At 35.4% G+C, this 57671-nt stretch carries 50 protein-coding genes (1 of these 50 running past the window's edge); 27 read left to right on the top strand and 23 right to left on the bottom strand.

The window, feature by feature from the left end; all coding sequences use genetic code 11:
* Positions 1–61: 61 nt before the first annotated feature.
* Complete coding sequence (locus EKL98_RS08940) at positions 62–496, bottom strand: DNA methyltransferase (RefSeq protein ID WP_126562097.1); 435 nt, start codon at positions 494–496, stop codon at positions 62–64.
* 348 nt (positions 497–844) lie between these two features.
* Here EKL98_RS08940 and EKL98_RS08945 point away from each other — a divergent pair, with 348 nt between their 5' ends.
* Together EKL98_RS08945 and EKL98_RS08950 are read left to right on the top strand one after the other, a co-directional pair.
* Positions 845–1141, top strand: coding sequence for a type II toxin-antitoxin system HigB family toxin (locus EKL98_RS08945; protein WP_126562098.1), 297 nt, complete (start codon positions 845–847; stop codon positions 1139–1141).
* 3 nt (positions 1142–1144) lie between these two features.
* Positions 1145–1513, top strand: coding sequence for a helix-turn-helix domain-containing protein (locus EKL98_RS08950; protein ID WP_126562099.1), 369 nt, complete (start codon positions 1145–1147; stop codon positions 1511–1513).
* A gap of 70 nt (positions 1514–1583) precedes the next feature.
* Here EKL98_RS08950 and EKL98_RS08955 read toward each other — a convergent pair whose 3' ends face one another.
* From EKL98_RS08955 to EKL98_RS08975, 5 genes are all read right to left on the bottom strand, one after another.
* The gene (locus tag EKL98_RS08955; RefSeq protein WP_126562100.1) at positions 1584–4043 is read right to left on the bottom strand and encodes a sodium-translocating pyrophosphatase; all 2460 of its coding nucleotides are present in this window, start codon (positions 4041–4043) and stop codon (positions 1584–1586) included.
* Between the two features lie 112 nt (positions 4044–4155).
* Positions 4156–4686, bottom strand: a complete 531-nt coding sequence (locus tag EKL98_RS08960) for an inorganic diphosphatase (RefSeq protein WP_126452987.1) — start codon at positions 4684–4686, stop codon at positions 4156–4158.
* Positions 4687–4793: 107 nt separating this feature from the next.
* Positions 4794–5396 carry a DNA-3-methyladenine glycosylase family protein gene (locus EKL98_RS08965; RefSeq protein WP_126562101.1) on the bottom strand — a complete coding sequence of 201 codons (603 nt, stop codon included), beginning with the start codon at positions 5394–5396 and terminating at the stop codon, positions 4794–4796.
* Positions 5397–5495: 99 nt separating this feature from the next.
* Positions 5496–7982 carry a DUF5686 and carboxypeptidase-like regulatory domain-containing protein gene (locus tag EKL98_RS08970; protein ID WP_126562102.1) on the bottom strand — a complete coding sequence of 829 codons (2487 nt, stop codon included), beginning with the start codon at positions 7980–7982 and terminating at the stop codon, positions 5496–5498.
* 221 nt (positions 7983–8203) lie between these two features.
* Complete coding sequence (locus EKL98_RS08975) at positions 8204–9271, bottom strand: pyruvate dehydrogenase complex E1 component subunit beta (RefSeq protein ID WP_255416277.1); 1068 nt, start codon at positions 9269–9271, stop codon at positions 8204–8206.
* Between the two features lie 224 nt (positions 9272–9495).
* On the opposite strand from EKL98_RS08975, the gene EKL98_RS08980 reads away from it, so the two are divergent.
* The 5 genes from EKL98_RS08980 (at position 9496) to EKL98_RS09000 (ending at position 14390) form a co-directional block, all read left to right on the top strand.
* Positions 9496–10242 carry an electron transfer flavoprotein subunit beta/FixA family protein gene (locus EKL98_RS08980; protein WP_126452978.1) on the top strand — a complete coding sequence of 249 codons (747 nt, stop codon included), beginning with the start codon at positions 9496–9498 and terminating at the stop codon, positions 10240–10242.
* A gap of 103 nt (positions 10243–10345) precedes the next feature.
* Positions 10346–11326, top strand: a complete 981-nt coding sequence (locus tag EKL98_RS08985; protein WP_126457448.1) for an electron transfer flavoprotein subunit alpha/FixB family protein — start codon at positions 10346–10348, stop codon at positions 11324–11326.
* Between the two features lie 138 nt (positions 11327–11464).
* Positions 11465–12094, top strand: coding sequence for a bifunctional nuclease family protein (locus tag EKL98_RS08990; protein WP_126452972.1), 630 nt, complete (start codon positions 11465–11467; stop codon positions 12092–12094).
* 153 nt (positions 12095–12247) lie between these two features.
* The gene (locus tag EKL98_RS08995; protein ID WP_126562103.1) at positions 12248–13552 is read left to right on the top strand and encodes an amidohydrolase family protein; all 1305 of its coding nucleotides are present in this window, start codon (positions 12248–12250) and stop codon (positions 13550–13552) included.
* 13 nt (positions 13553–13565) lie between these two features.
* Positions 13566–14390, top strand: coding sequence for a thymidylate synthase (locus EKL98_RS09000; RefSeq protein ID WP_126452966.1), 825 nt, complete (start codon positions 13566–13568; stop codon positions 14388–14390).
* 22 nt (positions 14391–14412) lie between these two features.
* Here the strand turns inward: EKL98_RS09000 and EKL98_RS09005 are convergent, their stop codons facing one another.
* Positions 14413–14709 carry an isoamylase early set domain-containing protein gene (locus tag EKL98_RS09005; RefSeq protein ID WP_126562104.1) on the bottom strand — a complete coding sequence of 99 codons (297 nt, stop codon included), beginning with the start codon at positions 14707–14709 and terminating at the stop codon, positions 14413–14415.
* Positions 14710–14947: 238 nt separating this feature from the next.
* On the opposite strand from EKL98_RS09005, the gene EKL98_RS09010 reads away from it, so the two are divergent.
* The 4 genes from EKL98_RS09010 to porT all read left to right on the top strand — a co-directional run bounded on the left by EKL98_RS09010 (position 14948) and on the right by porT (position 17800).
* Complete coding sequence (locus EKL98_RS09010; RefSeq protein ID WP_126457452.1) at positions 14948–15280, top strand: 2TM domain-containing protein; 333 nt, start codon at positions 14948–14950, stop codon at positions 15278–15280.
* Between the two features lie 2 nt (positions 15281–15282).
* Positions 15283–15765: a dihydrofolate reductase gene (locus EKL98_RS09015; protein ID WP_126457453.1), complete on the top strand. Its 483-nt coding sequence runs from the start codon at positions 15283–15285 to the stop codon at positions 15763–15765.
* 597 nt (positions 15766–16362) lie between these two features.
* Positions 16363–17094 carry a bifunctional demethylmenaquinone methyltransferase/2-methoxy-6-polyprenyl-1,4-benzoquinol methylase UbiE gene (gene ubiE, locus EKL98_RS09025; protein ID WP_126457454.1) on the top strand — a complete coding sequence of 244 codons (732 nt, stop codon included), beginning with the start codon at positions 16363–16365 and terminating at the stop codon, positions 17092–17094.
* Position 17095: 1 nt separating this feature from the next.
* A complete protein-coding gene (gene porT / locus EKL98_RS09030) occupies positions 17096–17800 on the top strand; it encodes a type IX secretion/gliding motility protein PorT/SprT (protein WP_126457455.1) in 705 nt (234 codons plus the stop codon).
* Between the two features lie 53 nt (positions 17801–17853).
* Here the strand turns inward: porT and EKL98_RS09035 are convergent, their stop codons facing one another.
* Positions 17854–18579, bottom strand: a complete 726-nt coding sequence (locus EKL98_RS09035) for a TrmH family RNA methyltransferase (RefSeq protein ID WP_126457456.1) — start codon at positions 18577–18579, stop codon at positions 17854–17856.
* Between the two features lie 37 nt (positions 18580–18616).
* On the opposite strand from EKL98_RS09035, the gene tamL reads away from it, so the two are divergent.
* The 3 genes from tamL (at position 18617) to accD (ending at position 23274) form a co-directional block, all read left to right on the top strand.
* Positions 18617–21184, top strand: a complete 2568-nt coding sequence (gene tamL / locus EKL98_RS09040; protein WP_126554950.1) for a translocation and assembly module lipoprotein TamL — start codon at positions 18617–18619, stop codon at positions 21182–21184.
* A 59-nt stretch (positions 21185–21243) separates the two neighbouring features.
* Complete coding sequence (gene fbaA / locus EKL98_RS09045; RefSeq protein WP_126562105.1) at positions 21244–22311, top strand: class II fructose-bisphosphate aldolase; 1068 nt, start codon at positions 21244–21246, stop codon at positions 22309–22311.
* A gap of 108 nt (positions 22312–22419) precedes the next feature.
* The gene (gene accD / locus EKL98_RS09050; RefSeq protein ID WP_126457459.1) at positions 22420–23274 is read left to right on the top strand and encodes an acetyl-CoA carboxylase, carboxyltransferase subunit beta; all 855 of its coding nucleotides are present in this window, start codon (positions 22420–22422) and stop codon (positions 23272–23274) included.
* 155 nt (positions 23275–23429) lie between these two features.
* On the opposite strand, the gene EKL98_RS09055 is transcribed toward accD, so the two are convergent.
* The gene (locus EKL98_RS09055) at positions 23430–24680 is read right to left on the bottom strand and encodes an ABC transporter permease (protein ID WP_126554946.1); all 1251 of its coding nucleotides are present in this window, start codon (positions 24678–24680) and stop codon (positions 23430–23432) included.
* Positions 24681–24877: 197 nt separating this feature from the next.
* On the opposite strand from EKL98_RS09055, the gene purH reads away from it, so the two are divergent.
* From purH to rodA, 6 genes are all read left to right on the top strand, one after another.
* Positions 24878–26404, top strand: coding sequence for a bifunctional phosphoribosylaminoimidazolecarboxamide formyltransferase/IMP cyclohydrolase (gene purH, locus EKL98_RS09060; RefSeq protein WP_126457461.1), 1527 nt, complete (start codon positions 24878–24880; stop codon positions 26402–26404).
* Between the two features lie 53 nt (positions 26405–26457).
* Positions 26458–27486: a rod shape-determining protein gene (locus tag EKL98_RS09065; RefSeq protein WP_126452939.1), complete on the top strand. Its 1029-nt coding sequence runs from the start codon at positions 26458–26460 to the stop codon at positions 27484–27486.
* Positions 27487–27592: 106 nt separating this feature from the next.
* Entirely contained in the window at positions 27593–28417 is an 825-nt protein-coding gene (gene mreC / locus EKL98_RS09070) for a rod shape-determining protein MreC (protein ID WP_126457462.1), read from the top strand.
* Positions 28410–28916 carry a rod shape-determining protein MreD gene (locus tag EKL98_RS09075; RefSeq protein ID WP_126457463.1) on the top strand — a complete coding sequence of 169 codons (507 nt, stop codon included), beginning with the start codon at positions 28410–28412 and terminating at the stop codon, positions 28914–28916. Before mreC ends, EKL98_RS09075 begins: the two co-directional genes overlap by 8 nt.
* Positions 28913–30862 (top strand): penicillin-binding protein 2, encoded by a 1950-nt coding sequence (gene mrdA, locus EKL98_RS09080; RefSeq protein WP_126562106.1) that lies wholly within the window; start codon positions 28913–28915, stop codon positions 30860–30862. Before EKL98_RS09075 ends, mrdA begins: the two co-directional genes overlap by 4 nt.
* Positions 30863–30867: 5 nt before the next feature.
* Positions 30868–32103 carry a rod shape-determining protein RodA gene (gene rodA / locus EKL98_RS09085; RefSeq protein WP_126457465.1) on the top strand — a complete coding sequence of 412 codons (1236 nt, stop codon included), beginning with the start codon at positions 30868–30870 and terminating at the stop codon, positions 32101–32103.
* A gap of 356 nt (positions 32104–32459) precedes the next feature.
* Here the strand turns inward: rodA and EKL98_RS09090 are convergent, their stop codons facing one another.
* Positions 32460–34718 (bottom strand): carboxy terminal-processing peptidase, encoded by a 2259-nt coding sequence (locus EKL98_RS09090; RefSeq protein ID WP_126562107.1) that lies wholly within the window; start codon positions 34716–34718, stop codon positions 32460–32462.
* A gap of 206 nt (positions 34719–34924) precedes the next feature.
* On the opposite strand from EKL98_RS09090, the gene surE reads away from it, so the two are divergent.
* From surE to EKL98_RS09115, 5 genes are all read left to right on the top strand, one after another.
* A complete protein-coding gene (gene surE / locus EKL98_RS09095; RefSeq protein WP_126562108.1) occupies positions 34925–35704 on the top strand; it encodes a 5'/3'-nucleotidase SurE in 780 nt (259 codons plus the stop codon).
* A complete protein-coding gene (locus EKL98_RS09100; protein ID WP_126453152.1) occupies positions 35697–35969 on the top strand; it encodes a hypothetical protein in 273 nt (90 codons plus the stop codon). Before surE ends, EKL98_RS09100 begins: the two co-directional genes overlap by 8 nt.
* 101 nt (positions 35970–36070) lie before the next feature.
* Positions 36071–37183 (top strand): lipid-A-disaccharide synthase, encoded by a 1113-nt coding sequence (gene lpxB / locus EKL98_RS09105; RefSeq protein WP_126457468.1) that lies wholly within the window; start codon positions 36071–36073, stop codon positions 37181–37183.
* A 49-nt stretch (positions 37184–37232) separates the two neighbouring features.
* On the top strand, positions 37233–37751 hold the full coding sequence (locus tag EKL98_RS09110) for a C40 family peptidase (protein ID WP_126562109.1): 519 nt from the start codon (positions 37233–37235) through the stop codon (positions 37749–37751).
* Positions 37752–37846: 95 nt separating this feature from the next.
* Complete coding sequence (locus EKL98_RS09115) at positions 37847–39883, top strand: ComEC/Rec2 family competence protein (RefSeq protein WP_126562110.1); 2037 nt, start codon at positions 37847–37849, stop codon at positions 39881–39883.
* Positions 39884–39887: 4 nt separating this feature from the next.
* On the opposite strand, the gene EKL98_RS09120 is transcribed toward EKL98_RS09115, so the two are convergent.
* The 4 genes from EKL98_RS09120 to EKL98_RS09135 are packed head-to-tail and all read right to left on the bottom strand — an operon-like array spanning position 39888 to position 45927.
* On the bottom strand, positions 39888–40346 hold the full coding sequence (locus EKL98_RS09120) for a thioredoxin family protein (RefSeq protein ID WP_126457471.1): 459 nt from the start codon (positions 40344–40346) through the stop codon (positions 39888–39890).
* A 45-nt stretch (positions 40347–40391) separates the two neighbouring features.
* The gene (locus EKL98_RS09125) at positions 40392–42197 is read right to left on the bottom strand and encodes a peptide MFS transporter (RefSeq protein ID WP_126554931.1); all 1806 of its coding nucleotides are present in this window, start codon (positions 42195–42197) and stop codon (positions 40392–40394) included.
* Positions 42198–42201: 4 nt separating this feature from the next.
* The gene (locus tag EKL98_RS09130) at positions 42202–43746 is read right to left on the bottom strand and encodes a peptide MFS transporter (RefSeq protein WP_126457472.1); all 1545 of its coding nucleotides are present in this window, start codon (positions 43744–43746) and stop codon (positions 42202–42204) included.
* Between the two features lie 9 nt (positions 43747–43755).
* Positions 43756–45927, bottom strand: a complete 2172-nt coding sequence (locus EKL98_RS09135; RefSeq protein WP_126562111.1) for a S9 family peptidase — start codon at positions 45925–45927, stop codon at positions 43756–43758.
* Between the two features lie 179 nt (positions 45928–46106).
* Between EKL98_RS09135 and EKL98_RS09140 the strand changes: the two genes are divergently transcribed.
* Both EKL98_RS09140 and EKL98_RS09145 read left to right on the top strand, forming a co-directional pair.
* Positions 46107–47423 (top strand): hydroxymethylglutaryl-CoA reductase, degradative, encoded by a 1317-nt coding sequence (locus EKL98_RS09140; RefSeq protein WP_126554925.1) that lies wholly within the window; start codon positions 46107–46109, stop codon positions 47421–47423.
* Positions 47424–47474: 51 nt separating this feature from the next.
* On the top strand, positions 47475–48389 hold the full coding sequence (locus EKL98_RS09145) for a GYDIA family GHMP kinase (protein WP_126562112.1): 915 nt from the start codon (positions 47475–47477) through the stop codon (positions 48387–48389).
* A gap of 57 nt (positions 48390–48446) precedes the next feature.
* Here the strand turns inward: EKL98_RS09145 and EKL98_RS09150 are convergent, their stop codons facing one another.
* From EKL98_RS09150 to EKL98_RS09190, 9 genes are all read right to left on the bottom strand, one after another.
* Positions 48447–48995 (bottom strand): hypothetical protein, encoded by a 549-nt coding sequence (locus tag EKL98_RS09150; protein WP_126562113.1) that lies wholly within the window; start codon positions 48993–48995, stop codon positions 48447–48449.
* Positions 48996–49009: 14 nt separating this feature from the next.
* Entirely contained in the window at positions 49010–49519 is a 510-nt protein-coding gene (locus EKL98_RS09155) for a hypothetical protein (protein ID WP_126562114.1), read from the bottom strand.
* A 53-nt stretch (positions 49520–49572) separates the two neighbouring features.
* On the bottom strand, positions 49573–51174 hold the full coding sequence (locus tag EKL98_RS09160) for a hypothetical protein (protein ID WP_233589414.1): 1602 nt from the start codon (positions 51172–51174) through the stop codon (positions 49573–49575).
* 312 nt (positions 51175–51486) lie between these two features.
* Entirely contained in the window at positions 51487–53583 is a 2097-nt protein-coding gene (locus EKL98_RS09165; RefSeq protein ID WP_126562116.1) for a peptidylprolyl isomerase, read from the bottom strand.
* 108 nt (positions 53584–53691) lie between these two features.
* Positions 53692–54951, bottom strand: coding sequence for a hemolysin family protein (locus EKL98_RS09170; protein ID WP_126457477.1), 1260 nt, complete (start codon positions 54949–54951; stop codon positions 53692–53694).
* 3 nt (positions 54952–54954) lie between these two features.
* On the bottom strand, positions 54955–55149 hold the full coding sequence (locus EKL98_RS09175) for a hypothetical protein (protein WP_126457478.1): 195 nt from the start codon (positions 55147–55149) through the stop codon (positions 54955–54957).
* Between the two features lie 11 nt (positions 55150–55160).
* The gene (gene lptC, locus EKL98_RS09180) at positions 55161–55715 is read right to left on the bottom strand and encodes an LPS export ABC transporter periplasmic protein LptC (RefSeq protein ID WP_126457479.1); all 555 of its coding nucleotides are present in this window, start codon (positions 55713–55715) and stop codon (positions 55161–55163) included.
* A 45-nt stretch (positions 55716–55760) separates the two neighbouring features.
* Complete coding sequence (locus tag EKL98_RS09185) at positions 55761–57011, bottom strand: hypothetical protein (protein ID WP_126562117.1); 1251 nt, start codon at positions 57009–57011, stop codon at positions 55761–55763.
* Positions 57004–57671 carry the 3' portion of a type III pantothenate kinase gene (locus EKL98_RS09190; RefSeq protein ID WP_126562118.1) on the bottom strand. The gene runs 67 nt beyond the window's last position, so only the last 668 of its 735 coding nucleotides appear in the window; the start codon falls outside the window, past its right edge; the stop codon is at positions 57004–57006. The genes EKL98_RS09185 and EKL98_RS09190 overlap by 8 nt, the downstream gene beginning before the upstream one ends.

Here is a 57671-nt window from a genome sequence, read left to right on the forward strand (position 1 = left end):
CGCTCAAAAATGACTCTTAAAATACAGATTTACAATAATTTCAAAGAACTTGTTTTATTTTTTAGTGGACACTAGTGTTTATTGATATAAAAATGACACCATCCTTAGCCAATAATTTATGAAGCAACTTTAATCGTGGATACATCATACACAACCATTTGTCGTGACGAGTCAAGTCCTCACTTTCTTTTCCCACTACTTTTCCCAACCATTTTTTTATTTGTGGAGAATTGACATTATCATTATACTTCCACTCTTCATTTCCGGTATTGTATGGCGGATCGATGTAAATGCAGTTTACTTTTCCTTCGTATTTGGGTAATAAAGATTTGAGCGCTTCAAGATTATCGCCGTTGATAATCATATTGCCACATCCAGAAGTTCCCCCTTCGGGGGTTAGGGGGCTAAAACCATATTCGTGGTTCAGGACTTTATAGGGAACTTCTTGATGATGATTGATGATTTTGTCTTTACCAATCCAATGTAGTGTAGGCATTTATTTTTTGGTTTTACCAAAAACAACACGTGGGCTAAATTCCCACATGTTTGACTTTCTTAGGTTCAGCAAAAACCCTTGTAGCACAAACAAAGAGAACCGCCCACGCTTACCGTAGGCGTTTCTGCTTTGAGTTCCCAGTGCTACATTTTTAAATTTTGCTGATTTAAGAAAGCGGGGAAATCTTTAGCGAAACGCTATATTTTTATTTGTTAAATTATCTGTTTATCTTTTCAATATTATATTTTGTTATTTTAGCAAATATAGTTTTTTCAATGAGATTAAAACGAAAAAAATATTTTTCCCAAATAGGGAATTTTCGACTATCTTTGACATTCAAAATAACGTATGCGAATAATTGCCAAAAGAACTTTACAGCATTTTTGGGAGCAACACCCTAGTTCAAAACAACAATTATTGTCTTGGTATCAGGTTATTGACAAAAATAATTTCACCAATTCTAATGCTATAAAATCAATTTTCGGCTCGGCAGATTTTGTAGGCAACAACAAAGTGGTTTTCAATATTTGTGGCAATCATTACCGATTAATCGTGAAAATTAATTATGTAACACAAATTGTCTATATTTTATTTATTGGAACTCATCCTGAATATGACAATTTGAAGGACATTAAAAACTTATAAAAAATGGAAATAAATCCTATAAAAACAGAAAAAGATTACGATTTAGCTTTAGAAAGAGTAAACACCCTTTTTGATGCTAAACCTAATACCAATGAAGAAGATGAATTAGATATTCTAGTCACTCTTATAGAGAAATATGAACAAATACACTATCCTATTCCTGAACCAGATCCAATTGAAGCCATTAAATTTATGATGGAACAAAACGGACTTACAGATGCTGATTTAGGAGTCATTTTAAATAGTCGCTCTAGAGTAACTGAAATTTTTAAACGTAGAAGAGCTTTAACTATTAAACAAATTAGAATTTTAACAGAAACACTCCACATTCCAGCTTCAACTTTAATCAAAGAATATGCATTAGAACAATAATTTTATAATTTCAAACAAAAAATGCCTCGCAGTCTAAATTGCGAGGCATTTTTTATTTACAAGATATTGATTACTTTAAAGCATCAATCTTAGCCTGAACTTCTGCATCAGTTCCTTCAAAACTTTGAATGTTTTCTTTTCCGTTAATATTAGTTTTAATAGTCGCTTTTACTTCTCCATCAACATTGGTTTTTTCTATCGTAACTTTTTTCGAGACCATTTCAGTTACTGCTGCGGAAGCATTCATAAATCTACACGTTTTACTGTCACATCCTTTAGCAAGACACTCTTCTTTAGATATTGAAGTACACATTTCAGAAGCAGCACAACAAGCGGCTTTATTAGCCAATGTATGATTGCCACTACCTAAAATTGGTGCAATTACCAAACCAATCAAACACGTCAATTTAATTAAAATATTCATTGATGGTCCAGAAGTATCTTTGAACGGATCTCCAACAGTATCGCCAGTAATGGCCGCTTTATGCGCATCAGAACCTTTATAGGTCATTTCACCATTAATAAGAACTCCCGCTTCAAAAGATTTTTTAGCGTTGTCCCAAGCACCACCGGCATTGTTTTGAAAAACAGCCCAAAGCACACCCGAAACGGTAACTCCGGCCATATAACCCCCTAACATTTCGGCGATTAGCTGGTTGTTGTCTCCGTAAACTAATTTGCCAAGCAAAACAATTGCAATTGGAAAACCAATTGTCAATATTCCCGGCAACATCATTTCGCGCAATGCAGCTTTCGTCGAAATATCAACACACTTAGCATATTCCGGTTTTCCGGTTCCTTCCATAATTCCGGGAATCTCCCTGAACTGACGACGTACTTCATACACCATGTCCATTGCGGCTTTCCCGACAGAATTCATCGCTAATGCCGAGAAAACTACAGGTATCATGCCACCCACGAATAGCATTGCTAAAACTGGTGCTTTAAAAATATTGATTCCGTCAATTCCTGTAAAAGTTACATAAGCCGCAAATAAAGCCAGTGATGTTAATGCCGCCGAAGCGATAGCAAATCCTTTTCCCGTTGCTGCTGTTGTATTTCCTACGGCATCTAAAATGTCGGTTCTTGTGCGTACTTCTTTAGGCAATTCGCTCATTTCAGCAATTCCACCGGCGTTATCCGATATGGGTCCAAAAGCATCGATTGCCAATTGCATGGCCGTTGTTGCCATCATCGCTGAAGCAGCTAAAGCCACACCATAAAATCCTGCTAATGCGTAGGAAGTCCAAATTGCAGCTGCAAATAATAAAACCGTTGGAAACGTAGAAATCATTCCGGTTGCCAATCCTGCAATTACGTTTGTTCCTGCTCCAGTTGAAGATTTTTGAACAATTGCCATAACAGGTTTTGTACCCAATCCTGTATAATACTCAGTTACTGACGAAATGAGTCCACCTACTGCCAAACCTACAATTGTAGCATAAAAAACACGCATGGATGAAATTTCTTTAGTTCCTTCTCCAAAAAAATCCATTTTCATGGTTTCTGGCAACATGTATTGCACTAAAAAATAGCAGGCAATAAGGGTTAATCCTATTGAAAGCCAGTTTCCCCTATTTAAAGCGCTTTGCACTTGCGCTTCTTTTGCATTATCATCTGTAATTTTTACCACCATCGTTCCGATAATCGAAAATAAAATACCAAAACCGGCGATTGCCATTGGCAATAAGATAGGTCCTATTCCGCCAAAAGCATCTTGAATAGTTCCGCCCATGTCTTTAATTACATAATTTCCTAAAACCATGGCCGCTAAAACGGTTGCGACATAAGAACCAAATAAATCAGCTCCCATTCCGGCAACATCGCCTACATTATCCCCTACATTGTCCGCAATTGTAGCCGGATTACGGGGATCATCTTCCGGAATTCCAGCTTCTATTTTCCCCACCAAATCAGCTCCAACATCGGCCGCTTTGGTGTAAATTCCACCGCCAACTCTTGCAAACAAGGCTATTGATTCTGCTCCCAGAGAAAATCCCGCTAATGTTTCTAATACAATGGTCATGTCTTCAGTAGAAGTCCAAACGCCATTCATAAAAAAGTGAAAAAAGAAAATAAAGAAAGTGGTCAATCCTAAAACAGCCAATCCCGCAACCCCTAATCCCATTACGGTTCCGCCGCCAAAAGAAACTTTTAGAGCTTGAGGTAAACTGGTACGGGCGGCTTGTGTGGTTCTAACATTGGTTTTTGTTGCAATTTTCATTCCCATGTTCCCAGCTAAAGCCGAGAAAAAAGCACCAAAAACAAAAGCAACTACTATTAATATGTGTGTAGTAGGAACGAAAAAAGAAATTCCGGCTAAAACTATGCTAGCTCCAATGACAAAAAACGTCAACAACCTATATTCTGCTTTCAAGAAAGCCAAGGCTCCTTCGTAAATGTAATCCGAAATCTCTTTCATCTTACCATCACCCGGATCCTGTTTTAATACCCATTTTCTTTTAGCAAACATAAATGCCAGTCCAATAAATGCCATCGCAATAGGCAAATAAATCATAATTGTATTCATAATTTCGGTTTGGTTTTTGGTTAAAATTAATAGTGTAACAAAACGAATTTAAACAAAAAAAGCAACACTCTTAACAGAATGTTGCTTTTTTTGTAAAAATTATGACGTAAAATTATTTAATACTAAACAATCCCTCTGGTTTATTCTCAATTTGATTAAATCGCTCCGTACACTCTGCGATAATTGCATAGGCTTCATTTACATCTCCCCAGCCGCCTACATCTACTTTCTTGTTTTCAAGATCTTTGTACACTTGAAAAAAGTGTTCAATTTCTTTTAATAAATGTGGATTCATGTCTGACAGATCATTCAATGAATTCCAGATTGGATCTGAAACCGGTACACAGATAACTTTTTCATCCGGTCCTTTATCATCCGCCATGTGGAAAACACCAATGGGTTTTACTTCCATAACACAACCGGGAAAAGTAGGTTCGTTTACCAAAACCAATACATCTAATGGATCGCCGTCTAAGGCTAATGTTTCCGGAATAAATCCGTAATCCGCAGGATACATCATTGACGAGAATAACATTCTGTCAAAACGCATTCTTTTTATTTCGAAATCATATTCGTATTTATTTCTACTTCCTCTTGGTATTTCGATTAAAACATCGAAAGTTGTTAATTTGTCTGCAGTCATTTTAGTTTTTCTTTTCTATATTTTATGGTTGCAAAAATAAGTAAAGAATCCCTTTCAACAATGAAAAATCTATGTTATCTGTTGATTAAATTTTAAGAAACAGCACTTTAGTAAAAAACGGTTCTATTTCTTTTCTTTAAATAATGATGCCATAAAAGATAGGTTGCAAAAGAGCGATACGGACTCCATTTCAACGTATGAACTTGCATCTCATTTTTGTCGTGAATATCCAGTAATTCCTTGATTGTGTGTACAACTGCAATATCGCCTAATGGCAATAAATCAGGCTCTTGCAGACAAAACATTAAATAAATATCGATGGTCCAGTTTCCTATCCCTTTGATTTTGATGAGTTCTTCGCGCACTTGCAGAGCCGTTTTGGCTGGCAAACTTTCTAAATCAAGTTCTTTATTTATTAAGGCTGTCGCCAAAGCTTTGATATAAGACGTTTTTTGACGGCTTACGCCAAGATTCCTAAACTCAGCATCCGATATGAGAACAAGAATTTCCGGTGTTACCGTTTTTAGAGTAGTTTTTATTTTCAAAAAAGTAGCTTTAGCAGAGTCTATCGATACTTGTTGCTCTAAAATCAACAATACCAGAGTCTCAAAACCTTGCGGTCTTTTGGGAATAATAGGCATTCCGTATTGTTCAATGATTGCTTTGAAAATAGCATCTTTTTCTAAAAGGTAGTCGATGGCTTCTTGCATAATCTGATGTTTTTTTAGCCCGGATGGAAACGGCATCCTTTTTATAAGGCGATTTTTATTCGCCTTATAAAAAGATATAGTGTACAGCCGGAATAGCTCCTAAAAACTGAACCCAAACGACCCTTTAACAGTAAAACGATTCGTTTCCGGCACGTTGACATAATTGCCTCGCCAGGCGAAATCAATACGGAATACTTTGAAGATATTTCCAATACCAGCACTGTATTCCCAATAGCCTTTTTCAGGTGCATTGTAAATTAAACCCGAAGCATTAATAGCTCTGTTTTCATCAGAGATGCTTCCATAAACCCCTTTTACGGATATAATTTCTCTCCAATTGAGTTTGCGCATGAACGGTATTCTGGAAAAAAGACGCCCGTTGAAATTGTGATTCCACTGTAAAGTAGCATATTGATCCGATACAAATTCATAGAAATTAAGATTACTGAAGGTGTTTTCAATCGTGAAAAAAGTTTGATTTCCCGGAATCACATTTATCAATCCTAACGGAACTGTTCCAAAAGTTTTTCCTACTTCCATAATAATATTGGTTCGCCCCAATGGACCAATAACTATAGGCTGTTTGTAATATAATTGTACTTTGTCATATTTGAAATTACTGTTCAAAAGCCCTTTGAATCCATGGCTGTAATTAATAAAAAAACGACTAAAAGGACTGTCAACATTGCTTCTTTCAACCCCAAAACCAATCGTTTTTCGCTTTGGAGAATACTCGATCTGAATGTTCGCTTCGGATTGTTTTACATCACTTTTAGTAGCTAAATTGGCTATGTTGGTATAATAATCCAGGCTAAAAGTAGGCGATGCAGACTCCAGCGTACGATACGAAATCCCAGCCTGAAAAGTCAAGTTTTTTACTGGCTCCATTTCTATGGCAACATTAGTCAAATTGATGTTGGTTAACTTCCCGTTACTGCCAGATGAGAATACGGACGACGAAGCAAAACTTCGGCCTAAAACATCATTTGTAGTAGTTAAACTGGCTCCTATTTGTTCAATGTCTCGCCTATTTCCGCCGGATAAAATGATCCTATTTTTCTTGTCGACCATCCATTTTCCGGAAAGTCCGTATTTAAATTTATCATCATCAAACCCATACGCAGTATACGCCTGAATGCGCCAAGGATCGTTAGGACCAAAATAGGTTCTTCCTCCTACTCGCAACCGTACACCCTCTACTTCATTGTATCCAAATGTAGAAAAAACAGGTCCATAATCAAAGTTATTAAACTCCACATAACCACTTCCTAGTATGGATACTAAGCTGTACAATTGTTTGAATTTATTTACGGTTTGCAGGGTATCAAGCATTTTATAAACGCCCAATTCATCCTTGCTTAAGTTTTCAAAACGGTTTTCATTCCAATATTCCTCGGATTTATTGTAGACTTCGTCATCCATATAATTGACTTCGGCTTTATAAAAAGCAACAGGCAATTCTGTATTGAACTGATGGTTCCGGTAAAAACTAGTTCTTTTTCCATAAACACCTTTCGAATTTTCTTTTTTGTTCAAAGCAAAGTCAGACATCAAATAATCCTTGGTCAACAAGAAAACCGAGTCACTGACTACTTCAAATTCCTGCTCTAAGTAAATATCTTTTACCCAGTTGATATTGGCACTTTTGGTCACTGCCATATTGATTTTCTTGATGGCAAATGTGGAATCATTCACCCAAAAATCTCCTTTGAAAGTCAATTCGTTTTTTCGTCTTGGATAAAAAACAATATTATAGCACCATTTATCATCAATATACGAACTGTCTTTCAGTACATAATTGTAGACATCAATCCCTGTTTTAGATAACGGACTGGTAAAGCTTTTGTCAAAAAAAGTCAAGTAATTATTGTAGATATTATAATCTGAATACAAGTCTTTTACAAAAGATAAAATCTGTTGATTCCCATCAAATCCGGACGTTTTATTGGCTTTTATTTTTTCTTTTACCTTCTTTAATTTGTTGTCTCCATAAACATCATGGAGTGATTCATTTATAAAAATAGGCAAATAGGTTTTCCCGGTTACTCGGGACGTATCCATTTGATCGAATATAAATTCCATCCCTTTAAAAAGTTTGCTTTTCATAAAAGCACTGTCAATAGAATTCATATCAAATTCTATTTTCTCGTACTTTTCCATCTGGTATTGGTCAAACTGATACAACCCGTTTTTACGTTTTCTTTCCCAGATTTTCCTCAGAATATCGAGCGCAGGATTGTCCTTTTTTGATGTTTTTCCGGCAAAAACCACTACTTCGTTTAAGCTTTCGGCTTCATTCAACTGAATTTTGAAATTATAATTTACCGGTTTATCTAAGTAAATTTCTTTTTCAGAAAACCCAACGGAGGATATGAGTAAAGTAGTATATGTTTTTTTGGATTCCAGGTAAAACTTACCGTCCTCATTAGTCACAATTCCTTCACTGGAACCTTTGAAAACTACATTGGCAAATGGAATGGGCAGGTTGGATTTATCAACCACAACACCACTCACTTTTGTTTGCGCAAAACTAGTAGTTGCTGAGACCAACAACAAAAGCAGAAACAATAAGAGATTCTTTTTCATATGTAGATAATATTTGTTTTTGTAGGAATATGGTATCGCCAGATCTTAATTGGTGTTTGAGACAGCTTCTGTCATGGCGATTTCATAGTCATTCAAAAAAAAACTTCATCAAATTAAAGAATTGATGAAGTTTCAAATATAGTTAATTAAGACCGCAGGATTAATTGATTATTAAAAAACGGGTTATTAGCCCTTATTCCAAATCAAACGATTCCAACTGACTATTTTTTATACAGTACTTTTTTAACCGCTTTTACTACATCACCAGCATTAGGCAACCATTCTTTCAATAAAACCGGAGAGTACGGCGCTGGCGTATCTGCAGTCGTAATACGTTGAATAGGCGCATCCAAGAAATCAAAAGCACGTTCTTGAACAATATAGGTAATTTCAGAAGCCACACTTGCAAAAGGCCATGCTTCCTCAAGAACTACTAATCTATTTGTTTTTTTAACCGATGTTAAAATCGTCTCATAGTCCATAGGACGTACAGTTCGCAAATCGATAATTTCACAAGAAATTCCTTCTTTGGCTAATTCGTCAGCGGCAATATGCGCCTCTTTGATAATTTTTCCAAAAGAAACAATTGTCACATCCGTACCTTCACGCTTGATATCAGCAACTCCTAACGGAATTACATATTCGCCATCTGGAACTTCACCTTTATCCCCATACATTTGTTCAGATTCCATGAAAATCACAGGATCGTTATCACGAATAGCCGCTTTCAACAAACCTTTGGCATCATAAACCGTAGAGGGAACTACCACTTTAAGACCCGGAGTATTCGCAAACCAGTTTTCTAACGCTTGTGAGTGCGTTGCTCCTAATTGTCCTGCCGAAGCTGTTGGACCACGAAAAACGATTGGCACATTAAATTGTCCACCCGTCATCTGACGCATTTTGGCAGCATTATTTATGATTTGGTCAATACCTACTAAACAAAAATTGAACGTCATGTATTCCACAATCGGTCTGCATCCATTCATGGCTGATCCTACTGCAATACCAGTAAAACCAAGCTCTGCGATAGGAGTATCAATGACTCTTTTCTCGCCAAATTCAGCTAGCATACCTTTAGATGCTTTGTAGGCACCATTATATTCTGCAACTTCTTCACCCATTAAGTATATGGACTCATCGTGACGCATTTCTTCACTCATCGCTTCACAAATGGCCTCTCTAAATTGTATCGTTCTCATATTTTTTTTATATTTTGTCCTCCTGAGCGCAGTCGAAGGATAATTTTCGAAAAGCAAAAATAAATATTTAATATCATTTAAAAGCATAAATTACTCTAAATTAATTCAGGATTTATAGCGATAATTTTCAGGAGCTATTTCCGGCTCTCCCCTGTATCTTCCTGTGGCTAAAGGAGCCACAAGAAGGATGCCGCTGCTGTCCGGGCTACGAAAACGTAGTAGTTAAGTAAAATATTATGCGTGCATAGTATATTATTCAAATTAATATTTTAAATTTGTAAAAGAAATTACGAATAATAAAAAATATAAGTATGAAAATATTAGTTTGCATCAGTCACGTTCCTGATACTACTTCAAAAATTAACTTTGTCAACGGCGATTCAGAATTTGACACCAATGGAGTTCAATATGTAATCAATCCAAATGACGAATTTGGTTTGACACGCGCTATTTGGTTCCAAGAACAACAAGGCGCAACCGTTACGGTTGTGAATGTTGGAGGACCAGAAACCGAACCTACTTTAAGAAAAGCGCTGGCAATAGGTGCCAATGAAGCCATTCGCGTCAACGCTACTCCTACTGACGGATTTTTCGTAGCCAAACAACTTGCTGAAGTAATTAAAAACGGAAGTTACGATGTAATCATTGCCGGAAAAGAGTCTTTAGACTATAATGGCGGAATGGTTCCTGGAATGATAGCCGGGATTTTAGGATACAACTTCCTTAATTCTTGTACAAGTCTTACTGTTGATGGAACTAATGTAAAAGCAGTTCGTGAAATTGATGGTGGAAAAGAAACCGTTGCTACAACTTTACCATTAATCATTGGAGGACAAAAAGGATTGGTGGAAGAAAAAGATTTGCGTATTCCAAACATGAGAGGAATCATGACTGCAAGAACAAAAGCATTAACAATACTGGAGCCTGTTGACGCTGCTGTGAATACAAAAGCAGTAAAATTTGAAAAACCAGCTCCTAAATCAGCCGTAAAATTGATTGCTGCTGACAATTTAGATGAATTAATCAATTTATTACACAACGAAGCAAAAGTAATCTAACTGTCATAAAGCGGAATGTCAAAAGTCAAATGAATAGAAATTTACACTAATTTCCCTTTACGACTTTAGACTTTTAAACTTATAAGACTAAAATAAAAAAATCATGTCAATATTAATATACGCGGAATACGCTCCCGACGCTTCGGGAGGAAAATTTAAAAAAGTAGCATTCGAATTGGCTTCCTATGCAAAAAAAGTAGCCGAAAGTCTAGGAACCACTGTTACGGCTGTAACCGTAAATGCTGGAGATGTTTCGGAATTATCAAAATACGGAGTAGACAAAGTATTAAAAGTAACCAACGATAAATTATCCGGGTTTACTGCAAAAGCATACGCTGATGTGATCAAACAAGCCGCCCAAAAAGAAAACGTAAAGTTAGTTTTACTTTCATCCACTACAGACAGTATTTATCTTTCCTCACTTGTTGCAGTAGCTTTAGAAGCCGGCTATGCGTCAAATGTGGTTGGATTACCAGTTTCAACGTCGCCTTTTCAAGTAAAAAGAAATGCTTTTTCAAACAAAGCGTTCAATATCACTGAAATTGCCACAGACGTAAAAGTACTTGGGCTTGCCAAAAACTCGTATGGGGTTTTTGAAACACCTTCAACATTAACCGAGGAAGATTTTAACCCAAATATTGGAGAAGCTGATTTTGGTGTAAAAGTAGAATCAGTTGAAAAAGTTTCTGGAAAAGTTTCAATCGCTGATGCGGATATTGTAGTGTCGGCTGGACGCGGATTGAAAGGTCCGGAAAACTGGGGAATGGTAGAGGAGTTAGCAACTGTTCTTGGCGCTGCAACTGCTTGTTCAAAACCAGTTTCTGATTTAGGATGGAGACCTCACGGAGAACACGTTGGACAAACAGGAAAACCGGTAGCTACAAACCTTTATATTGCAATTGGAATTTCAGGAGCGATTCAACACATTGCGGGAATCAACTCTTCTAAAGTAAAAGTGGTCATCAACAGTGATCCCGAAGCGCCTTTTTTCAAAGTAGCGGATTACGGAATTGTAGGTGACGCGTTTGAAATCGTACCACAATTAATTGAAAAATTTAAAGCTTTCAAAGCTCACAATTCATAAATTATAGCATCCCATTAATTTAAATGCTACTTAAAAACAAGATATTTGTATCTTTGCTTTTAAGTAGCATTTCTTTTTTATAATTGCTGCTTAATTTTTATTAAAAAAAGTACCTCGTACTTTCCCATTACATCAATTATGAGCTTAGTTAAACTATCTATAAAAGGAATTTCATACAGTCAAACTCAAAACGGAGCCTACGCATTAATCTTGAATGAGGTTGACGGAGAACGAAAATTACCCATTGTCATTGGTGCTTTTGAAGCCCAATCCATCGCTATAGCATTGGAAAAAGAAATAAAACCACCACGTCCTCTGACCCATGATTTGTTCAAAAACTTCGCAGAACGATTTGACATTGTAGTCAAACAAGTCATTATTCACAAACTTGTGGACGGTGTTTTTTATTCGAGTATCATTTGCGAAAGGGATAAAATTGAAGAAATTATTGATGCCCGAACTTCAGACGCCATTGCGTTAGCATTGCGTTTTAACGCACCTATATTCACTTACAAAAACATTCTGGACAAAGCCGGAATTTATTTAAAATCAAATCCTTTAGATCCTAATAAAGACTCGCAGGAAATTGACGATGTACTTTCTAATCCGGACACTTTTGGTCGTGAAGAAGAAAGCAATCAATCCGGAGAAACCTATTCTAAACACAGTCTACCGGAATTAAATGAATTGTTAGATCAAGCCGTGTCGCACGAAGATTATGAGAAAGCCGCAAAAATTAGAGATGAAATCTCAAAGAGAGAACTGTAATTGTACCCATTTTTACTTTCCGTAGGATTGAAATAAAATCAGATTGTTACTAAATTTCAAAGGATTGAATCGCTTGTTTTTGAATAAATACACTTAAATTCACCAAAAACACTTAGTACCATGTTTCTTTTATAAAATTGATAAAAATAAGCTATGAAAAAAAACCACTTTCTACTTCTCGCAACATTATTTATTTGTTCAGCTGCCTCATCCCAAGACTATTATCTGCATTGTGGAAAAATTTTAAATACACTATCAGGTAAAGAATTAACAAACCAAACGATCCTTGTTTCTAAAAACAAAATTACAAAAGTACAAGAGGGTTTTATCGCTAAAGTCAAGCCTGAAGACATTGAGATCAACCTGAAAAACAAATATGTTTTACCGGGTCTTATTGACTTACATGTTCACATAGAAGGCGAACATGACACTAAGAGCTACATGTCAAAATATATAGACAACGAAGCTGATGTTGCATTTCAAGCCGTTCGATGTGCCGAAATCACTCTTCTAGCCGGATTCACTACGGTGAGGGATTTAGGTGGAACCGGAGTAAATATCTCCATAAGAAATGCCATCAATAAAGGAATCGTAAAAGGTCCCCGAATTTTTACTGCCGGAAAATCAATTGCTACAACAGGCGGTCATGCAGATCCTACTAACGGAAGCAACCGAAAACTGGTAGGCGATCCAGGTCCACATGAAGGCGTAATCAATTCTCCAGAAGAAGGAGTAAAAGCAGTGAGAGAGCGTTATAAAGAAGGAGCTGATGTTATTAAAATTACAGCTACAGGTGGTGTTTTGAGCGTGGCAAAAAGCGGTAAAAATCCGCAGTTCTCTCTAGAGGAAATTAAAGCCATCACCACAACAGCCAAAGATTACAACATGCTCACCGCTGCCCATGCCCATGGCGACGAAGGAATGCAAAGAGCCATATTGGGCGGTATAAAAACCATTGAGCACGGCACCTTTATGAGTGAAGAGACAATGGAATTAATGAAAAAATACGATGCTTATTTAGTTCCTACCTTAACGGCTGGAAAAGAAGTAGAAAAAAATGCAGAAATTACTGGTTTTTATCCTGACATAGTAGTTCCAAAGGCCAGAGAAGTTGGCCCACAACTGAAAGCTACTTTTGCCAAGGCGTATAAAAAAGGAGTCCAAATTGCTTTTGGAACTGATGCCGGCGTTTTTGCTCATGGTACAAATGCAAAAGAATTTGGGTATATGGTTGAAGCCGGAATGCCTGCATTAGCCGCGATACAATCAGCAACGATTACGAATGCTATGTTATTAGGGCTTGAAAATGAAGCAGGTCAAATCAAAGAAAACTTTTTGGCAGACATCATTGCAGTGGATGAAAATCCTTTGAATGCGATCAAAACTCTGGAAAAGGTCGTATTTGTAATGAAGGACGGAAAAGTATATAAAAACGAACAACCGCTTACCGCACAATAGAATCATATAGACAATGAAGCAATATTTAGATTTAGTACAACACGTAATGGAAAACGGTTGTCAAAAAGGAGATCGTACGGGAACCGGGACAAAAAGTGTCTTTGGTTACCAAATGCGTTTTGACTTAAATGAAGGTTTCCCGATGGTAACTACAAAAAAACTACACCTAAAATCCATTATCTACGAATTGCTTTGGTTCTTAAAAGGAGACACAAATATTAAGTATCTTCAAGAAAACGGCGTTAAAATTTGGGATGCTTGGGCTGATGCCAATGGAAATTTAGGGCCTGTTTACGGCCACCAATGGCGCAATTGGAATAGTGAAGAAATTGATCAAATATCGGAATTAATTAAAGAGTTAAAAACGAATCCTAACAGCCGCAGAATGCTGGTTTCAGCATGGAATCCATCGGTTCTGCCTGACACGACAAAATCATTTGACGAAAATGTAAGTAACAATAAAGTTGCCTTGCCGCCTTGTCATGCGTTCTTTCAGTTTTATGTTTCTGGGGGTAAGCTATCTTGTCAGTTGTACCAGCGAAGCGCTGATATTTTTTTAGGAGTTCCTTTTAATATCGCTTCGTATGCGTTACTCACCATGATGATTGCGCAGGTTTGTGATCTAGAACCTGGTGAATTCATTCACACTTTTGGCGATGCACATATCTATAACAACCATTTTGAACAACTGGAATTGCAATTGACCCGTGAGCCAAAACCATTACCAAAAATGATTTTAAATCCCAATATAAAAGACATCTTTGCGTTTGGTTTTGAAGATTTTACCCTTGAAGGCTATGAACCTCATGCCACGATAAAAGGAAGTGTTGCGGTATAAAATAATAAAAAACGGTGTTTAGCTATACTACTAAAACACCGTTTTCATTTCCAGCAAACGCATTCCATTTGAAAGAATCTGCTTCTGGTTCATTGACAAATACTCCGTCGATAACGTATTTGAATTCGTAAGCAGCGTCTTTGGCCACATCAAATACTCCCTTGAAAGTTCCATTTTTTAATTTACTTAAAGCCCCTTCAGCAACATTCCAATTGTTGAAATCACCCACAACAGAAGCATGACTTGCTGCCTTTGCCGCTACCGAAAAAGTAACTTTACAAACTGGCTTTGTTTTTACAAATTGTTTTTTAATCGGCATAACATATTCATTTATAGGTTTATAAAACAAAGTAAATGTAATATATTGAAGTTTCAATGGCTCCTGTGAAGTTTTAATGGAATGCCGTAAACTATGTTAATTTTTGATAAATTCAATAATTTAAAGGATCGTAAATTTACTATTCAAAAATCAGAATACGTTTTCTGTTGAAATAATCCTGAGGCAAAATAGTGACTTTGCAAAATAAATTTTACCTTTATAAACTAAAATCAGAGCGATGGAAAAAGAATTACACGAACAATATGAATATGCAAGACGAAGAATAAAACAAAAGAAACGATTGTATTTTCATTTTGTTCTTTTTGTATTGGGAAGTTTATTGCTATTTGTTGCTCATAATTTCCTTGATAGTACGGTAGTCTCGTATTGGTATCTTTGGGTTATTACAATATGGCTATTCCTTTTTATTTTGCATTTTATAAAAATTTTCATCACGGATCGATTTATGAATAAAGATTGGGAAAGAGAACAAATAGACCGCCTGGTCGCTTTGCAAAAAAAGAAAATAGACCAATTACAGACGCAAGTATCTAACGACGACCCTAAATAATTATGATAGTAATGATTGCGGCCGTAGCCGAGAATAATACGCTAGGAAAAAACAATGAATTAATCTGGCATTTGCCCAACGATTTTAAAAGATTCAAATCACTTACTTCCGGGCATCATATCATAATGGGGAGAAAAACATTTGAAAGTTTTCCCAAACCATTACCAAACAGAACCCACATCATAATCACCCGACAAAAAGAGTATCACGCTGAAGGATGCATAATTGTTGATAGTATTGAAAAAGCACTGGAAGTTTGTCCAAAAGACCAAGACACCTTTATAATTGGTGGCGGCGAAATTTATACTTTGGGACTTCCTTTTACTGATAAAATAGAAATCACACGGGTACATCACTCCTTTGAAGGCGATGCCAGATTCCCTGCGATTAATGAGTCCGAATGGAAAATAATAGTTTCGGAATTTAATGAGAAGGATGAAAAGCATCTTTACGATTATTCCTACCAGACATTCGTTAGGAAATAAAATAAAAAAACATCCTTTTGGGGATGTTTTTTTTTAACCATTGATTAAGAGCAATGACCTAGTCTTGAAACAGTATTTGATAAACTAATATAAAAATTACAAACACTAGTAACACTCCAGAAACGAAGATTATAATGTTTGATGTTTTTTGAGAATACATCTCAAAAAAGCCTTTAATACCAAATACCACGAAGGTACTAAAGACGAAAAAAATTAAAATTTCCAAAAACAAATTTAATCCTAAGAACGTATGATGCGCTTTAACTACAATACTGCCTTGTAAAACAGTATTTTCAAAACAGCTAACAAGAACAAATGAGATAAATAGCGCTAAAAATATCCATTTGATTAGGTTCACTGACTCTTTTTTAATCATTTAATATGGTTCTTTCTTGAATACCAAATTTGCGCAATAAAAATCGGAGATACAATACCCACTTTTAGTGATATTTCAAATAAAAAAAATGATTCTTATTTAACGGACTTAGTCTTATTTAATACGCAAAAAATCATTCCGGCACATAAAACAAAACTTGCTTCTAATTTAAAGAACTCGTTTTTAGTTCATCCCGTTTGTATTATATTTGCATAAAAAAAATGTCAGAAAAGATAACTCCTTATAAAGGTTCTGCCTTAGGTAAAAAAGAACAGGTTGCTCAAATGTTTGACACTATTTCAGGCAACTATGATAAATTGAATCGTGTCATTTCTTTTGGAATTGATATAAAATGGCGTAAAAAAGTTTTGCAGATGGTTGCGAAATCCAATCCAAAAATAATTCTGGATATTGCTACGGGCACCGGAGATTTAGCGATTTTAATGGCACAAACCAATGCTGAAAAAATCATTGGCTTAGACATATCTGCCGGAATGCTGGAAGTTGGCGTCCAAAAAATTGCTGCCAAAAACCTTACTGCTACTATTGAAATGATTTTGGGCGACTCAGAAAACATGCCTTTTGAAGACAATTATTTTGATGCGATTACCGTTGCTTTTGGTGTTCGAAATTTTGAAACGCTGGAAAAAGGATTAGCTGAAATTTTAAGAGTTTTAAAACCAAATGGTGTATTTGTAATTTTAGAAACGTCAGTGCCAGACCAAACGCCTTACAAACAAGGCTATACTTTTTACAGTCAAAACATCCTGCCTTTGATAGGTAAATTATTCTCTAAGGATAACGTTGCCTACGGTTATTTATCTGAATCAGCTGCCGCTTTTCCTTATGGCGAGGCGTTAAACAATATTTTAAGAGAAATTGGGTTTATAGATGTTGTAGCATTACCGCAAACCTTTGGTGTGGCGACCATTTACTCAGCTTCTAAAAAATAACATGAAAAAAATAATTGCCTTACTCTTTTTTGCTTTTATTCTAAACGGATACGCCCAAAAGTCTCGAACTATTTTCAGCAAAGATCCCATTGTTAATTTGGAAAATTTTCAAAAAAAGAAAGTTTATTATGGCTTTTACTTAGGATTCAATTCCTATGATTTTAAAATTGATTATAAAATGAAAGGCCCTGATATACTGGTCAAAAAAACAACCGGTTTCAATGTGGGAATTATTGGTGATGTAAAATTACAGGAATACATTAACTTGCGATTTGAACCTGGATTGTATTACACAAAAAGAGACTTGTATTATCCTAATTTTTCAAACAGTGGCGATGCGCTTAGAGAAGTGAACAGCACGTACATTCATTTTCCTTTATTGTTGAAATTTTCCTCCCTAAGAACGGGCAATATTCGCCCCTATTTAGTGGGAGGATTGTCAGCTACTTTAAACTTATCCAGCAACTCTAAGTTGATGGATGATAATTTGCAGGAACGCTTTCGAGTTAAATCATGGACTACTAATTATGAATTAGGCTTTGGAATTGACCTTTTTTCCGAATATTTTATATTTTCGCCTTCCATAAGAGGTGTTTTTGGACTTAATGACGAACTAATTAGAGACAATGACCCCAGCAGTCCTTGGACAGGAAACATTGAAGCCTTAAAGACCAGAGCCATTTTAATTAATTTTACTTTCCATTAAAAAGTAGTTTGGCCGTTTTAAGTTCTCCCGTAAACTATGACTGCGCGTTGCTATCAGCCTCTACAAAACTCACTTAAGACAATTGCTGTTGCTGCAGCCACATTCAGACTTTCCGTTTTTTGAAGATTCCCAAAACGAGGAATTGTGAGTCGGTTGTGGACCTCATTTTCAAGAGCCGGAGAAATTCCATTAGCTTCATTCCCCATGATAATAATTCCCTGTTGAGGAAGAGTTGCTTTATAAATATTTTCTCCATCCATGAAGGTCCCAAAAATTGGAAGTTTTGTCTGCGCTAAAAAAACATTCAAATCAACATAATTAACATTCACCCGGGCAATGGAGCCCATGGTTGCCTGAACCACTTTTGGATTATACAGATCTACCGTTTCCTTTGAACACAAGACTTGTTGTATCCCAAACCAGTCACACAAACGCAATATAGTCCCTAAATTTCCAGGATCCCGAATAGAATCAAGCGCTAGAATCAAACCGGTTTCAGTAATTGATTTTTCTACTGGCATCTTAAAAACGGCTAAACATGTATTCGGAGTAGCCAATGCTGTAACTTTTTTTAAATCATTTTCTGAAATAATGGTTTTTTTTTCTTGGCTTACCGAATCAAAATCATTTTGGGTGGTAAACAAATGTTCCAATTCAAAATTAGAATCCAATAGTTCCTCAATTCCTTTGACACCTTCGGCAAAAAATAATTTATTGGCTATCCTATATTTTTTTTGCTGCAAACTCGTTATAAGCTTTATTTGGTTTTTACTAACCATAAAATAATGTACTTTTGAATTAAATATTTTAGAACACTTGAAAAAAATTTCTACAAAAATAACTGCATTTATTGTAATTGCAATACTAATTTGCGCTTGTGACGCTGTAAAAAGAGTTCCTGACGGGAAATTGCTGCTTACAAAAAATGAAATCGAGGCCAATGGCAAATCCATTAAGGAGGAAACTATTTTTAATCAGTTGTATCAAAAACCAAACAGTACCTTGCTGGGCTATCGTTTGCGCTTGAACCTTTACAATCTTGCCAATCTAAATCCAGATTCAACCTATCAGGCTAAGTTTGCGAACAATCCCGAAAAATACAAAAGACAATCCAAATGGCTGTCTGAAAAACAAGTCAACAGACTCGGAAAGTCTTTTTTATATTATGGCATCCATAATTTTTTAAAAAAAACAGGAGAGCCTCCTGTAATTATCGACAAAGAAAGAGCTGACAAATCAGTATTGCGATTGAAATATTACTATTTCAACAATGGCTATTTTAATGTAAATGCAAATTACAACATAGACACCCTGAGCCTTAAAAAAGCTAAAATAAAATACGCCATAACGCCCGGAAATGCCTTTTTCCTAGATACTTTAAAAACCACTATTTTAACTCCAGCATTAGACTCTTTATACCAAACCAATAAATCCAATACCTTTCTAAAATCAGGCAATCAATACAAAACAGAAGATTTTGAGAATGAAAAAAACCGAATTACCACTCATTTCAGAAATAACGGAGCCTATTATTTTCAGTCCAACTACGTTACTTTTGATATTGACACGATTAAAAAAGTAAATCAAGCAAATATAAACCTGGTCATTAATAATTATTCGTACCAAGATCAGGATTCTAGCAAAACGGTGCCTTTTAAAATTTATAAAATAAGTGATGTAAATATTTATACGGACTATTCCTCAGAGAATAACAACCGGACTATTACAGATAGTACAACCTACAAAAACTTCAATTTATACAGCCATCAAAAATTAAAATACAAACCTCGCGCGATAACTAACGCCATATTCATTACAAAGGGAGGTTTGTATGCTGATTACAAAACAGTCTTGACCACACGCTACCTGAACAACCTCAAAGTATTCAACTACCCCTCCATACAATATGAAGTTGACAAAAGAGACAGTACTGCACAATCGCTGATCGCTAAAGTATACCTGACTCCCCGCAAAAAATATAGTTTTGGGACTACACTAGATGTTACCCATTCTAACATTCAGGATTTTGGTATCGGATTGAGTGTTTCAGAAACAATCAGAAATGTTTTTAATGGTGCTGAAACACTGGAAATTGCAGCCCGTGGCAATATAGGTTCCTCACAAGATCTTGCCAATCCAAATAATAATTTTTTTAATGTATCCGAGTACGGGTTGGATTTAAAATTAAATATTCCTAGAATTTTCATTCCCTTTAGCACTGAAAAAATCATTCCAAAAAGCATGATTCCCTCCACACTAATCACAGTCGGTTTCGCAAAACAAAGAAATCTGGGGTTAGACAAAGAAAATTTCACGGGAGCACTATCGTACAATTGGACTCCAAAAAGAAACCATACTGCCCGATTTGACCTGTTTAACACCCAGTTTGTTCGCAATCTAAATCCCAATAATTATTTCTTTGTTTACAACTCTTCTTACAGAGCATTGAATGCCATAGGGAAGCAATACAACACCAACCCTAACTACTATAACAATGATATCGATAGGGATTTAGTCATTGAAAGAGGCACAACTGGATTTACCCGTGATGTCTTATCAGGAAATGCGAGTTTCTTAAAACCATTAGAAAGTGCTGATATAGAAAGTGTAAAAAGCATTGAGGAAAGAAGACTCCGACTTACGGAAAACGATTTTATACTCGCTACAAGTTTTACGTTTTCAAAAACAACAAAGAAAGACTTATTAGACAATGATTTTTATCTCTTTAGAACAAAAATAGAATCAGCGGGAACACTATTGTCAGCTTTTGCAAAAACGACAAATCAAAAAGAAAATGTCACCGGTAATTATGAGATATTTAATTTAGAATACTCTGAATACCTAAAAACAGAATTTGAATACATCAAACATTGGGATTTATCTAAAGAAAAGATCTTTGCCTTTCGATCCTTTTTTGGCATTGCAGTCCCATTTGGGAATTCAAATTACATTCCTTTTTCAAGGAGTTATTTTTCTGGGGGCTCAAATGACAACCGAGCCTGGCAACCATACAGCTTAGGTCCCGGGAGTAGCGGAGCTGTAGATGATTTTAATGAAGCCAACATGAAAATTGCCATTAGTGGTGAATTTAGATTTAAAATATTAGGCAATTTAAAAGGGGCCCTTTTTGCTGATGCCGGGAACATTTGGAACGTATTGGATAATGTGGTGGATGAGAAATCAACATTTACCAGTTTCAGCGACTTAAAAGACATTGCATTAGGCACGGGATTCGGCCTTCGATATGACCTGAGTTTTTTTGTAATTCGTTTTGATTTAGGATTTAAAACCTATAATCCTGCCAACGAAACCCGTAAAAGATGGTTTCAAGAATATAATTTTGGAAACTCTGTTTTAAATTTTGGAATAAATTACCCGTTCTAATGCTAAATAATTCTTATTTTTGCAAAACTAAAAACTAAAAAATAACTAAAAAAAACACAATGGCACATACTATTAAACCGGGCGTAGCTACAGGAGATCAAGTACAAGAAATTTTCAATTACGCAAAAGAAAAAGGATTTGCACTTCCGGCAGTAAACGTTACTGGATCAAATACAATCAATGGTGTCCTTGAAACTGCAGCAAAACTTAATGCTCCTGTTATCATTCAGTTTTCTAATGGAGGAGCACAATTTAATGCAGGTAAAGGACTTTCGAATGTTGGTGAAAAAGCAGCTATCGCTGGTGGAATTGCAGGAGCTTTACACATTCACACCATGGCGGAAGCGTATGGAGCAACTGTAATTTTACATACTGACCATTGTGCGAAAAAATTATTACCTTGGATAGACGGCCTATTAGATGCTTCCGAAGCACATTTTGTTAAAACCGGAAAACCATTGTTTTCGTCTCACATGATTGATTTATCTGAAGAGCCTATCGAAGAAAACATCGAAATTTGCAAAGGCTATTTAGAACGAATGAGTAAAATGGGAATGACATTAGAGATCGAACTTGGAATCACAGGTGGTGAAGAAGATGGTGTAGACAACTCTGATGTAGATAGTTCTAAATTATATACACAACCGGAAGAAGTTGCTTACGCATACGAAGAACTTTCAAAAGTAAGTCCACGATTTACAATTGCTGCTGCTTTTGGAAACGTACATGGAGTGTACAAACCCGGAAATGTAAAATTGACTCCAAAAATATTGAAAAATTCTCAGGATTTTGTTCAAAATAAATTCAATACAGGATCTAATCCAGTAGATTTCGTTTTCCACGGTGGTTCTGGTTCTACATTAGAAGAAATAAGAGAAGGGATCAGCTACGGGGTAATAAAAATGAATATCGATACTGATTTGCAATTTGCATTTACAGAAGGAATTCGTGATTACATGGTTAAAAATATTGACTATTTGAAAACTCAAATTGGAAACCCAGAAGGCGCTGATGTTCCAAACAAAAAACATTACGACCCAAGAAAATGGTTGCGTGAAAGTGAAGTTACTTTCAACACAAGACTTGAGCAAGCATTTGCTGACTTGAACAATGTGAATACATTATAAAAATAGTGGTCCGTTTTTAGTGTTCAGATCTCAAATGCTGATAATGGAACACTAAAACTGATTACAAAACACTGAATACCTGATTACTGAACACTGAATACTAAAGAAATGGCTTGGTTTAAAAGAAAAGAAAAAGGGATTACTACCGCTACCGAAGACAAAATGGATATTCCAAAAGGACTTTGGTACAAATCTCCAACCGGAAAAATCATTGATGCCGATGAACTAGCTCGCAACTTATTTGTGAGTCCCGAAGATGGTTTTCATGTCAGAATTGGAAGTGCTGAATATTTTCAAATCTTATTTGACAACAATGAATTTGTTGAATTAGACAAGAATATGACATCTAAAGATCCTTTGCACTTTGTTGATACCAAGAAATATGCAGATCGTTTGAAAGATGTAATGGAAAAAACCAAACTCAAGGATGCAGTACGCACGGGAGTTGGAAAATCAAAAGGTAAAGATTTAGTTATTTGCTGTATGGATTTTGCCTTCATTGGTGGTTCTATGGGTGCAGTTGTAGGTGAAAAAATAGCGAGAGGAATTGATCACGCCATCAAAAACAACATGCCCTTTGTGATGATTTCAAAATCAGGTGGAGCCAGAATGATGGAAGCTGCCTATTCTTTAATGCAATTAGCCAAAACATCTGTTAAGTTAGCACAACTTGCCGAAGCAAAACTGCCTTATATTTCGTTATGCACAGATCCAACAACTGGAGGAACAACTGCTTCCTACGCGATGCTAGGTGACATCAACATATCTGAACCAGGCGCATTAATTGGATTTGCTGGCCCAAGGGTAGTACGAGACACAACTGGTAAAGATTTACCTGAGGGTTTTCAGACTGCTGAGTTTTTACTCGAACATGGCTTCTTAGACTTTATCACACCAAGAAAAGAATTGAAAGACAAGATCAACTTGTACATTGATTTGATTCAGAACAATGATATTCGATAAATAAAATCCCAAGCAATTGGGACTTTATATTTGCGCTACATTCTCTTTATACCAAACAAAACAGCTTCCAAAAAAATATTGGAAGCTGTTTTTTGTTATGCCATTATATTTAAAATTAAGTGTTTACAAAAGAGGATTACTCAAACCTGAGTTTTTTATATCCCGGTACGAATAGCCTCCACCGGATCTAATTTAGAAGCTGCAATTGCAGGTAGAATTCCGGATATTAGACCAATTATAGCCGCTAATCCTGTTCCTAGGACAATATTACCCATACTTAAGACAAACTCGAAGTCTAAGGCTTTTGTTACAATAAGAGTAATAATCCAAACTAAGAGCAATCCTATCAAACCACCAATAACTGATAATATTATCGCTTCAAATAAAAACTGAAATAATATAAACTTGTTTTTGGCTCCCAATGATTTTTGGATCCCAATCAAATTCGTACGCTCTTTTACAGAAACAAACATAATATTAGCAATTCCAAAACCACCTACAAGCAGAGAAAAGCCACTGATAACCCATCCTACAAGATTCATTTGCCCAAGGATACCATCAATAAGGTCAGTAAATCCAGAAAAAACATTAATGAAAAAATTATCTATTTCACCTGCTTTCAATCCCCTAAAGCTTCTTAATTTTTGTGCTATTTCTTCTTTATAAGCTGCCATGTCAGCTCCATTTTCAGGTTTAAAAATAATAACATTTGTCAAAGCAGTATTATTATCCCCGTATAGTTGTCGCACAAAATTGACTGGAATATAAGCTGAGGTGTCATTACTATCCCCAAACAAACCCGCTCCTTGTTTCTTCAAAACCCCAATGACCGTAAAACGATTTCCATACAACCGCACGTTTTTTCCAATGGGTTCTGCATCATCAAAAAGTGATTTTGCAATTTCATTCCCCAAAACAACAACTGTAGCTCCGGAATTGGCTTCGGATTCATTGTAAAATCGTCCGCTTTCAAACTCAAGGCCCTGAATATCTATAAACTCCTGAGAAACAGGAACTATATTGACATCACTAACTGTTTTTGAATCAAATTTAATAGATTCTCTTCTAATAAATATTTGATAGGCCATTTGATCCGTGTTAGTCATTGCACCTTTCATATAGGTGTATTCATCATACTTCACATTAGGAAACTGTTCTCTTTTCCATTGTGGAATTTCCGAAGGCCCGAAAGAAAATTTCATCAAATAAATCGTATTTTTATCTAAACTACTCAAATCTTTAGTGATTTTTCTGTCCAAAGAATCTACAGCAGCGAGTACCGCTATAATAGAAAAAATTCCAATAGTAACGCCTAACAAAGAAAGCAGCGTTCGTAACTTATTGTTGCGCAATGCATTCATCGCAAAGCTAAAACTCTCTTTTAATAATCGAAGGTAAACTAACATACAATCTATTTAGTGTTAAGTAAAATTCTATAAATATTAATCAGAAACCTAATGAAAAATCGTTTCGTTACATTGTGAAAGCGCTATTTTTATGTTTCCCGTTGCAATAGCCGTAAAAATTACAATTATCTCAATTTCAAATGGCTTAATTTTGACATTAAAAAACTATTTTTGCATTTTATAACTATAACTACATAATGAGCACAACTAAAACAATTCAATCTGCATTAATCTCCGTCTTTTCAAAAGAAGGATTAGAACCTATAGTAAGACAACTAAACAGTCAAAATGTTACACTTTATTCTACTGGAGGGACTGAGGATTTTATAAAAAATTTAGGAATTCCCGTAATACCCGTTGAAGATGTGACCTCTTACCCTTCTATTTTGGGTGGAAGAGTAAAAACATTACACCCAAAAGTCTTTGGTGGAATACTAAATCGCCAAGATAATGAGAGTGATGCACAACAAATGCTAGAATTCAACATTCCACAAATTGATTTAGTCATTGTTGACTTATATCCTTTTGAAAAAACGGTTGCTTCAGGAGCAAGTGAAGCAGACATCATTGAAAAAATAGATATTGGTGGTATTTCTTTAATTCGTGCTGCTGCAAAAAACTTCAAGGATACCGTAATTGTGGCTTCGGTAGATCAATACGGCTTGCTTTTAGATTTAATTATCGATCAAAATGGCGCCACAACATTGGAAGACCGAAAATTATTGGCAACAAAAGCATTTCATGTTTCATCGCATTATGACACTGCAATTTTCAATTATTTTAATACTGACGAAACCATTTACAAAGAAAGTATTCCTAACGGTCAAGTGCTGAGATACGGTGAAAACCCACATCAAAAAGGATTTTTCTTTGGAGATTTTGAGGCCATGTTCAACAAAGTGCACGGAAAAGAATTATCATACAATAATTTGTTAGATGTAGATGCGGCTGTAAATTTGATAGCTGAATTCAACAATGACGGCCCTACATTTGCCATATTAAAACACAACAACGCTTGTGGTTTAGCGACACGAACAACTATTACTGAGGCCTATTTAGCCGCATTAGCTTGTGACCCGACATCTGCATTTGGAGGTGTTTTAATTTCCAATACTAAAATTGATGCAGCGACTGCAACAGAGATAAACAAATTATTTTGTGAGGTGGTCATTGCCCCCGAATATGATACTGAGGCCCTGACTATTTTACAAGAAAAGAAAAACCGAATCCTATTAGTTCAGAACGAGGTTGCGTTACCCCAAAAAACGGCACGAACCTGCTTGAACGGACTTTTAATTCAAGAAAGAAATACGGTAACTGACAATAAAGAAGCCTTAAAAACCGTTACCATAACAGCTCCTACTGAACAGGAAATTCAGGATTTAATTTTCGCTTCCAAAATTTGTAAAAACACCAAATCAAACACGATTGTTTTTGCTAAAAACGGAACACTTATTGCATCCGGTACAGGACAAACATCCAGAGTTGATGCCTTAGTACAGGCGATAGAAAAAGCTAAAAATTTTGGATTTGACTTACATGGAGCCTCAATGGCAAGTGATGCATTTTTCCCTTTCCCAGACTGTGTTGAAATAGCTAAAAAAGCAGGTATTACTGCGGTAATTCAGCCAGGCGGATCCATCAAAGACAATTTGAGCATTGACTATTGCAATGAAAATAAACTTGCAATGGTATTTACGGGAACGCGTCATTTTAAACATTAATTTGTTTAACTTTGTGCGTTTCAAATTTATAACATTTTAACCCCAAAAAATTTATGGGATTTTTTGATTTCATGACTGAGGATATCGCGATAGACCTTGGTACCGCTAATACTTTAATCATACATAATGATAAAGTTGTAATAGACAGTCCATCAATTGTTGCCAGAGACAGAGTTTCTGGTAAAATCATTGCTGTGGGCAAAGAAGCCAACTTGATGCAAGGTAAAACACATGAAAACATTAAGACAATACGCCCTTTGAAAGATGGTGTAATTGCTGATTTTGATGCTTCAGAAAAAATGATAAGTATGTTTATCAAAAGCATACCCGCGCTAAAGAAAAGAATGTTTACTCCTGCGTTAAGAATGGTCGTTTGTATTCCCTCTGGCATTACCGAAGTGGAGATGAGAGCCGTAAAAGAATCATGTGAAAGAGTAAACGGTAAAGAAGTATACCTAATACACGAACCTATGGCAGCAGCAATAGGTATTGGTATTGATATTATGCAACCAAAAGGAAACATGATTGTAGATATAGGTGGTGGAACAACTGAAATTGCCGTAATCGCCTTAGGTGGTATTGTTTGTGACAAATCAGTAAAAATAGCTGGCGATGTATTCACAAATGATATCGTATATTATATGCGTACCCAACACAATCTTTTTGTTGGAGAAAGTACAGCTGAAAAAATAAAAATTCAAATTGGCGCAGCAATAGAAGATTTAGAAACACCTCCTGAAGACATGTCCGTTCAAGGTAGAGATTTACTTACTGGTAAACCAAAACAGGTAGAAGTATCGTACCGAGAAATTGCAAAAGCATTAGACAAATCAATTCAAAGAATTGAAGATGCCGTTATGGAAACGTTATCACAAACTCCCCCAGAACTAGCTGCCGATATATACAACACAGGAATCTACCTTGCCGGTGGAGGCTCCATGTTAAGAGGTCTTGACAAGCGAATTTCACAAAAAACTGATTTACCAGTTTACATTGCAGAAGATCCGTTAAGAGCTGTAGTAAGAGGGACAGGAATGGCACTAAAAAACATTGCTAAATTTAAAAGTATTTTAATCAAGTAATTTGTTATAGCTACTCTTGTCAATTTACAGGACTGAGATAGCATCCAGCAACAACTATTAGATTCCAAAATAAAACAGACAGCTATTTATATTATACCGTTAGAAAATGCAGCAAATATTTAATTTTATTTTTAAAAACAGTAATCGGTTACTGTTTTTGCTGCTTTTGGGTATTTCATTATCCCTTACCATTCAATCCCACTCCTTTCACAGAAGTAAAATAATTAGTTCTGCAAATTTTCTAAGCGGAGGTGTCTATGAAAAGGTAAACAACCTTAATGAATATTTGAATTTAAAAACTGAAAATGAAGCACTCGCGCTTGAAAACGCAAAATTAAAGAGTCTTATATTTAACAAAAAAGATACCACTGCAATAAAAAAACTAGACAGTCTAAAAGGGATCGAATCAGGAGATATATTAGTATCTAAGGTAATACACAATTCTTATAGTACTCACGAAAATTATTTAACCTTAAATTCAGGAGAACTAGAAGGTGTGAAACCAGACATGGGCGTTATAAACAGCTTAGGAATTATAGGAATCATAGAAAATACCTCACCTAATTATGCCACTGTAATCAGCATTTTAAATAAGAAATTTCAAATTAATGCTAAAATCAAAAAATCCAATCATTTTGGATCTTTGATATGGAACGGAAAAAGTACTGGCTTTGTACAATTGATAGATGTTCCTAGATTAGCCGCTATTAGAAAAGGAGATACCATTGTAACAGGGGGGCAATCTGTAATATTTCCAGAAAACATCAACATAGGAACTATTGACAAAATAGAAATAGACAATCAGACTAATTATTACACCATAAATGTTAAATTATTTAACGATATGACAAATCTAGGTCACGTTTATATTATAACGCGTAAAGATCGTGAAGAAATTATTAATTTAGAAAAAAGAAATAAGGATGAATAGCGCACTGTTAGTCAATATTTCCCGATTCCTTTTGTTATTAGCAATTCAGATTATCATATTTAATAACATGAATTTTTTTGGGTATATAAGCCCATTTCCTTATGTGTTATTTATCATACTTTATCCCGTAAATGGAAATAAATCAGGACTACTAATTGCTAGTTTTTTACTAGGCCTTATCATGGATATGTTCAGTAATTCTGGAGGAACACATGCGACCGCTTGCTTAGTATTAGCCTACTTTAGACCTTCTGTTTTTAAGTTCTCCTTTGGGTTAAGTTATGAATACCAAACTATAAAACTGAATGATGTATTAACCCCAGAAAGATTTTCTTTTTTATTACTATCGGTTACCATTCATCATTTTACGATGTTTTTGCTGGAAGCTTTTCAATTTAGCTTTATTTTAGATGTCGTATTACGAACTTTATTGAGTACCATATTCACACTCCTTATTTGCATAATTATAATATACCTTATTAAGCCTAATAAAAGATGAGAAAAGCACTATTGCCTTCCCTAATCATTCTTGCTACTTCTTTACTAATATTGCGTATTTTTTATTTGCAAATAGTGGATGACACCTTAAAGTTAAAATCTGAAAATAACGCAATTAAAAAAAAATATGAATATCCTGAAAGAGGCTACATCTATGACCGTAAAGGCGTATTAATGGTTGCGAACCAAGCATCTTATGACATTATGGTCATTCCTAGAGAATTAAAAAACACAGATACTTTAGAACTTTGTCAATTGTTGAAAATTTCAAAAGAAGATTTCATTAAAAGAATTGAAAAAGCTAGAATATATAGTCCGCGGTTACCCTCTGTTTTTTTATCACAATTGAATAAAAGTGAATTTGCAGCTTTTCAAGAAAAAATAAGAAAATATGAAGGTTTTTATTTTCAAAAACGTTCCCTTCGTGATTATGAAGTAAATTTTGGAGCCAATGTTTTTGGGGGCATCACTCAGGTAAATGAAAAACTAGTAGCCAAAAATCCATATTACAATAGCGGTGATTTAATTGGAAGACAGGGAGTTGAAGAAAGCTATGAAGATCTTTTACGCGGGGTAAAAGGGGTTAAATACATTCAAAAAGACAAATACAATAGGGAAATTGGCTCCTATAAAGAAGGGAAATACGACACTATAGCCGTGCAAGGAGAAGATATAAATCTTACTATTGACGCCGAACTTCAAAAATACGGAGAGGAATTGATGATTAATAAAAGAGGCGGAATTGTTGCTATTGAACCTCGCACTGGCGAAATACTAGCACTGGTAACCGCTCCTTCTTATGATCCAGGAATATTGGTAGGAAGACAACGCTCTAAAAACTACACCCAACTATACCATGATTCAATAGCAAAGCCACTGTATGACAGAGGATTACTAGCTGAATATCCGCCAGGATCACCGTTTAAAATTTTAACTGGCTTAGTTGCTCTACAAGAAGGTGTAATAGATGAAAACACAAGCGTATCCTGCAATAATGGTTTTAGTTATGCAAGAGGTCGATTTATGAGATGCCATTGTAGAGGAGGTTCTCTTCAGCTGCACAGAGGTATATATGAATCTTGCAATTCCTATTTTGCCACAGCGTATATGAAGACAATAAACAAATATACAAAACCGTCCACAGCTGTTGATGTTTGGAGCAACCACATAAAAAGCTTTGGACTGGGACAATTTATGGGATATGACTTACCAACAGGTAAAAGAGGAAATATTCCGGATTCTAAAACATACAAACGCATCTATCCAAATGGAGGGTGGAGAAGTACCACGATCGTTTCTAATTCAATAGGACAGGGCGAAGTTCTAATGACACCCATACAACTTGCTAACATGATGGCAACTGTTGCAAATGAAGGTTATTATTACACCCCTCACATCATCAAAAAAATTGAAGGCCACAAAATTGATAAAAAATTCACGACAAAACACACCACTACCATCGACAAAAAACACTTCAAACCCATAATTAGCGGTTTGTTTGATGTGTACAACATGGGGACTGCTAGCGCACTTAAAGTCGAAGGAATAGATATTTGTGGTAAAACCGGTACAGCTGAAAATTTTGCTAAAATTGGAGGCAAAAGAATTCAACTTAAAGATCATTCCATATTTGTAGCTTTTGCACCAAAAGACAATCCGAAAATTGCCATTGCTATCATGGTTGAAAATGGGGGATTTGGATCAACAATAGCGGGACCAATTGCCAGTTTGATGATTGAAAAATACCTAAGACAAAAAATCACAAGGATAGATCTGGAAAAAAGAATACTTGCAACCAGCTTACAAAGTCAATATGCCAAATTAGGTGGACTTTCTGACGCAGTCAAATTGCAATTACGCATTAGCGACTCGCTTTTAAATAAAAGAACAATTCCTGCCGTAAGGATTAAAACAGATACCTCAAAAGTAAAAAAACAAGTTATTTAAATGTAATGAAAAACCAAAGTATCACAAATAATATTGATTGGATAAGCATAATCATCTATGCGGTATTAGTTATTTTGGGCTGGTTAAATATCTATTCCTCCTCTATGTCTTCGATGCAAGACACCTATGAAAAACAACTGATCTTCATCGTATTGACCATTCCATTAATATTCATAATACTCTCGGTTGACGGGAAATTTTATGAGAAATATGCGAGTATCATCTTTGGAGTATCACTACTCACATTAGCCGGGCTGTTTTTATTTGGCAAAACAATTGCTGGTCAACGTTGCTGGTATGCTATTGGAAGCTTCACGATCCAGCCTTCTGAATTTGCAAAAGCAGCCACTTCATTAGCATTAGCCAAATATTTGAGTGACACACAAATTAATTTAAAAGAAGTCAATAGACAAATACAGGCTCTTGCCATAATCTTCCTACCTGTGCTACTCATTTTGCCTCAGCCAGACCCTGGAAGCGCATTGATATACAGCATATTCATCATTGTTTTGTATCGTGAAGGACTTCCGGCTTGGTATGTTTGGACTGGATTTATTACAATTCTTTTATTTGTGTTTACCTTATTATTAGAACCAGAATATGTAATACTTATTGGATTAGCAATTATAATATTGGTTCATTTCAAATCAAGACTGGCAGACCGAAATATTGTTTTGAGCAGTATTATCTTTGCCCTGATTTCTGGATTTGTGCTATCTGTAGATTATGTATTTGACAACCTGTTCAAACAACATCACCGAGATCGTTTTAATATTCTTTTAGGAAAAACTGTTGACCTCAAAGGAATTGGATACAACACCAATCAATCCGAAATAGCCATAGGATCTGGAGGCTGGTTTGGAAAGGGATTCCTAGAAGGAACACAAACCAAAGGTGGTTTTGTACCGGAACAACACACGGATTACATCTTCACAACTGTAGGCGAAGAATGGGGATTTCTGGGTTCTCTGGCTGTAATCGCCCTTTTTGCCTGTTTACTTCTTCGAATAATATACCTTGCCGAAAGACAAAAAACAAAGTTTAGCAGAGTATATGGTTACTGTGTTGCAGGCGTACTTTTTACTCATTTCTTTGTAAACATAGCCATGGTAGCCGGTATTTTCCCCACCATAGGCGTACCCTTACCTTTCTTTTCCTACGGAGGTTCCGGTCTTTGGGGTTTTACAATATTGCTTTTTATATTTATAAAAATGGATGCCAATAAAGTAAATGAATGGTAATTTGACAAATTTAAGACAAAAGTAATCCACGAACCTCACTATGGATTATTACTCTTTGTTTTTGAATCAAAGACCTAAACAATAAATATATTTATCTTATTGTTACATTGAATTGAATCCTAAAGTTATACGTCAATACCAAAATTCAGATGGTAATTTGCAATAAATCCGGTCTTTTTCAGTAACATTTTAGCACACTAAATTGATAGATAAACAGCATTGATTTACTTATCTAGTCTCCTTCACTGAGTTACAAAACTCGAAAAAACAATTACCCAAATAGAAAAACCCTGTACGTTCTTAAGAATGTACAGGGTTTTTCTATTATTATTGACTGAAACTTGCTGAAAAACTACCTAAGATTTCGCTAATTTATCTTTTTTAATTTTAACAGGAATGCTTTTTTTAGAAATTGCTTTTGATTGCAAATCTTCTAATACATTCAGTGCTTCCTCAACATAAATATCTTTTGCTAAAGCTTCATGCCATCTTTCTCTTTTTTCTTTTAAAGAAGCGTCTTTATTAATTGCATCTGCTTCATGAGGCAGTGAAGTAAACGTAAGTAGATTTTTGTAATCTACAATTGGTTTGTATTTTTTAGCTTTTTCTTCAATTTCAGATTGTGCGATTTTAAATGTATCAATATTCAAACTATACACATTCTCCTCGCTTCTACTATCAATCCACTTCGCATTCTCTTCAATTAATTGAAACTGTGCATTTTTACTAATACGGTTTTTGCTATTTGTTATCGCCTGATTAAAGTTGTCATTATTAGTCCAAACACTGTAGTCAGCCCGATCAATTTTGTCCCAAGGCATTGCATTATCCATATCGCGCTCTCCCATTTTCAAGTAGGCATAACGATCCGGCATAACGATGTCACTTCGTACCCCATCTAGTTGAGTAGAACCACCGTTGATTCTATAAAATTTTTGTGTGGTGGTCTTAATAGCACCTAAATCCCCAACGGAGCTACTGCGCACAAACTGGTTCAGGTCAATCACATTTTGAACGGTTCCTTTACCGTACGTTTGTTTGCTCCCAATTATAATTCCTCTTTTGTAATCTTGAATTGCAGCTGCTAAGATCTCAGAAGCTGAGGCAGAAAAACTATTCACCATAATTACTAAAGGGCCATCCCATTCTATTTTTTTATCTCGATCGTACAACACTTCTTTTTTTCTTCCTGCTGATTTAATTTGAACAATGGGACCCTGCTCAATAAATAAGCCTGCAATATCTACAACCGTGGATAATGATCCGCCTCCGTCATCGCGAACATCAAGAACAATTCCATCAACACCGGATTGTTTCAGTCGCTCGACTTCAATAGCAACATCTTTACCGGCATCTCTACCGTCTTTATTTTCAAAATCAATATAGAATTTAGGCAAATAAATTATCCCATATTTCATCCCGTTTTTATTCACGATACTTGACTTGGCGTACGTTTCCTCAATTTCAACAATATCTCTGATAATAGAAATAATCTTGATTGTTCCGTCTACTTTTTTAACTGTAAGTCGGACTTCCGAACCTTTTGGTCCTTTAATTTTCTTTACCACATCATCAAGCCGCATCCCAACAACATCAACTGAAACTCCGGAGCCCTGCCCTACTTTCATTATTAAATCTCCTGCTTCCAGTTGTTTCCCTCTCCATGCGGGACCACCGGAAATAAGTTCCGAAATCTCAGTTAAATCATTTTTCTTTTGGAGACGGGCACCAATTCCCTCTAACTTTCCGCTTATACTTACATCAAATCGTTCTTTTTCTTCGGCAGCAAAATAATTCGTGTGCGGATCAAAACGAGCCGTAATAGAATTTATATACACAGAAAACCAATCATTTCTATCCAAATCTTTTATAAACCCAAAATATTCATCTAATGATTTTCCAGAATTTCTTCTGGTTTCTTTTTCTAATTCTTCAAAAGTCTTTGGTTTATCTGGGGTTACCGTGCTGTCCTTTGCTGTTTCTTTAGAAAGTTCTTCTTTTAATTTTTCCTCTTTTTTCAGTATTGCAGCATCCAGTTTTGCCTCATTAGTCTTGTTTTCTTGTAAAGCCAAACGATCTACCAGAGAAGAAAGAGTTGATAATTTAATTTGCTTACGCCATTTATCCTTTAATTCACTTGCACTCTTAGCATAGGGAGCCTTTTCATAATCTATATTAAAGCTTTCATCAACAGAATAATCAAAAGGCTCACTCAAGACATCCTTATAAATCTTTTTACTCTCTTCCATTCTTTTCATCAAACGATCATAGGTAAGATTAAAAAAAGACAAGTCTTTATTCAACAACTGATCGTCTAACAACAACTCAAATTTCGAAAATTCATCGATATCGGATTGCAGGAAAAAACGTTTAGATGGATCTAAAGCCTCAATATAATCTTTATAGATTCCTTTTGAAAAAGTATCGTTAATATCGGCAGGACTGTAATGTCCCTTCTGGATTACAAAAGTCAATAACTCTAAGAGCAATTTATCTTTTTCAGGGTCGTTCTCTTTTGATGCATTATATTTAAAAGCAAACAATGTTAACGAAAGGCATACAACAACAAGTATGATTTTATAATTTCTTTTCATAAAGCTAAGAATTGTATTCATGAATTTTTAATCTAAATTATGGTAAAAACTATGCCAACCGCAGCAGTAGCCCCATAAATTTTTGTTAAAGATATAAATTGTTTTTATTATTTTAAGTTAAATCAACCAACATAACCTATTTTTATATTTTGTTTAGTGATTTCATTCAGGGGGATTACATATACTCCGAAAATCAAAAATAATCAATCTTTTTACAAACAGATATAATGAAAAAAACAAGACCTTTAATTCTAATAACGAATGACGACGGAATTTCGGCACCGGGACTTCGAGCCTTAATTGCCGTTATGGCAGAAATAGGCGAAATCGTCGTGGTTGCTCCTGACAATCCACAAAGTGCCATGGGGCATGCCATTACCATAAACAGCATGTTGTATTTGAATAAAATCTCTAAAGATAGTGATCCATTTTTAGAGTACAGCTGCTCCGGAACTCCAGTGGACTGTGTGAAACTGGCTGTAAATGAAATCCTAAAAAGAAAACCAGATTTATGTGTTTCCGGTGTCAATCATGGTTCAAATTCATCCATAAATGTAATTTACTCCGGAACCATGAGTGCGGCAGTCGAGGCAGGAATAGAGGAAATTCCAGCTATAGGCTTCTCTCTTTTAGATTATGACTGGAACGCCAATTTTGAAACGATCAAAACCTTTATACGCAAAATCTCTTTAGAAGTTTTAGAAAATGGACTTCCAGAAGGGGTCGTTTTAAATGTTAATTTCCCAAAATTAAACGAAAAGGACATCAAAGGAATTCGTATTTGTCGCCAAGCCAAAGCACTTTGGGTAGAAAAATTTGATAAAAGAAAAACACCGCAAGGAAGGGATTACTATTGGCTGGCAGGAGAATTTGTCAATCAGGACAAAGGCGAAGACACAGACGAATGGGCGCTCGAAAATGGATACATATCAGTTGTTCCAGTTCAATTTGACTTGACAGCACATCATGCCATACAGCAACTTAATACCTGGAAATGGAATGAATAAGAACGATTTAGTCTGGGGGATTTTGGTAGGATTTCTCACTACACTAGTTGGTTGCTATCTCTTTATTACCTTTTTTACTGACTTCCAGTTTATCATTGGAATTCAGATCATAAAAGCGCAGGGAAATTTAGGAAAAATCATCACACTGGGATCCATCCTTACGTTGATAGCCTTTGGCATTCTGCTAAAAATGAATAAAGAAATGATGGCGCGTGGTGTCGTATTGGCCATCATACTAATGACAGTACTCACTTTGTTTATTTAAGAAGGCTTATTAGTTTACCTTTGTAAATTGACATACCATTTATAACAGACCTGAATTTATAAATTTAAATGCTGAATTTATACCTTTCTAATCCAACAAACATGAAATACTACATTATAGCAGGGGAAGCTTCAGGCGATTTGCATGGTTCCAATTTAATGAAAGCACTTTATAAAAAAGATCCTAAAGCTGACATTCGGTTTTGGGGAGGCGATTTAATGAATACAACAGGCGGAACCTTAGTAAAACATTACCGAGAATTAGCTTTTATGGGCTTTATTGAGGTAATTTTTAATTTGAAAACTATTTTAAGCAACATCAAAGTCTGCAAAAAAGACATTCTTGAATTTCAGCCGGACATTCTTATTTTCATTGATTATCCTGGTTTTAATTTACGGATTGCAAAATGGGCAAAAGCGTTAGGAATGAAAACGCACTACTACATTTCTCCACAAATTTGGGCTTGGAAAGAAAGCAGAATTACAGCTATCAAGCGTGATATTGATAAAATGTATGTGATTTTGCCTTTCGAAAAAAAATTCTATGAAGACAAACACCATTTTCCGGTAGAATTTGTCGGGCATCCACTGATTGATGCCATCCACAACCAACCCGAAGTTGATTCAATCCTTTTTAGAACAGAAAACCAATTAAACGACAAACCGATAATTGCAATTTTACCCGGTAGCCGAAAACAGGAAATAACTAAAATGTTATCAGTCATGCTCAGTGTGGCAAATGATTTTCCAGACTATCAGTTCGTGATTGCAGGGGCGCCAAGTCAGGAATTTTCTTTCTATAAAGAATTCATCACTCAAGAAAACATTAAATTCATTTCTAATAAAACCTATGATTTACTGCGTAATGCAACAGCTGCATTAGTAACCTCAGGAACGGCAACACTGGAAACAGCGCTTTTCAAAGTGCCGGAAGTAGTTTGCTACAAAGGCAGCTGGGCTTCCTACCAAATTGCTAAACGAATTATTACCCTGAAATACATCTCATTAGTCAACTTAATTATGGATGAGGAGGTGGTGACCGAACTAATTCAAGAGCAATGCAATCCAAAACGCATTCGAGAAGAACTCAAAAAGATATTAGAAATCAACCACCGCAATACTCTTTTAGAAAAATATGCGTTATTAGAACAGCAATTAGGTGGCATTGGCGCTAGTGAAAAAACAGCAAAACTCATCGTGTCTGATTTACTGTAGATTATCTCTTATTTATAAATAGCTCCCTTTACAAAAAAATTACACTCTTTTGAAACATTTTCTATTTCTTGTATTGGTTCTTACCTTTTTTACGGCTTGTAAATCAACTTCCCCGATAACCAACTCGAAAAAAGCAGACCCAAAAGAGCAATCCATTCAATCCGAAAAAAGGAAAGCACAACGTCTGGTCGAACAATTAATCGATGCTGCTGCTGAAAATATTGGTGTGAAATACAGGTATGGCGGGACAACAAAATCAGGTTTTGACTGTTCCGGCTTGATGGTCAACATCTTTGATTCAAATGAAATAAGTCTGCCTCGCACCTCGATTCAACAATCAAAACACGGTATTATTTTAGATCATGAACAAGAAAAAGCTAAAAAAGGGGATCTGATATTCTTTAAAACCAATAGAAACCGACAAATAAACCACGTAGGAATAGTCATTGAAGTCAATGAAGACGAGATAAAATTCATTCATGCGTCGACCTCAAGAGGCGTTCTGATTTCCTCCACAAAAGAAGTGTATTACAAAACCAGATTTGCTCAACTCAACAGGGTTTTATAGCTCGAGTTCTTCATTACTAATCCCTGTGTTTCTATTTCAACCTATTTTCAAAAAAAATAAATTCGTTACGTACTAAAAATATGTACTTTAGAGTCATGAAAGTACTACAATTTCCTTTGGCAAGAATAACAATTGGGTTTGTTTCAGGACTTCTTTTCGCTTTTTACCTGCATCCTCCATTAGCAGCAGTCATTGTTATACTTTTAACCGCTATGAGTCTCTTTGGGGTGTTGTTTTTTTTATCCAAAAAAAGCAACACCCGTACCGCTTATTTTGGTATTGCCACTTATTTTTTGTCTTTTATCATTGGAACCACTACACAAGTAACCCACACGGATTATTTTCAAAAGGACAACTACACCCACAATACAAATGCTTTTGAGCAGCCTCATTCTATTTCTGTTGTTGTTAGAGAAAAGCTGAAAAGCTCCTTATTTAGCGACCGTTATATAGTCCTTGTCAACCATATTAATGAAAAAGAACAGTCTGGCCGATTGCTCCTTAACGTTCAAAAAAATCATTTAAACCCCGTATTTGCAGCAGGAACCCCTTTGCTAATCAAAGGCACGTTGTCAAGGAATAAACAACCTATGAATCCGAATCAATTTGACTACGGCAAATACCTTGAAAACAAACAAATCTATGCACAACTGTTTGCTGCTGGTGATGAAATAAAAATTGGAAATAAAACAGCGAAAAATATCTGGTACTATTCTTCAAAATTGAGAACGCGAATTATTCGGAATTTAGAAAAAAACAACTTCAATAAAACGGAATTGAATGTTGCCATTGCTCTGATCATGGGGCAACAACAAGATATTTCACCTGATATCATACGGGATTACCAGTATGCGGGAGCCGTACATATTTTATCCGTTTCAGGACTGCATATTGGCTTCATTTTGCTTTTTGTAACTTATATTCTAAAGCCGATTCCAAATACAAAAAAAGGCTCGTTCCTTAAACTACTCCTTATTCTGGCATCTTTGTCTATTTTTGGTATAATTGCAGGTTTAGCACCATCAGTAGTTCGCTCGGTGACTATGTTTTCCTTTGTGGCTATTGGGAATCATCTGCGCAGAAGCGTCAATATTTACCATACTTTATTAGTTTCTGTGTTATTGATTTTGTTTTTTGAGCCTTCGTTTCTATTTGACGTTGGTTTTCAGTTGAGTTACATTGCTTTGTTTTTCATTATTTGGCTGCAACCTCTTTTGGCCTCTGTGTGGCAACCAGAAAACAAAGCTTCAAAATACGTCTGGAACATTCTCACCGTTTCCTTGGCGGCGCAAATAGGTACTTTACCCCTGAGTATTTATTATTTTCATCAGTTTCCGGGTTTGTTTTTTGTGACCAATCTAATCATTATTCCAGTACTGAGTTTCATAATGATAGTAGGCGTTTTGGTAATGATTTTGGCCGCATTTGACCTTATTCCGGTTTTTCTCTCCCACCTGCTGGAAACCAGTATTTACTATTTAAACAAGATTATCAACGCAATAGCTTCGATAGAACAGTTTATAATTCAAGATATTCCGCTTAATTTATACCTGTTACTCAGCAGTTATTTAGCTCTAATAAGCCTTGTCATTTGGTTTAAAAAACCTACTTTCCACAAATTAGCAATCGCTTTAACTTGTATTATAGTTGTGCAATTTTCTTGTTTTACAACCCATTGGAACGTGCAAAACGAGCAGGAATTTATTGTTTTCAACAGCCGAAAGAATACCTTGATCACTGAACGAAATGGAGTAAATATCATTGTTTACGCCAATGACAGTCTTTTAAAAACGGCACAAGAAAACAGTCTTATAAAATCCTATCGCATTGGAAACCTGAGCACTTTACGACAGAAAAAAGAACTCCGAAATTTCCTGTATTTTAAAGGCGAAAAAATATTTATTGTAGACCATTCCGGAGTGTATCCCAAAAACATCAATCCGGATGTTATTATATTGACACAATCCTCTAAAATAAATATGGACCGCTTACTCCAAATAATGAAGCCAAAATTAGTTGTGGCTGATGCGTCCAACTTTAAATCCATACAAAAACAATGGAAAGCCAGTTGCGAGAAACAGAAAATCCCTTTTCACGCAACAGGCGAAAAGGGATTTTATAAATTGAATTAATATTTTATTTTTTCAAAAAACCATTTGCAACTGCTAACCAGGCTGCTGGTCCGCCGGCTACATACCCCGTACTGCCAATACCTTCAAAATTGACTTTCCCTTCTTTTGTAGTACCATTTGCGAGTATAATAGTTGGAAACCCTTGTATGCCAAAAATTTGTTGTAATTCATTATTCTGCTTTTTTACCTCTTCAGTCTGTGGTACTCGTCTTGGATAATCTAATTCGACCAAAACGACATTTTCTTTTGCCCAAGCTGCAAATTCAGGAGTCTTCAAGACCTCTTTTTGTAACCGGATGCACCAACCACACCAATCGCTTCCGGTAAAAAACATTAATAATGGTTTTTTAGTTAAGGCTGAAACTTCCAGAGCCTTATTGACATTAGTCTCCCACACTAATTCTTGTGCTTCAGCAGCAAATGAACCAACTAACAATAACAACGTTATTATACCTTTCTTCATATCTATATTATTTACGGTGGACAAATCAAAAATGATGCCTAAAATTTATCGAACACCATGCATTAATTTCTTAATTATTGGAGTCATCAAAACAGAGAACAAAGCAACTACAATAGAGATAATAGTCAACATCCAAAAGAAGTAACTCAATCCGTGTTCATTGGCGATTTTATCTATATTTTCACCAAACATACCTGCACCTTTCATACCAATTGCTACTGCTAAGTACCAAACTCCAAACATAAAGGCAATCATACGGGCAGGAACTAATTTACTTACATACGACAATCCTACCGGTGAGATACACAGCTCAGCCATTGTATGGAAAAGATAAACTAAAATCAACCAGATCATACTTACTGAAGCTGTTTTTGCACCCGCTTCGATTCCGCTTGCCCCAAAAGCGACACAAGCCATACCAAGCGCTAGCAATGCCATTCCGATTCCGTATTTTAAATTTGCAGAAGGATTGTATTTACTTTCCCACCATTTTGAAAACAATGGAGCCAAAGAGATAATGAATAACGAGTTTAAAGTAGAAAACCAAGTGGCAGGAACTTCTGTCAATGCAGTAGTTACTTTATCAATTTTCAATGCTTGCAATGTTGAATCTGATAAAGTAAGATAACCCGCAGTGTAATAATCTTTAGTCAACATCCATAGTGCTATTCCCCAAATAATTATAAAACTGACACTAAGGATCATATTTGCAACAGCATAAAGTTTAAATGTTTGCTTAAATAATAAAATTAAAACCCCGGTAATAATAACCAACGGTAAAATAGTAATTAACGAATTAATCACTAAAAACACCACACTCCAATTGCCTGTTAAAACACGATCCGTATAATCACTGGCAAAAATGGTCAAACTATTTGGTGACTGCTCAAAAATTGCCCAAAAGAAAATGGTAAGAAAGGCAAAAAAGGTAACTGCTATTAATTTTTCTTTAGTAATTTTAGAATATTGAGTAAATCTATAGATTAACAATAAAATAAATACAAGTAGAGCTGAAACAATTGCAATCGCATTTCCATTAGGACCTAAGAAAGAAAAAATATTTATTTTGCCCCCGGATATTTTTGAAGCAGGATCATTTATAAGCCATAATAATGCTAATATAGAAGAGAAGGCTATTGCTGCCAATTGTATTGGCGAAAAAGGATTTCTTTTGTCAGTATCTAATGCTTCTGCTTTCGCTTTGCTTTCTTTATTTGGTTTTAAACCAATATCTCCAAAGATATCCTGAGACAGCCAAAACTGCAACATTCCAAAGAACATAAAAATTCCGGCTAAACCAAAACCGTAAGTCCAACCCACTTTTTCTCCTAAATAACCGCAAAGTAAAATCCCAAAGAACGCTCCGGCATTAACTCCCATATAAAACAAAGTGTACGCGCCATCTTTCTTTTCAGGACGGTCTTTGTACATTTCAGATACGATAGAGGTCATGTTGGGTTTGAAAAAACCATTCCCAAAAACCAACAATACTAATCCTAAATAAATAGAAAATTCTGTTTCAACAGCCATAGAAGCATGCCCTAAAGTCATTAAGCTTGCCCCAACAACAACAGCCCATCTAAAACCAATTACTTTATCCGCAAAATACCCCCCTAACATTGTGGACAAATAAACCAATCCTACATAGGATCCAAATAAGGCAGAAGCATTTTCGCGAGTCCATTCCCAACCACCATCTGTAAAGGAAGCGGTTAAAAATAATATCAACAAAGAACGCATTCCGTAGAATGAAAATCGTTCCCACATTTCTGTGAAAAACAAAACGAACAATCCCGCAGGATGTCCTAAAACGGTATTCTTAAAAAATTGATCTGTTGTATTTTCACTCATCCTATTAATTGTTTAATTCCTTATCAACTCCGTGCATTAATTTTTTGATTACTGGTGAAAGCAGCAGTAAAACAACCCCAAAACCAAGACCCGTATAAAATAAATATTCAAAAAGCACTAAATAACTCTGCTTTGCTAAATTTAAATCAGGGGCTGTACCATTTGAGGTGTCTACCGAAGCAATATTTGCTAAAATAGACGCAATAAATTCAGAACTGGCTGTTGCCAAAAACCAAACGCCCATCATGAACCCAACGATTTTTGCCGGAGATAATTTAGTTACTGCAGAAAGTCCTACTGGTGACAAACTCAATTCTCCACAAGTATGTAAAAAATAAGCCAATATTAGCCAAATCGCTGCTACTTTTCCAGCACCAGAAAGGTTTATTCCCATCACTAATGCTCCAAAGCCTAGTCCTACTAATGCTAATGCTAATGCAAATTTTACAGCTGTATTCGGATTGTATTTCCCTAATTTCGGCCAAATCCAAGCAAAGACAGGCGCTAGCAATATTATAAACAAGGCATTAAAACTTAAGAACTGCCCGGCAGAAACTTCATAACCAAATATAGTTCGGTCTAAAATCCGGTCAGCAAATAAATTCATGGAAGTATACGCTTGTTCAAACAATGCCCAGAAGACAATAGTAAATACGATCAGAATAGTTAACGCAATCAACTGATCACGTGCTTTACCATCGAGTTGTGTAGCTGCGTAATAAACAATATAAATAAAAGAAATTCCACCCGCAATTTTTAAAGCCCATGAAACTGCATCGTGATTTTGGACCATTTGCCAAAACAATACCGTTGACAAAACACTTCCAATATAAATCAACCACTCATTTTTAAATCCAAACAATTTGTTTTCTAGGAAAGAAGGGTTGTTTGATTCTCCTTTTCCCATCAATAATTTTCTGCCGGAAATAAAAGTCAATAGTCCAAAAAACATTCCGACACCAGCTGCACCAAAACCATAACTCCAACCGTACGTTTCGCCCAACCAAACACATATTAGCGTAGCCATAAAAGATCCTAAGTTGATTCCCATATAAAACAACGTGAATCCAGAATCTCTTCGTTTATCGCCTTTTTCATATAATTCTCCCACTAATGAAGAGATATTGGCTTTAAGAAAACCAACCCCGACAATGATTAACGATAATGAAAAGTAAAATATTTGCAAGGCGGTTTCGTCCCGTGTAATTGCGCCGGTAATGGATTGTGTGGCAGCATTTCCTTCATAAGCCATTCCTATATGACCCAACACCAACATAATCCCACCAAAAACAATGGCTTTTCTAAATCCCAGATATTTATCAGCAATAAAACCTCCTAACACTGGAACGGCATACACTAAAGCAGCGTAACTACCAATTAATAAATTCCCCGAAGTATCCGAAAACAAATGGTACTTTGTCAGATAAAAAATCAACAAGGCTTTCATTCCATAAAAGGAGAAGCGCTCCCACATTTCGGTAAAAAACAATATAAAAAGCGCTTTTGGATGTCCAAAAAAATCTTTTTTAATCAATGCGTCGTTCGTCATAAAGCGCTGTTATAAATTTTCTTTGATGAAATTAGTCATTTTTGTGTACAATTGAATTCTGGTTTTCCCACCATAAATTCCGTGATTATTGTCCGGGTAAATTTGGGAATCAAATTGTTTATTAGCCTGAATCAACGCTTCCATCATCTGCATGGAGTTTTGAACGTGAACATTATCATCTCCTGAACCGTGTATCAAAAGGAATTTCCCTTTCAATTTATCTACATGATTTATTGGGGAATTATCATCGTATCCGCTAGCATTTTCTTGTGGGGTCTGCATGTAGCGTTCCGTGTACACACTGTCATAAAAACGCCAGTTCGTCACAGGAGCTACAGCAATTGCCATTTTGAACGTATCATTTCCTTTCATGATGCAATTAGACGCCATAAAACCACCATACGACCAGCCAAATATACCAATTCTAGCCTTATCAACAAATGCGTAATTTCCTATTACTTTCGCAGCATCAATTTGATCTTCTACTTCGTATTTCCCTAATTGCAGTTGGGTTACTTTTTTGAAATCAGCTCCTTTAAAGCCAGTTCCGCGCCCGTCAACACAAGCTACAATGTATCCTTGTTGCGACAACATCATAAACCAATATTCATTAGAACTTCCCCATCCGTTCACAACCTGCTGAGAACCTGGACCAGAATACTGAATCATAAAAACAGGATATTTTTTAGTTGGGTCAAAATCTTTTGGTTTAATCATCCAAGCATTGAGCTCATTCCCTTTTGCTGTCTTTAAAACAAAAAACTCTTTAGCCGGTAAATCATAGTTTTTTAGCTTTGTTGCCAAATTTTCATTGTTTTCAATAACTTGAACTTGTTTTCCAGCCTTGGCCTCGTTCAATGTATACGTCGGAGGTAGAGACGCACTAGAAAACGTATTGATGTAGTATTGGAAATTCGGACTGAATGTTGCCGCATTAGTTCCTGTATTTTGTGACAAACGGACTTTGTTTTTTCCGTCAAGACCTATTCTATAAACATCTCTGTTAATAGATCCGTTTTCTACCGACTGATAGAAAACTGTATTTGTTTTTTCGTCTAAACCGTAATAATTCGTCACTTCCCATTTTCCTTTGGTCAGTTGGTTTTTCAATTTTCCATTTTTATCATATAAATAAATATGATTGAAACCGTCTTTTTCGCTGGTCCAAATAAAACTGTTGTCTTTCAAGAAAGTCAAGTTATCTGTCACATCAACGTAGGCTTTGTCTTTTTCGTTCAAAACTACTTTTACAGCTCCTGAATTTCCATCGATAAACAACAAATCCAAATTGTTTTGGTGGCGATTCAATACCTGTGCTGATAGTGTATTCTCATCATTTGTCCATTTCATTCTGGCAATATAAAAATCGTTATAATTCCCAAGATTTATGTTTTTTACTGCATTCAAATTTACATCATAAATATGTAAAGAAACTAGAGCATTCTTCTCCCCGGCTTTTGGATATTTGAACGTTTGCATCGTTGGGTACAAGTCTTTTCCAAACATTGACATTGAAAATTCCGGAACCTGACTTTCGTCAAAACGTATGTAGGCTACTTTTTTGCTGTCAGCACTCCAGTCAAAAGCCTTTACAAAAGCAAATTCTTCTTCGTAAACCCAATCCGTAATACCATTAATAATACTGTTTTTTTGTCCGTCTGTAGTTATTGGAGTTGATTTATCAGCAGCTAAATCATGTACATACAGATTATTTTCTTTGGCGTATGCAATCTTTTTCCCATCAGGTGAAAAAGTAGGCTCCTGAACGGGAGAATCGAATAGTTTTCTTAATTTCTTATTGGCAATGTCATATAAATAGTAATCCGCTGTAAAGGAGTGGCGGAAGATTTGATTGGTATTGCAAGCCAATAGAATCATTTTTTCTGAAGCGTCAAACGTATAACTGTCAATCCCTCCTGATAATTCGGCGTACGATTTTGTATCTATTAATGTGGACACTTTTTTTAAAGTTGCAAAATCATACAAATCAATCTGCATGCTTCTGGACTGTCTGTCGGTATTCAAAACCGTATATTGATTTGTGTTTTTCAACGACTGCAATTCATCCATGCCTTGCGCCCGAAAAGTGCCGTTATAAATGGCATCAATGGTGATTTTTTGCTGCCCTGCAACTGCAAAACAAACGAATAAAAATAATGCAATAATTTTTCTTGAATACATGATATTTATTTAAATATAAAAACCGTCAATTTTAGTGAAAAATTTACAATAATTTCACATTATATGTGTTAAATCTTAAAAACAATATTTTAAACCCCCTTTTATTGAGGATAATAGGATTGCTACTAAAACGGCTAAAACCGTATATTTGCATTTAATTATACTATAATCAATTGAAAATGAATAAGGCCATTAGCGGATTTTCTAAACTATCCAAAGAAGAAAAAATTAAATGGATTGCCGATCAATATTTTTCAACACCCACAGAAGCCATCGCCTTGCTGAAAAACTACTGGAATTCTGATGAAAAAATACAGAAATTACACGATGAATTCATCGAAAACACGATAACCAATTTCTACATACCGCTTGGAGTTGCTCCTAATTTCCTGATTAATGGAAAATACAGCACGATTCCCATGGCTATTGAAGAAAGTTCTGTGGTTGCCGCTGCCGCAAAAGCTGCTAAATTTTGGTCTACGCGTGGCGGATTTAAAGCAACCGTAATCAATACTGAAAAAATTGGTCAGGTTCATTTTATTTATAAAGGTGATGTTTCAAAATTGAATTTGTTTTTTGTCCAACACAAAAATAAATTCTTTTCAGAAACCGAGTCGATTACCACAAATATGCAAAAACGTGGTGGCGGAATTTTAGATATTATTTTAAAAGACAAAACCGATTTATTGCCCCATTATTTTCAGCTGCATGCCACTTTTGAAACCAAAGACAGCATGGGCGCTAATTTTATCAATTCGTGTCTGGAACAGTTTGCTAAAACCTTAAAAGAAGAGGTCCAAAACTATAGTCTATTCACCGAATCAGAAAAAGAGATTGAAGTAGTAATGAGTATCCTTTCGAATTACGTTCCTAATTGTATCGTAAGAGCCGAAGTTTCTTGTCCGATTGCTGACTTGGAAGAAAAACACATTTTAAATCCTCAAGAATTTGCAGAGAAATTTGTGCAAGCCGTACAAATCGCCGAAGTCGAGCCGTACAGAGCCGTTACGCATAACAAAGGAATCATGAACGGAGTAGATGCGGTAGTTTTGGCAACTGGGAATGATTTCCGCGCTGTCGAAGCCGGAATTCATGCCTATGCATCGCGAAACGGAAAATACTCCAGTCTTTCCCATGCCAAAATAGAAAATGGTATTTTTACTTTTTGGCTAGAAATCCCTTTAGCAGTAGGAACGGTTGGTGGTTTGACTTCCTTACATCCATTGGTAAAATTATCATTGGAAATGTTAGAGAAACCATCTGCCAAGGAATTAATGCAGTTTGTAGCCGTAGCCGGTTTAGCCCAAAACTTTGCCGCATTGCGTTCTTTGACTACCACAGGAATTCAGGAAGGACACATGAAAATGCATTTGAACAACATCATCAATCAGCTTAAAGCCACTGATGAAGAGCGCATTTTAATCCTGAAATATTTTAAAAAAAATCCCGTTTCGCATAGCGCTGTGGTCACCTATATTGAAAGTTTAAGAAAATAATTTTATCTTGAAGCAACAAAGAATAAGGTTGCTTCGTTCCTCGCAAAGACAATGAAGAAAACATTTTACAGTAACGGAAAACTTTTAATCACAGGTGAATATCTGGTTCTTGATGGTGCCAAAGCGTTTGCATTACCAACAAAAATGGGGCAAAACCTCATTATAGAAAAGGGAAATAATAAGGAAATCATCTGGAAAAGTTATGATGCAGATGGAAGTATTTGGTTTGAAGACACCCTTTTATTTTCTGATATTTCAAAGGAAGTTCAAACTAAAAATGAATCGGTCAAGGCTACACTTAAGATTATTTTGCACGAGGCATTCAAATTAAATCCGGGTTTCATTTTAAATTCAGAGGGATACACAATCACGACTGAACTTAGCTTTCCCAAAAGCTGGGGTTTGGGCACGTCATCGACTTTGATAAACAACATTGCTCAGTGGTTAGACATCGATGCTTTTACATTACTTAAAAACAGTTTTGGAGGTAGTGGTTATGATATTGCCTGTGCACAAAACGACACCCCTATTGTCTATCATTTGGAAAAAGGTACTCCTATTGTTGAAAAAGTATCTTTTAATCCGGATTTTACTAACAATCTTTACTTTGTCTATCTGAATAAAAAGCAAAGCAGCAAAAGCGCAATAACAGCCTACGATATGAATAAAAAGAATAATCTCCCGAGAACGATTGCTTTAAATGACGTGATAACCTCTGAAGTTTTGAATGCGACTACAATTCAATCTTTTGCTGCAGCACTACAAAAACACGAAGTACAAATGAGTATTGTTCTGGAAACACAAACGATAAAAGAGTCTTTGTTTGCTGATTTTAATGGCGTGATAAAAAGCCTGGGAGCTTGGGGAGGAGATTTTGTAATGGCGATTACAACTGAAAATCCAACTGACTATTTTGTTTCAAAAGGTTATGAAACTATAATTTCTTATAAAGACATAATTCTATAAACAAAAAAATCCCGTTTAGTTTTATACCAAAAGGGATTTTTAATTTATCCTGATAGACTAAAAAGTATAGCCAATCCTTAAATGTAAATCAGCAGCGGTTTCCCACTCCTGTGCTTCAAAATAGTATCTTTTACCTAAACCAATTCCTAATTCATAATTAAAATTACTTTCAGAAATCGATCTTCGGATTCCCCATTTTGGAATTAACGTCATTTGATTAGATACATTTACATTATCTCTATTAGAAATAACAAACCAATCGGGATAATAATTAATCCCAAGTGTCAAAAAATTGGCACTGTTATTTTTGATAATTTTTCCTGTAGCCTCTCTTTTTACAATATTGTAATACCATCTTGGCTCTAAACCTAATTTGGGTGTTAATGCATAAATTGTTTTTCCGACAAAATCTCCACCACGTACACCACCATCAAAACCTATTTCTGACCTAAGCACTAATTGGTTCGACAATCTTGATTCATGATTTATCCAAAGGCCAAAAAAACCAGCTTGAACATTATAAATAGATTTTTCTAAACCCTCGTTTTGCGCACTAGCTACGTCACAAAAGAGTAGCAACATAAATAAATAAATTATTTTTCTCATTTTTTTGTTTTTAGTTAAAAAATTATTCCAAACGATAAGCCAAAGGCTGTAATCTTATAATTCCCTTCGTTTTGGTGCTTTATTAATTCTATGTCTTTAGACTTTTTAAACAAGTCAACATAGTATGAAATCTTCTCATTATCGGCAAAAATTAATCCGACACCTAATTTAGATGAAGTTCCATTCCCATCAAATGAATCTGACCATTTTATATTTTTACCGGTTTGCAAATAAGCAAATAAGCAATTATCTCTGTCTTGATTAGAAAAAACTCTTATATCTAAAAGGATTGGAGTTGACAAAAACGTTTCTTTTATGTTATAATCAATACTAATTCCTGTAGAAAGTGCTATAAAATCCCAAAAAACTAATCCATGAATCGTGTTCAAATCAAAACTAGAACCGTCTGATTTCTTTTCATCATCTTTTCCGAATTTTGAAAAATAACTTTCTGTATTTTTTGTAATAGAAAGGGATGTCATATTTAAATAGCTAACAGTGGATTCCATTTTGTCTTGTGACAAGAGAAAATTATATTGAATTAAAAAAAATAGTACACAAATATTTTTCATATTGATTAATCTATACCATCATGAAATTTACTACCATGCCATTCACTACCATGCCTTACTGCCCCAATCATTTTTACTTTGAAATTTTTTGGTCTAATTAATTGGTCGCCAGCACCTATGTTAGAAATTTCCCAAGTTCCGCCAGAATCCCCAGCACTTAATTTAATTTCTGCGCCAAAATCAAATGATTTTTCCCTAACACCTATATTTAAACCTTGATTAAGAACTGACTTTTGAATTATCACTTTTCCTGTATGAGGAAATTTAGCAACAAATGTGCGATTTGCCGGAGGAGTATAGCTATTATTTCCCAATGCACTACGTAGTTGAGCAGTTATGCTTGAATACAAACCATTATAAAAATATTCGTTTAGTTTACTTGCTTTTAAACTACTGTCAATTCCTCCTTGAACTGCATCGTCTAATAAAGGCCAGCCAGTCCCAAAAAACTCAAAAGTCAATCCTAAACCATCGTTTTGAAAAATTTGGTTTAAAGAAGAATGATTTAAATCGGTATAGGTATATCCTCCAATAGTTAAAGAGTTGGGTTGATATAATATTTTTTTGTCATTTAAATAATATGCTTTTTCTTGAAGTTGATTATATGTCATTGCACTGTTAAGTAATTTATCTACATCATATTCAAATTGTGCAGCTTCAACTACTAATCGGATTTCATCTGTCGCTTCAACTCTCCAAAATCCAGTCCAACCTCTATATTGATTAACACATTTTACTCCCAAATGATAAACAAGCAAATAATTATAATTAAATGCTTTCGTTTTAACTCTTCGTCTAGTTTCATATGCATCTATGCAAACATTATTATCTCCAAAAAGACTTCCAAAAATTCCACTATGTGGATCGCAATCACTTAAATTTGATAAAAAACCGCTGTAACTAGGATCTGTAGAAACAATTGAACTTGAAGTCGGAGTATAACTACTAACTCCACCAAAAACACTACCCTCATTACTTTCAATTGGTTGCATTTTGAAATAAACTAAATCAGAATCAATATACGTAACACCTCCATTAGGGATTCTCTCTTTAGCAGTCTGTGGAGTTTCAACCATTAAATCGCTAGAAATATCATTTAAATTCAAATAATCTTCTAAGACGGTATATTTTTCCTCATCCGCAATAAACAAACCAACGTCCGTATATTTATAAATTTCAAAACCTACTTGAATTTCACCATCAGAATTAAGTAATGAAGCGAAAGTATCGTCTCCAATAATATCTTCTATTTCATCCAAATAATCAAAACCAACTTCCATATTAGCAGAAGATGATATTTTACTACTAGAAATAGTACTTTTGTAACGAATTTGATCATTTATTTTTTTTCTATACTGCATGTACAAAAAATCTTCATTTTTTTCAGTAACAATAGGCCTTAATGAATAAAACCCCTCTTCATAGAAAGGCTGTAAAAAAACACTTATTTTTTCATCCGATTCATCAGCATATTGTTGATAAACCCTAACAAAAGCATCTTTGCTCTGAAAAAATAATCTACCATTTTTAATAACTACATCATCTTTAAAAGTAGAGCTTACTAGATTTGAATCGAATTTTTCAGTTTCGCAAGAACTAAAGGACAAACAAACTAACATAAGTATCAGTATAGCAACGACACTTTGTTTGTTTGTTTGTTTGTTTGTTTGTTTGTCATAATTTTTGGTTTTTTTAATTTATTTATTTTTTTAAGAATCTTCTTAAAAGTTTATTTAAAACTACAACAAAATCTTACTTTTTTTCTTTACTCAATTAAAACTTATTAACATTTGAAAAGTAAAAATTCAACTTTTTGTGAAGGCCTAAAATTATGAAAAAAAGTCCCTTCGCATACAAATAAAAAATCCCGATACATTCAGCATGTATCGGGATTTTTTATTTGATTACTTACGCTTTGACTAGTAATTGAATTCCTGTCTGTTGTCTTCAATTTTAGCATTTCCTTTCAAGGCAGGAACTACTCTATTAGCATCTGAAGCGCTTTGTTCTTTTAATTTAGAAACATAAGAAGCATGGCTTTTCAATGCTGGCGCTTTTACAGTGCTATTGTTTTTCACTACATAAACACCTGTGTTTCCTTCAATTGGAGCTGACATTTTATTTGCTGCTAAAGCAAATGCATTTCCTACTACACTTGGCTCTTGACCAACACCTGGCAACATCGTGTTTAGCATTGTCAAGTCAGTAGCTTGTTGTACGGTAGCTCCTACTGCTTTCGCGATTGCTTCCAACGAAGAACCTGTCATTTTTGCCTTTATCAATGCTGCTTTTTTCTTGTTTTTTAGTATTTGTTCCACATAAGGTCGCGCCACAGAAACAGCTACTAAACCAGAATTGTCAATGCTCTTTAATTTTGCAATTACGTGACCTACATTAGCCACTTCAAATCTTTTTACAGCACCAACTTTTACTCCTTTTTCAAAAGCCCAACGAACGATTGATCTTTGATTTCCTAAAGTTCCAAAGTTTTCGTCCATCCCTTTTACAGAAACAGCCGGAGCTACTGCAAGCCCCATATCTTTTGCAATTTTGTTAAAATCTTTGTCCACAGCATCCATTTCTAATTTAGTTGCCTGCGTAAACATTTTATCTGAAGTGGCCTCAGATGCTTCTATTTTCTGAGCTACGGTAGCCAAACGAATTCCGTCTTGCTTGTCCGTAACTTTGATAATATGAAATCCAAAAGGCGTTTCTACTAACCCTATTTTCCCAATACTGCTATTGAAGACAAAATCATTAAATGGTTTTACCATTTGGTTTGGACCAAAATAACCCAAATCTCCCCCTTGTTGCGAAGATGAATCATCAGAAGCTGTGAAAGCTAACATCAAGAAACTATCCGGACTGGCAGAAACTTGTGCTAAAATACTTTCTGCTTTTGCTTTTGCTTCTTCTTTTGTTCTTTTTTCCTTTTGATTTGGAACTTGAGTCCCTTCATAACTGATCAAAATATGACTTGCTTTTGCATTCACACCTGATTTCATTCCCATTGATTTTGAAATACAGAAATATTTCCCGTATATGTAAGGCCCATAAACGGCTCCAGGAGCAAGATTAAATAATTTATCCGCATCAATTGCAGGCAAATCTTTTTTGGCCACATAAGACGAATCATAAGGAACATCTGAATTTGAATTCACAAACTCAATTGTATTAGTTGCTGCTCTGAATCCTGGTAAGGTATCATTTTTTCCGGTAGCTTGATTGTATACTACTGTTCCGGCTAACAATGCATTTATTTTTGATTTTACTTCGGCTTCATCAGCTGGTGAGGCTTTGTCTTCAATCAAGACATATTCTACTTCACGAGATTCTTCTGCTTTGAATTTTTTTTCATTTTTCTTCATATAATCAACAATTTCAGCATCAGTCACTTTTACTTGACTGTCTTTGATTGTTGAATATAATCCTGCAACATAGGCAAAGTTTACTTTATTTGCTTCCATCTCATACTGCAACTTGCCTTCGCTCTCCGTTGTAAAAACGGCCGCTTTAATCAATGTAGTATAGATTTGATATTTAGCATTAAGATCTGCATCTTTTTCTCTGTCTTTCAAAAACTGAGCTTGGGCAGGATTTGCTTTGAAATATTCTTTAAATTTTGCAATATCAAAAACACCGGCTGCATTCAAAAACAATGGATTCCCACCAATATTTTGATCGCCTTTCAGCACTTCTAATAGGTGTTTTTCACCTACTCGTAATCCTAATTTTTCAAATTCAGCCGTTAGCAAAGCAACCGAAACTTCTTGTTCCCATACTCTGTTAGCCGCTTCAGTTGAAGTAATTCCTTGACCACTTTTTTCAACATTACTCACTTTAACTCTAAAATCTTCAAATGAAATATCTTTCCCGTCAATGCTTCCCACATCTTTTGATGTGCTGCTGAAACCTCCACTGCTAAATATATCACCTATGATAAATGCTAATAAACAAAACCCAATAACTAAGATCAGAAGAAGCGAACGTTGTCTAATTTTTTGTAATAATGCCATTTTATTGTTGTTAATTTTTATATTCAGGTTGCGAAAATACAATTATCTAATTAATAATTATAGTAGTAGCGTTTTATTTTATAAGAAATTTCAATTTTACAAAAAAAACTACTCTAGCACGGTCATATTTACTAATTCTATTTTCTTATTTATTGCTTCTTCAATTACAAAACGATACGCTCCAATGGTGATAACAGCTCCATTTTGAGGAATTTCGGTAGTAAAATTCACAATAAACCCCCCAAGTGTTCCATACGAATCACTTTCCGGAATAGCCAGTTTATAGGTATCATTAAGGTACTCGACGTCTAACCGGGCTGAGAAAACGTATTCGCCATCACCGAGTTCTTTTTCAATCAATTCTTCATCTGAATCGTGTTCATCTTCAATTTCACCAAAAAGCTCTTCCACAATATCCTCTACGGTAATAATTCCGGAGGTGCCGCCGTATTCATCTAATACAATAGCTACACTTTTACGTTTTTTGATCAGCAAACTCATCGCATCTTTGATAAAGATTGTTTCCGGAACAAATTCTACCGGAATCACAATATCCTTGATACTGTCTGGTTTTTTGAACATATCAAAGGAATGCACGTAGCCTACAATGTCATCGAGTGAATTTTGAAACACCACTATTTTAGAATAGCCTGTTTCTATAAACAATTCTCGGAGATCTATGATGGTATCCGACAAGTCAATGGCTATAATTTCAGTACGGGGATTCATCACATCTCTGGCTTTGACTCCTGAAAATTCTAATGCATTTTGAAACATCAGAATTTCAGAATCCATGGCATCATCATCTTCAACACTGCTCATTTGTTCCGTAATGTAATTCCCCAGCTCAATTTTACTAAAATAAAGCTGTACATTATCGCCTTCGGTTTTGAAGAATTTTATCAAAACAAAATCAGAAACCCAAATAAAAAATGCAGCTATAAAATAGAAAATACTAAAAAAGAAATAGGCGGGAATTGCAAAAAACTTAAATAGAAAATTGGCATAAATTTGAAAAAAAACTTTTGGCAAGAACTCTGCGGTAATCAGCACAATGATAGTAGAAATTATGGTTTGAATTAATAAATCCAAGAAATCCGAAAACTGAAGCCCCAGAGTAACAAACCAGCGCATCAATAATTCGCCCATAAAAAAACCGTAGACCACCATGGTGACATTATTCCCAATGAGCATGGCTACGATAAACTTGGAGGGCTTTTCAGTAAGCTTTGTCAGTATTCTGGAAACAAAACCGCCTTGTTTTTTTTCAATTTCAAGATATATTTTATTTGAAGAGACAAACGCTATCTCCATTCCTGAAAAAAAAGCACTTAGTATTAGACACAGGAAAATAACACTAATCTCCATGAATTAGGATTTTTTGTTTCGGTCTTCAAACTTTTTAGCAAATTTTCTTCTAAAGAAAAACATAAAAACGGCTAATCCGGCAAACATGAAACTCAACCACGGATTTTCTTCCTCGGCATTTAACTTTATGAAGCCATCATAAATAAAATAGGCTCCAAAAACAAGATAAACGTATTGTGTGTATTTTAAGTAGTTCATAGGGTGTTGTGTTATTCAGCGGTTTCGAGTTCGCCGGTTATTTTTTGAGAATTAATCACTTTGAAATCCTTGCTAAAATCGATTCCTTGTCCATTTGAAACACCTTTTGGGTCTGTTAATTTAAACCTTCTTTCGGTAAAAAACCACTCATTTCTTTGATCAAAATAAAGTTGCTCTGTTTCTAACAGCTGTCCATTTTCATTAGAGATCCTTACTTTTCCCTGCAGATCAATTACTGCTGTTCCTTTGTAAGAAATGGCATAATTTGATTTGATAAATGTTTTCTTCCCTTTTTTGTCAAATAAAGTAACATCAATCCCTTTTGGGAATTCCGTAAAAGGAAAGCTAACGTTAGAATAATCTAACATTTTAGAGCTGATCAAAATGGATGTAATCCTTCCTGAATCTGTATATTTGAGATTTACCATATCAGCATCACTACTGGGAACAAACTCGGAGAAATTTATTTTTTGTATTTCCTTAAAATTACTTTCGCACCCCAAAAAAAGCGCTCCGGCAAAAACCGTGACCCCTAATTTGATATAATATTTTTTGACTACTGTCATAAGCTTGCCTGGACGAAAAAATTGGAAAAAGTACTTCTTTTTATTCTAGTTGAATTTCCTTCTGATGAACCATTCGTCATTAAGAGAAAAACTCACACTTACATTGGCGTAGTTTTCTTGAACTAAATTAGATGCTGTAGTTCCTTTTTTGCCTAATTCAAATCCAATATTCACATTAGAGAACTGACCTGTTAGTGGCAATCCAATGCCTAGAGTTAATCCCATATCATCGATGGATTCTGAATTGATCACCATTCCGGTTTTTTCAAATCTCAAACCACCCCGGTATGTAATCCTTTTTGTGTAGCTTGTGAACGAGTTGTAATTAGGAATAAAATACCCTCCAATGCTGTATTTCGAATGCTTTTCGTAGGTAACATTTGGCATTGAATTAAAATTATTTGCCAAGGAGCCTGCATCCTGAAGTGTCACACCAACTCCTACGAGCCATTTTCTGGCCTGGCCAAAACCTGCTGCTAATGCTAATTTACTGGGCATTTTCAAATTCACTTGGCTCTTTACATCATCCAGTGCATCTACAACCACTACATCAAAATTCGAACTAAAAACCACTGTCGAAATATTCCTGTTGTTTTTAGACACCAATGTATTTTCCAACGTATAATTTGCACTACTAAAAAAAGAGATTTTTTTGTTTATTTTAGTCTGATACATCATCCCTACATTAAAATTCACCCCAGACAAATCAATCGTATTCAATTCTCTGGTTCCAACAGGAACTCCACTAATGAATTCAAGGTTATTAGATTCAATTTTTCCAAAATTATACTGCACATCGGCACCTACACTAAAATTCGGCGTCACTTTATACCCTACTCCTAAAAAGGCCTTGTTCAAACCACCAGTACCATTGAAACGCTTGCTGTTTTGCGAGGGATCAGTAGCAATAGATTGTATTTTATATCCTACCGATGAATACGGAATCAATCCAAAACCCAACCCAAACTTACCAATAGGCAAACCCACGGCCAGGTAATCCAGAGTCGTTCTTCTTGTATTTGCAGCTTCAGTATCTGTTTTCATTTTTGTGGTCGCATGCGTACCACCCAGGGTAAAAGTAGTTAGTTTAAGACTTGCATAACTGGCTGGATTTTGCAAGTTCATGTGTATACTGTCTTGTTCAATAGCTATTCCTGCCATCGAACGGTTTTCCAACGTTCCTTTGAACCTAACATCTCCTATTCCATAAAAAGAATACGGGGACGCTGTTCCTTCTTGAGCAAAAGATACTAATGATAAAAGCAAACAGGCGCTTATTATAATTTTTTTAATCATTTTTGGTTTTATGTTGAAATGTTTGGTTTAAACTTTCCAGAAGAAAATTTGAATTGGCAAATATGGTATTTTTTAATCGTTTAGCCAAAAAATCTGTGTCTCCACCCGTTAAAATTATTATAAAATTTAAATACCGTGCTTTATATTGATTTATAAACCCGTCAATCTCATAAACTAAACCGTTTACCACTCCGGAATGAATCGATTCTGAAGTTGATTTCCCAATCAAATCTTCCGGAATCCCCAGAGACAATAAAGGTAATTTTGCGGTGTAGTGATGCAATGCTTCATAGCGCAATCGCAGTCCCGGCGAGATCGCTCCCCCTAAATAATTATTTTCCTGATCTATAAAATCATAGGTAATGCAAGTTCCGGCATCAATGACCAGCCGGTTTTGATCCGGATACCGGAGCGTAGCCCCTGCAGCAAGAACCATACGGTCAATTCCCAAAGTTTGTGGCGTTGCGTATTTATTTTGGAACGGAAAAGAATCCTTATTCGAGATAAAATGCACTTTTATCTCTTTATCGAAAGCTAAAAACGGCTGTTTTCCGAGATCTCCAACTGAAGAAACCATCAAATCAGTTGTTTTTTTAAAGTTTTTTAAAATATTTTTAATATTTTTTTCCAATTCAATTTGGCTAAAAACAAAAACCTCCA

It is taken from the genome of Flavobacterium bomense (assembly GCF_003970355.1).

Bases quoted from the DNA above. Each gene is read 5' to 3' on its own strand.
- EKL98_RS08940 (WP_126562097.1), bottom strand. From the start codon at position 496: ATGCCTACACTACATTGGATTGGTAAAGACAAAATCATCAATCATCAT.
- EKL98_RS08945 (WP_126562098.1), top strand. From the start codon at position 845: ATGCGAATAATTGCCAAAAGAACTTTACAGCATTTTTGGGAGCAACAC.
- EKL98_RS08950 (WP_126562099.1), top strand. From the start codon at position 1,145: ATGGAAATAAATCCTATAAAAACAGAAAAAGATTACGATTTAGCTTTA.
- EKL98_RS08955 (WP_126562100.1), bottom strand. From the start codon at position 4,043: ATGAATACAATTATGATTTATTTGCCTATTGCGATGGCATTTATTGGA.
- EKL98_RS08960 (WP_126452987.1), bottom strand. From the start codon at position 4,686: ATGACTGCAGACAAATTAACAACTTTCGATGTTTTAATCGAAATACCA.
- EKL98_RS08965 (WP_126562101.1), bottom strand. From the start codon at position 5,396: ATGCAAGAAGCCATCGACTACCTTTTAGAAAAAGATGCTATTTTCAAA.
- EKL98_RS08970 (WP_126562102.1), bottom strand. From the start codon at position 7,982: ATGAAAAAGAATCTCTTATTGTTTCTGCTTTTGTTGTTGGTCTCAGCA.
- EKL98_RS08975 (WP_255416277.1), bottom strand. From the start codon at position 9,271: ATGCTTTTAAATGATATTAAATATTTATTTTTGCTTTTCGAAAATTAT.
- EKL98_RS08980 (WP_126452978.1), top strand. From the start codon at position 9,496: ATGAAAATATTAGTTTGCATCAGTCACGTTCCTGATACTACTTCAAAA.
- EKL98_RS08985 (WP_126457448.1), top strand. From the start codon at position 10,346: ATGTCAATATTAATATACGCGGAATACGCTCCCGACGCTTCGGGAGGA.
- EKL98_RS08990 (WP_126452972.1), top strand. From the start codon at position 11,465: ATGAGCTTAGTTAAACTATCTATAAAAGGAATTTCATACAGTCAAACT.
- EKL98_RS08995 (WP_126562103.1), top strand. From the start codon at position 12,248: ATGAAAAAAAACCACTTTCTACTTCTCGCAACATTATTTATTTGTTCA.
- EKL98_RS09000 (WP_126452966.1), top strand. From the start codon at position 13,566: ATGAAGCAATATTTAGATTTAGTACAACACGTAATGGAAAACGGTTGT.
- EKL98_RS09005 (WP_126562104.1), bottom strand. From the start codon at position 14,709: ATGCCGATTAAAAAACAATTTGTAAAAACAAAGCCAGTTTGTAAAGTT.
- EKL98_RS09010 (WP_126457452.1), top strand. From the start codon at position 14,948: ATGGAAAAAGAATTACACGAACAATATGAATATGCAAGACGAAGAATA.
- EKL98_RS09015 (WP_126457453.1), top strand. From the start codon at position 15,283: ATGATAGTAATGATTGCGGCCGTAGCCGAGAATAATACGCTAGGAAAA.
- ubiE (WP_126457454.1), top strand. From the start codon at position 16,363: ATGTCAGAAAAGATAACTCCTTATAAAGGTTCTGCCTTAGGTAAAAAA.
- porT (WP_126457455.1), top strand. From the start codon at position 17,096: ATGAAAAAAATAATTGCCTTACTCTTTTTTGCTTTTATTCTAAACGGA.
- EKL98_RS09035 (WP_126457456.1), bottom strand. From the start codon at position 18,579: ATGGTTAGTAAAAACCAAATAAAGCTTATAACGAGTTTGCAGCAAAAA.
- fbaA (WP_126562105.1), top strand. From the start codon at position 21,244: ATGGCACATACTATTAAACCGGGCGTAGCTACAGGAGATCAAGTACAA.
- accD (WP_126457459.1), top strand. From the start codon at position 22,420: ATGGCTTGGTTTAAAAGAAAAGAAAAAGGGATTACTACCGCTACCGAA.
- EKL98_RS09055 (WP_126554946.1), bottom strand. From the start codon at position 24,680: ATGTTAGTTTACCTTCGATTATTAAAAGAGAGTTTTAGCTTTGCGATG.
- purH (WP_126457461.1), top strand. From the start codon at position 24,878: ATGAGCACAACTAAAACAATTCAATCTGCATTAATCTCCGTCTTTTCA.
- EKL98_RS09065 (WP_126452939.1), top strand. From the start codon at position 26,458: ATGGGATTTTTTGATTTCATGACTGAGGATATCGCGATAGACCTTGGT.
- mreC (WP_126457462.1), top strand. From the start codon at position 27,593: ATGCAGCAAATATTTAATTTTATTTTTAAAAACAGTAATCGGTTACTG.
- EKL98_RS09075 (WP_126457463.1), top strand. From the start codon at position 28,410: ATGAATAGCGCACTGTTAGTCAATATTTCCCGATTCCTTTTGTTATTA.
- mrdA (WP_126562106.1), top strand. From the start codon at position 28,913: ATGAGAAAAGCACTATTGCCTTCCCTAATCATTCTTGCTACTTCTTTA.
- rodA (WP_126457465.1), top strand. From the start codon at position 30,868: ATGAAAAACCAAAGTATCACAAATAATATTGATTGGATAAGCATAATC.
- EKL98_RS09090 (WP_126562107.1), bottom strand. From the start codon at position 34,718: ATGAATACAATTCTTAGCTTTATGAAAAGAAATTATAAAATCATACTT.
- surE (WP_126562108.1), top strand. From the start codon at position 34,925: ATGAAAAAAACAAGACCTTTAATTCTAATAACGAATGACGACGGAATT.
- EKL98_RS09100 (WP_126453152.1), top strand. From the start codon at position 35,697: ATGAATAAGAACGATTTAGTCTGGGGGATTTTGGTAGGATTTCTCACT.
- lpxB (WP_126457468.1), top strand. From the start codon at position 36,071: ATGAAATACTACATTATAGCAGGGGAAGCTTCAGGCGATTTGCATGGT.
- EKL98_RS09115 (WP_126562110.1), top strand. From the start codon at position 37,847: ATGAAAGTACTACAATTTCCTTTGGCAAGAATAACAATTGGGTTTGTT.
- EKL98_RS09120 (WP_126457471.1), bottom strand. From the start codon at position 40,346: ATGAAGAAAGGTATAATAACGTTGTTATTGTTAGTTGGTTCATTTGCT.
- EKL98_RS09125 (WP_126554931.1), bottom strand. From the start codon at position 42,197: ATGAGTGAAAATACAACAGATCAATTTTTTAAGAATACCGTTTTAGGA.
- EKL98_RS09130 (WP_126457472.1), bottom strand. From the start codon at position 43,746: ATGACGAACGACGCATTGATTAAAAAAGATTTTTTTGGACATCCAAAA.
- EKL98_RS09135 (WP_126562111.1), bottom strand. From the start codon at position 45,927: ATGTATTCAAGAAAAATTATTGCATTATTTTTATTCGTTTGTTTTGCA.
- EKL98_RS09140 (WP_126554925.1), top strand. From the start codon at position 46,107: ATGAATAAGGCCATTAGCGGATTTTCTAAACTATCCAAAGAAGAAAAA.
- EKL98_RS09145 (WP_126562112.1), top strand. From the start codon at position 47,475: ATGAAGAAAACATTTTACAGTAACGGAAAACTTTTAATCACAGGTGAA.
- EKL98_RS09150 (WP_126562113.1), bottom strand. From the start codon at position 48,995: ATGAGAAAAATAATTTATTTATTTATGTTGCTACTCTTTTGTGACGTA.
- EKL98_RS09165 (WP_126562116.1), bottom strand. From the start codon at position 53,583: ATGGCATTATTACAAAAAATTAGACAACGTTCGCTTCTTCTGATCTTA.
- EKL98_RS09170 (WP_126457477.1), bottom strand. From the start codon at position 54,951: ATGGAGATTAGTGTTATTTTCCTGTGTCTAATACTAAGTGCTTTTTTT.
- EKL98_RS09175 (WP_126457478.1), bottom strand. From the start codon at position 55,149: ATGAACTACTTAAAATACACACAATACGTTTATCTTGTTTTTGGAGCC.
- lptC (WP_126457479.1), bottom strand. From the start codon at position 55,715: ATGACAGTAGTCAAAAAATATTATATCAAATTAGGGGTCACGGTTTTT.
- EKL98_RS09185 (WP_126562117.1), bottom strand. From the start codon at position 57,011: ATGATTAAAAAAATTATAATAAGCGCCTGTTTGCTTTTATCATTAGTA.